Here is a 43,142-nt window from a genome sequence, read left to right on the forward strand (position 1 = left end):
ACCTGCGCCTGCCCGCCGTCGGCGGACACGAGCGTGGAAAGGATCTTGACGACGGTGGTCTTCCCGGCACCGTTCGGCCCCAGGAGCGCGAAGACCGTTCCTTCCGGGACGGCCAGGTCGACGCCGTCGAGAACGGTCTTGCCGCCGTAGGACTTGCGCAGGCCGATGGCGGAGACGGCGGCGGGCGACTGCGGATTGACCACGCGCCTTGGTGTGGGCATGACAGATGAAACCATGGAGCCCTCCCGTTCGGAGGTTGAAGTGACGGGGTGATGGGAAAGTGCCGGGGCCGGCGTTCAGGCCCTGGCGCGACGGATGTCGATGTTGCCCCAGCGGGTCCGGGCGCGGACCTCGACGGCGTCCTCGGTGTTCTCCGGGGGTGCCGAGTCCGCGAGCGTGTTGCGCACCTGTCCGCGCTCGGAGCTGACGTCGAGCCAGGCGGCGGTGCCCTCGCGGATGCCGACCTCGATGGCGCCGTAGGAGGTCTCCAACTGAACGGTGCCACGGGCGACCTCGGCGACCCGGAGGTTGCCGTGGGCGACGGTGGCGGCGACCGAGCTCTCGGCGCGCTCGATGTCGACGTTGCCGTGGGCGCCGCGCACGCGCAGCTCGCCGATCGCCGCGCCGACGGTCGTGGTGCCGTGCGAGTTCTTCAGGACCGCGGGACCGTCGATGGTACCGATGCGCAGACTGCCGGAGCTGGTGGTGATCTCGGCGGCCCCCTCGATCCGGTCGACGATGACCGAGCCGTGGGAAGCCGTCATCTCCAGCGGGCCGGTCGTGTCGAAGCGGACGTCATTGGACGAGGTCTTCACCCGGACCTCGCCGAGCCGGCCCTCGCCCAGCACCTGGGTCCAGGAGCCGGTCACCTCGACGCGCGAACCCGTGGGCAGTTCGACCGTCACATCGACGGCGCCGGTGGGGCCGATGAGATAGCGGTCCTTCGTCCTGACGGTCAGGACGCCGCTCGCGTACGTGACCTCGGTCTGCTCGGCGGCCCGAACGTTCTTGTCCCGCTTCGGGTCGAGGGGCCGCACCTCCACGACGGTGTCGCGGCGGTCGCTCGCGGTGAACCGGACGGAGCCGGCACCCACGTGGGCGGTGACCGAGATCGGTTCGGGGGTGTCGAAAGAAGGCATGGCTGTCCCGTCCTGGTGAGTCTTCGGATCGTCCCCGCTGGTGGGACGTGGTGTGGGTGGGGCGGTGCGGGTCCGGGTGCGGCTAGCGCACCCAGCCCGTGAAGCTCTGTCCGATGGTGCGGGTCTTCTCCGTCGGTCGCTGCTGCGGGCCGCCGTCGACCGCGGCCGACACGGCCCGGACCAGCCATGCGTTGACCGACAGGCCCTCGCGGTTCGCGGCCTCCTCGGCGCGGGTCTTGAGGTGCGCCGGCAGGCGCAGGTTGACGCGGGCGGTGCCGCCCTCGTCGCCCTCGGCCGGGGCCGGGGTCCTGAGCGGTTCGACGGGCGCGACGCCCACATCCGCGGGGCCGCCGCCGGCGGGCGGCAGTGTCACCACGAAGTCGGGGTCCAGTCCGCGCAGCCGTACGTCGACCGAGCCGGGGGCGAGTTCACGGGTGATCTCGTCCATCGCGGCGGAGAGCACGTTGAGCATGGTCAGACGGGTCGCCGACTCCAGGGGAGCGGTGAGCCGCTCGGCCAGCTCGCGGGCTTCCTCCCCGCCGGCTTCGGCGGCCACCGCGAGTTCGCGGCGCAGGGTTTCGACATATGGCGTGAGGTCCATGACGCCATAGTGGCACCACAATGGCGCCACACGCAAGGGCATGGGCCGCCCTGGATCGGCGTGACCCAAAGACCCCCCACTCGACCTGCGAAAACGCCGTCATGGCGGCCTGGGCCACGATGGCATCACGCACGCCCTTGCCGCCGTTGGAGCATCGACTGGCACCGGGTGGCGCCAGATGGCACCAAGTGGCACCACCTCGGCGCCACGGGCAGGGCCGACAGGACCAGCGGGGGCCGGCGGGAAAAATCTCGAACTTCTCCTCCACGCTCCCGGCAGGATGCCGGTGTGCAGCACATCCTGGGCGGACTCGCCGCCAATCCGGCCCTGCCGCCCGAACTGGTCGACCGGCTGATAGCCGTCGCGGACGACGACATCGCCACGGGCCTCGCCGACCGCGCCGACCTCAGCCGGGCACAGGCCGTCGCGCTGGCCGAGCGCGTCGGCGAGAGCGCGGTACAGCTCGCGTACGCGGGCCGGCTGACCGCCGCCGACATCGACGCATCGGTCCGGCCGGATGCCGCCCTCGCGATGCTCGACCAAGGTGCCGGCCGCCCGGAGTGGGCGCGCCTCCTCGCGGCGGACCCGGTCCGTGAGCACCGGGAGAAGCTGGCGGCCTGCCCCGGCCTGCCGTCCGACGTGGTGGACATGCTCTCGACGGATCCGGACGTGGGCGTCGTCGCCGAGCTCGCGTTGTGGACCACCCCCGAGACGGCGGAGAAGCTCGCGGCACACCCCCACGCCGAGGTCCGCCGGGCCGTGGCGTGCAACGAGGCGACGCCGCCCGCCGCACTGGCGGCGCTGGTGACCGGGGAGGGGCTGCCCGCCGCGTCCCGCTGTCGGGTCTGTGACCGCGAGGAAACCCCCTTCGTCCACGATCCGCAGTGCCCACGGCTCGACTGCGACCTACCGCCGGGCGCCTCCTGCGCCGGATTCCACGAGTCCGCCCTCCACGCCATACGGCAGGCGGCACTGTGCAACCCGGCCACCCCCGTCGAAGCGGTCGTCGGCTTCGTGGACCACCCGTCCATGCTGTTGCGATGGGCGCTCGCCGCCCGTCGGGACCTGCCCCGGCGGGCGTACGCACGGCTCGCCTCGGACCCCATTCCCGGTATCCGCGCCGACCTCGCCGAGAATCCCGCGATCGACGAAGTCCTGATCCGCGTGATGGCCGACGACCGTGATCCGCACGTGCTGCGCGGGCTCGCGCAACACCCCCGCGTACCGCTCGACGTGCTCATCCGCCTCGCCCGGACCAGCAAGATCGGTGCCACCCTCCTCCCCCGTGTCGCCGCCTGCTCCCCCGCCGAGGTCGAAGAGCTGGCCACGTCACCCGACCCGGCCGCGCGAATGCTCGTGGCCCAACGACGCGACCTGCCGCCCGGGATACGCGATCGGCTGGCCGGCGACCCCGACGCGAAGGTGGTCAAGGCCCTCGCTCCGCACCCCGGCCTCACGGAAGCGCAGTTGCGCGCCATGGTCGCCCGGCACGGGGTCGGTGTCCTGGCCGGGGTCGCGGCCAACCCGGACGCTGCCCCGGCGCTGTTGGCGGACCTGGTCCGGCACGAACCGACGGCGCGGAAGGTGTTCCGTGAGGTCGTCCGGCATCACGCGGCGCCCGCCTCGGCAGTGCTCGCCTGCCTGGCGGACGGCAAGGCCAGACCCGTCGCCGCCGGGCACCCGGCACTGCCGCCGCAGGTCATCGTGGAACTGCTTTCCGATCCGAATCCGGCGGTGGCGGAAGCGGCGGCGGCCAACCCGTCGCTGCCACCTGCCGTGATGGCGGAACTGCTGTGCGCGCGATGAGCGCAGCCGGGCGCGTCGACCGTTCACGCGTCACGTGAGGCGCCCGGTCGCTCTACCCGGTCGACTGGTGGCACCAGGGATACCGCTTCGAACCTTCGCATCGCACAGTGACCCTGCCTGAGGACCGCGCTCCTGCCCCGGGATCGATCCCCCGGCCCGCGCAGCGCTAGCATCGAGCCACATGATCGTATGGCTCAACGGCACCCACGGCGCCGGCAAGACGACGACCAGCGCACTGGTGCAACCACTGATCCCGGATTCCCGGGTGTTCGACGCCGAGAAGGTCGGCGAGACGCTCATGGACATCACTCCGGGGCTGCCCGGGACGGACAACTTCCAGCACTGGCCGCCGTGGCGGCCGCTCGTCGTCGAGACCGCACGCCGCGTACTCGAGTACACCGGCGGCACCCTCGTGATGCCCATGACCGTCCTGGTCGAGCAGTACTGGCGCGAGATCAGCACGGGCCTCGCCCGGCATGCGATCCCTGTGCGTCACTTCGTCCTGCACGCCGACCAGGACACCCTTCGCGCGCGCATCGCGGGCGACTCTGTTGTCGGCCCCGACTCTCCGTTTCGTCTCAAATACCTCGAGCCCTACGCCGAAGCGGCCCGCACCTGGCTGCACAGCGAGGCCGAGGTCGTCGACACGACGCACCTCACACCGGCCCAGGCCGCTCTGCGGATCGCAGAGGCCGTCAAGAGCTGAGGTCCACCGCCCATCCACGAATACGGACCCTGCCCTTCGCGCCGTGATGCGCCCTGTCGGCCCAGCGGAGAATGCCTGCGTCGGCGGGGAAACCGGCGCGGCCGGTAATTCGACTGCCCCGGTGACGGAGCGGCGGGCGGTGGTCGTGCCGACCCGGAACACGGCCGCGAGCTGGGTAGAGTCGCCCGCGTGGGACTTTGGCTGCTCAACAACCTGAACACGGCCGGCCTTACGATTCTCATCGTCGGAGGCGTTGTTGTTGTTTCGCTTGCCGCCTGTCTGGTCACGCGTCGCCTTTTTCCTGCGTTGATCAATGGCGTGACCAATGATGTGTCCCGAACGGTACTTGAACTGTTCGGAGCCATCTACGGAATCGTCCTTGCTTTCGTCATCGTGACCCTGTGGACCGAACTTGAGCAAGTGCAATCAGTGGTGACTTCGGAGGCCACGGATCTCGCGGTGATTTCCCGCAACGCGCATTCGTTTCCGGACGATGTCCAGGAAAAACTGGACCGAGCGATCGGGGGCTATGTTCACGCTGTCGTGGAGGATGCATGGCCGCTGATGCGCGACGGAAAGAACAGCCTCAGCGCGACATCGGGCAAGCTCGAGGCATTGTATACAGTGCTGCAGGATTACAATCCGAAAACCGCTTCCGAACAGGCCTTCTACAGTGAATCGGTGGAGCGGCTGAACGATGTGACCGCACAGCGCAGAACCCGCATCCTGGCCGCAACGCAGCAATTGCCCGCCCTTCTGGAGGTCCTCACCTACGGGGGAGCGCTGGTCGTGATGCTGGTCACCTTGCTTTACGGGGTGGAGAACCTCAAGGTGCAGCTGCTTTTCGTAGGGTCGATCGCATTGCTGGTGGGCCTGAGCCTCACCCTCGTCCTCGTCCTCGAACACCCCTTCGCCGGCGATGTGAGTGCGAGTCCGCATCCGTTCATGGAAGGCCAGCTGAGGAAATACTGGGGCAAGTGATGTGGTGAGGTCCGTCGAGAGATCCACCGCACCAGGCCGTCGGGTAGCGGGACGCGGTCGACCGCGTCATCGCACGCGATGAACCCGGCGACGTCGGCGATCCTCCCCGGGATACTGGTCGCCCATGGATGAGGTCGAAGTCGTCATCGCCCATTCCGAGCGCGCGACCCTGCGCGTCGGCGACGTGTTCCTGAAGGTGGACGCCGATCAGGCGCGCATCGACGTCGAGGTCGAGGCGATGTCCCTCGCGCCGGTCCCGACCCCGGAGGTCCTGTGGCGCAAGCCGCCCGTGCTCGCGATCGCCGCGCTCCCCGGGACGACGCTGGGGCGCCTCGGCGGGCCGTCGACCGGGTCGCCGGCGGCGTGGGCCGCGGCGGGTGCCGCCATCCGGAGGCTGCACGACGCGCCGTTGCCGGCCCGGCGCGGCCGGGCCGGCCGGAGCAGCGGCGCGCTGGCTGCGGAACTCGCCGACGAGTGCGAGTGGCTCGTGACGAACGGCGTCCTGCCCGCCGACCTGGTCGCCCGCAACCGCCAGGTCGCCGAGGCCGCGCTCCGGCCGTGGACTCCGGCGTTCACACACGGCGACCTGCAGATCGCGCACCTCTTCGTCGACGGCGACGAGGTCACCGGCATCATCGACTGGTCCGAGGCGGGCCGGGGTGATGCCCTGTACGACCTCGCCACCTTCACCCTCGGACACGAGGAGCACCTCAACGACGTCATCGCTGGCTACGGCACCGAGGTCGACCTCGACGTGGTCCACGCGTGGTGGTCGTTGCGAAGCCTGCTGGTGGTTCGCTGGCTGATCGAGCACGGCTTCGACCCCTTCGCCCCGGGCTGTGAGGTCGACGTGCTGAGAGCCCGGATGTGAGGCAGCGTGAACCCGGATGCGGGCGGGTGATCGCCCATCAACTTTCCGGTTGTGGCAGCGCGGAGGGCACCGGAGTGTGCGACCAGCGGACGGGGGTGCCGTCAGGACCGTTGGTGAGCCAGGAGCCGTCGCCCAGAGGCACCAGTTCGTACGGGTTGGTCACTTCGACGGCGATCTCGCCGCTGAGCGTGGCCGTGCGCACGTCGATGAGGTGGTAGCGGAACCACTCCTCCTCGCCCTGGCCCTCACCGCCCAGTGTGACGACGGCCAGGTCTGGGGTCAGGTAGCCGCCGCTCCATTCCACGAAGGTCTCCTCCGGGTCGTATCCGAAGGCTTCGACGGGCAGGGTGAAGAGCACTTGCCCGCTGGGGTGGCGGTGGAAGGCGACATCCCCCTGCCCGTGGTCGACGGTCATGAACTGCTGCCCGTCTGGCGCCAGGTCGATCAGGCAGCGGTCCCACCACGGGTACGTCACGAACTCCGCCTCGCCGCCGGCCCGGGCCGTGCCCCTGAGAATGACTGAGCCGTCCTGGCCCTCACCGATGTCGAGGTAGTTGCTGCCGTCCACGGGGTGCACGTAATGGCCGGCGCCGTGCCCGACTGTCTCCAGTTCCCGGCGGACAAGGACCGCCCCACTATCAGCGTCGTGCACGACCCACTGATCTCCGCCTCCGCGTCCCGCCATCGCGTCCGGCCGGTAGACCCATACGGTCCGGCCGTCCAGGGACAGCGCACAGCCAGGCCGGTGACCATGGCGCCGGTCCGAGTAGGGCTCGAAGTTCGATGTCCACACCAGGCCACCGGCGCGCGTGAGGCAGACGACGCCGTTCGGCGTCGTGTACACGACCCGCTCCAGATCGGGCCAGACCGCCGACTCCACGACCTCGTCGCCGGGCCGCGGCTGGAACACCGCGGCGGGCTCCAGTGCCCCGAACACCCCGGGGTCCACCACGTAGGCATGGATCCGCCGATTGCGGTGGCGTGTGATCACCTTCGGAGGCCGCACGGGAATCATCTGCCGAGGCTAACGTCCCGTTCAGGCCGACCGACAGCCAGGATCCGTGGGCGCACCGTCCTCCAAGGCCACCGCTCCAACGAAGGGGCCGATCCGCCCGGGTTGGATGACCAAGAGCGTTCAGTCACACCAGTTGGTGACAATCAGCCTGCATGTGTGACGACTACCGTGCTTCGGCTCAGCGGCCGGTCCCCGATTCGGGAACCGCGGTGCGGCCTCAGAATTCGAACTCGACGTAGTCGATGTCGGTGAAGTCGACCCGCAGGCCCTGCGCGCGGCGACCGCGGTCCTTGAAGTAGACCTCCTGCAGGCCCTCCGCCGCGATGGCCCGCAGCTGGTCCTCGCCGGCGCCCGCGGACTGGGCGGCGAACAGCCGTGCGGCGTAGTCGGGGGGCAGGGCCTGGGTGACGAGGCGGACGCGGGCGTCGTCGGTGGAGCCCGGGGCGGCCGTGAAGCCGAAACGCGCGCGGGTCTCGATGACGATGCCGCCGCTGGTGGCCGCGCGCTGCCTGGCGCGTTCGCGGACGCGGGGCTGCCACCGTCTGGCCACCTCCGCCGCGAGGCGGCCAGCCAGGTCCTTGCGGGGACGTTTGATCTGGCCGGTCAGATAGCGCTCGACGGTGCGCTGCGACACGCCGAGCAGGGCGGCGACGGCCCTGGTGCCCTTCTCCTGCTTGACGAGGAACCGCATCTGGGCCTGCGCCGACTTGGGGGCGGGGCGTGTGAGGGTCTTCGCCGTGGCCTTGTCGAGGCCGTCGCCGAGCATGCCCACCGGGTTCTCCTACTCTCCGTCGAGGGCGGCGTCGCCGCCCTTGATGTGGCGGGCGGGATTGTGGCCGTCCTCCAGCAACTCCACGGCCCACATGAGGGATTGGGTGCCCTCGTGCTTGACCATCCCCGGTGACACGCCGAGCCGGAAACCACCGGGCAGCGGCTTCCCCTCAGGCGTGCGCGGCAGGAAGTCCAAGGGGCCGGGACCGTCGGAAAGATACACGGCGCAGTCGGACAGGGCGGCGATCGGGAAGAGTCCGGCGGCGGCGAACCTCGTCATCTTGCGGTGCATGTTGACCCGGGCGGTGGCGATGACGGCGGCGCGGATGTCGGGGCGCCACGTGGGGCGGTCGAGGGCGGGCCAGCGTTCCCCGGGACGGTAGCCGGCGCCCTGGGGGCGTTCGCGCAGCTTGCCGATGCCGCCCTTCACCGTGGCCTTGACGGCGGACAGGAGAGCGGCGCGGGCCGGGTCCGTCTGCTTGTGGTGCTCCATCGCGGCGAGGAAGTCGGCTTCCGGCATGCCGGAGACGACGCCGAGTTCGGCCATGGTGGCCATGTACGCGTCGCGCAGTCGGCCGTACCAGGCGTCGAGGTACGCGCCGTGCTCGGGGCGTACGTACGCCTCGGCCGGGCTCACGTCGTGGCCGAGTTCGACGGCGTAGGCGACGGTGGGGGTGGCGTACCAGGCGGGGCCCTCGGGGCGGCGGCCGTCGGGGGTGAACGGATTCGGAAGGCGCGGGTCGAGGGCGATCCGCGAGAGGTCGACGAGCCAGGAGCCGGGCAGTGCCTTGTCGAACCGCGGCCGCCGTACGTGCACGGCGGGACCGAGCCCGACGTTCAGGCGGTTCGCTGCGGCGGCGAACGCCATGTTGACGTCGATCCCGACCGCGAACTTCCGCGCGCACTCGTCGTCGGTGAGCAGTTGCGGGTCCCGGATCCATTCGAAGGCCTCCTCGTCGAGGACCTCGTCCGGGGTGCGCCGGTGCCCGCGCGGGAACCGGGAGGTCACGACGGGGTGCTCGTCGGGGGCCTCGGGTGGCGCCGGGTCCACGGGACCGGTGAGGGCGCCGGGGTTCGCCCCCGACACCCACGCTCCGGTAGCGGGGTCCTTGACGGCCCGGGTCGGCGGGCGCAGGGCCGTCATGAGTTCCAGGCCGCTCACGGCGGTGGAGCCGCGCGGGGTGACGACGCGGTGCGCGTAGTCCGCCAGCAGCTGGGCGAGTTCGGGCGGCGGCAGTTGTTCGGCGTCGCCCCAGGAGCGGCTGTCGAGGGCTCCCCATGACAGGACCGCGAGCTGCACGCAGTGGCGCCGGCCGTCCTGCGCGGGGCGGTAGACGCGGGCCCAGGGGCCGAATCCGCGACGCGTGAGCTGCCATTTGGCGCGGGTGATCTGCCGGACGACCTTGTGGTCCCCGGGCAGCCGCAGGGCCCTGCGGTCCTCCAGCACCGCGGGCAGGCCGAGGCGTTCGGCGGCCTGGGCGGTGAGCACGACCAGGGGGTCGGAGTCCTTGCCGTTGCGGTGCAGGCGCGGGGCGCCGAGCCGCGCTTCGGCGAGCGTCCACTCGACCAGCGACGGCACGTCGGCCGCCGGGCAGCGCAGGAGGAGGCCGTCCGCGCAGTAGGCGGTGCCGTCGCCGTCGAGTACGGCGAGGGGGCCGTTGGCGAACCGCGGATCCGCCTCTGTGGGTGCCGGGGCCGGCGTCCGTGCTGCCGCTGCCGCTGCCGCTGCCGCTGCCGAGGGGACGACCGCCGCTGCGGGAGCGGGCGTTGCGGCGGGCCCGGTCGCGGGTGTCCGCCGCGCCGGAGCGGGCGGCGCCTGGACGGGCCGTGCCATGGGGGCGGCGGCCGAGGACGGCGGCGCCTCGGGGGCCGCGACCGGGGCGGGGCCGGGCCCGGTGACGCGGAGCTGGGCCGCGATGCCGTCCAGCAGCTTGGCGTACGCGGCACGTGCGGCGCCCTGCGGCTCACTGCGGCCGGCCTCCCAGCCGGCCACGGTCGTCCGGGTGACGTCGAGCGCCTCGGCGACCTCGGCCTGCGTCAGGCCGTACTCGGTGCGCAGGCGGGAGCGTTCGGCGGGCTCGGGCAGGCGGATCCGCCGCGGCCCCGACTTCAGCAGGGCGTCGACGGGATCGGACGTGCTGGCCATGCGGCGGTGGGCTCCTTCGCTGCTTCAGTCCTGGCCGGTTCCGGAGGCACGGCGGGGTTCCGCGTCGAGGAACTCGCGCAGGTGCTGTCCCGTGAGGATACGGGCCGGGTTGCGGCCCGGGGGCAGCGGAAGCCTGCGGCCCAGCGCCCAACGGAAACGCCGTGCCGGCGCCAGCTCGAACACATACCTGCCGCCGGTGCGCTCGTCGGCACGGCTCCCGCGGATCTCGAAGGCCCCGACGCAGACCCCGCCGTCGACGAACGCCAGCAGGAAGTCGCCGTGCTGGGCGACGGTCCGCTGCGAGAAGCGCCAGGCCCGGGCCGCGCTCTCCTCCACGGTCCGCCCGTCGCGCAGCGCCTGCCGCACGTCCACCGCCAGCATCCCGGCCCTCCCTCCGCCGCACCATCCGTGACCCGGGACTGTTTGTGCCCCGTATGAACGGACTTTATCGGCCGATAAAGCGGACGGGCGGGCCGACGCGCCCGGGAGGGTCCCGCACCTAGGCTGGGCCTCGTGGATGACCTCTTGGGCTGTCTGATCGTCGCGGCCGCACTGGCGGCGATCATGGGCGTGTTCGCCTGGCTGGCGCGGGTGATCCGGCGCCGCGGTGTCGCGGGGCACGCGGTCGCGGCCGCCCTGGCCTCCTACGAGGAGGCGTTCCGTGTCACGTCCTACGAGGCGCACCAGGAGATCCGCACCCAGGCGGAGCGAAAGGTGCCGTTCGAGTCGCCGGACGGGCCGTGGCGACCGGCCCGGTCCGTCCTCGCGGAACGCCCGGCCGCGGGCCCCTCGCGGGGGCCGCGTACGTGGGTCCGCCGTCTGCGGCGACGGCGTTGACCGATCACCCCGGGGACGGTTCACCGCCGTCGGCGGGGCCCAGGCGCAGGACGGAGACGCCTTCCCCGCGTACGGCCTGACGGGCCGCGCGACGGAGCCGGGCGGGGGTGTCGCCCGCGGCGAGGCGGAAGGCGCGGCCGAAGGCGGACTCGGATCCGTACCCCACGGCGGCCGCGACGGCGGCGACGGGCTGCTCGGTCTCCGTGAGCAGTTCCGCCGCGAGCAGCATGCGCAGCCGGGTCAGGAACTCCCCGGCGTTCATGCCGGTCTCCCGGCCGAAGTGCCGGATGAAGGTCGCCCTCGACATGGAGTTGAGGGCGGCGAACTTCTCGATGCCCCAGTCGTGGGCGGGGTCCCGCACGACCGCGTCGGTGACGGTCCGTACGACGCCACGGGTGGAGGCGAGCCAGGCCGCCCGGCCCACGCCGGACACGCTCCGCAGCGCCATCGTCAGCAGGACGTCGCAGAGCGAGTCGAGGACGGCCTCCGTGCCCGGGCCGACCGTCCTGGCCTCGTCGCGCATGAACGCACCGAGCAGCGGCAGGGGGCCGCCGGCGTCGGTGCCGAGCGGGACGTGCAGCACGTCGGGCAGCATGCCCATCAGCACCTGCCCCGCGCCCGGCCCCCAGGTGTAGTGGCCGCAGAAGAGGTCGACGGCGGCTCCGCGCACCGGGGTGTCTTCCGCGCGGATGCCGCGCAGCAGCGCGTACGGGCCGAGGTCCCGGCGCTCGATCGGCTCGTCCGGGTCGGGACCGCGCGTGTGCACGCGGTGCGCCGTGCCGCGTGGGAGGAGGACGAAGTCCCCCGCGCGCAGGGCGATCCGCCGGTCCGGCAGCTCGAGGGTGCACTCCCCGGCGAGCAGCAGATGGAACGGGGAGCGGCCGTTCCCGCCCTCGGGGTTGTCCAGGGTGTGGCGTCCGGCGACCATGCAGCGGATGTCGACGGTGCCGCGCAACCGGGCCATCTGGACCACACGACTCAGAGTGTCCATGAGACTTTCTCGATAGAAATCGATATTCACCGATCTTGGCATCTCGCCGAGCGGGCGGCAAGGTGACAGCCATGGACACCATGGACGTCGATCTCCTCGTGATCGGATTCGGCAAGGGCGGCAAGACCCTCGCGGCGCGGATGGGCCGTCTGGGCAAGCGCGTGGCGATGGTCGAACAGTCGGACACGATGTACGGCGGCACCTGCATCAACATCGGGTGTGTACCGACCAAGGCGCTGATCCACCGCGCCGGGGAACTCCGCCCGGACGATCCGCCGGAGCCGGCGTTCAAGGACGCCGTCCGCAGCACGACCCGACTGACGGACACGCTCCGCGCGAAGAACTTCGAGATGCTCGACACGGTCGACTCCGTCACGGTCATCACGGGCCGGGCCCGGTTCGTCGATCCCGGGACGGTCGAGGTCAGTGCGGGCGGCGACCGTCTGCTCGTCACGGCGGGCACGGTGGTCGTCAACACCGGCGCGGAGCCGGTCGTGCCCGACATCCCGGGGCTGCGCGCCAGCGCGTACGCCAGGACGAGCACCGACCTGGTGCGGGACCCGGAGCGGCCGGGCCGGCTGGTGATCCTCGGGGCGGGCTATCTCGGGCTGGAATTCGCCGGGTTGTACCGGAAGTTCGGCAGCGAGGTGACCGTCCTGGAGGCCGGTGCGCGGGTGATGCCCCGCGAGGACGAGGATGTCGCGGACGCGGTGGCGGGCATCCTGGCGGACGAGGGCGTGACCCTTGTGACGGGCGCGACGGTCACCGGTGTCACCGACGCGGCGGACCACACCACGGTGCGCTACCGAGTCGGCGGGCAGGACCACGCCGCCGAGGCGGACGCCGTCCTGATCGCGACCGGGCGCAGGCCCGCCACCGATGGGCTCGGCCTCGAGGCCGCCGGGATCCTGACCACGGACTCCGGCGCGATCGCCGTGGACGAGCACCTGCGCACCAGCCGGCCGCATGTCTTCGCCGTCGGGGACGTCAACGGCGGGCCGCAGTTCACCTATATCTCGCTCGACGACAGCCGGATCGTGGCCGACCAGCTCACGGGCCCGGGCACCCGCACGACGGGGGACCGCGTGGCCGTTCCGTACACGGTCTTCACGACGCCGCCGCTCTCGCGCGTCGGGCCGACCGAGGCGCAGGCGCGCGAGCAGGGGTACGAGGTCGGGGTCGCCGCGATGGCGGTCGGCGCGATCGCCGCGATGCCCCGGGCGAAGATCGTCGGGGAGACGCGCGGCATGATGAAGTTCGTCGTCGACACGGCCACGGACCGCGTGCTCGGGGCGGCGCTGCTGAGCGTCGACTCCCAGGAGCTGATCAACACGGTCGCGTTGGCGATACGGCACGGTGTCACGGCGAGCGAACTGCGCGACGCCGTCTACACGCACCCGAGCTCGACCGAGGCCTTCAACGAGGTGCTGGCCGCGCTCCGGTGAGCCCATGGCCCGGCCCCGCCCCGTCGCCCCTTCCGGCATGCCTGGATCGAGGGACCGGGAACGGGCCGGCGGCGTGGCCGGGACTACGCCGGAGTACCGGCCACGCCGGTGGCGGCCCTGGGGCTGCCCTACGCCCCCGCGACCGCCCGGTGCCGGCCGGCGGCGCGGACGGCGTAGCGGAGGGTGGCCGCGTACAGCGCGAGGAACGCCGCGCTGACCAGGGCGATCACCAGCCAGGTCAGACCCTGCCAGCCGGGGACTGCGGCGCCGTGCAGCCAACGGACGAGGAAGTTGCCGGTGGCCGCCGCGGGGAAGGAGAAGACCCAGTAACCGGTGTGGAACGCCTCCTGGCGTACGTGCGGCAGCAGGAACAGGACGATCAGGACGGTGAAGAGGACCAGCCCGGCGAAGCCGTATCCCACGGCGTCGATCCGTCCGCCGTGGGCGGACGTCCACGCGAGGCCGCCGACGGCCGGCGGGATGGTGAGGATGGTCAGCGTGGGGCGGGCGGGACCGGGCAGACCGCTCGCGACGAGGCGGCCGAGGATGACGGTGCCGAAGGCGAGCCAGTACAGGACGCCGATCGCGAACGCGGCCGAGGCCGCGTCCGGAAGCCGGACAGCGGAGGCGGTGGTGCTCGCGATGAACGGCCCGGAGACCACCGGCAGGAGGTAGCCGGGATGGAGGGTGGCCGAACTGAGGCCGCCGGTCACCCAGTGGGCGAGAAGGCGGGCGGCGATGACGGCGGCGGCGAGCGCGAACAGCGCGTAGAACCAGCGCGCGCCGTCGACACCGAAGCGGGCGAAGTGGCCCGTGGCGAGCATGCCGATGATCGGGACGTAGGCGAGGGCGAAGCCCTGGCCGGGGTGGTGGAGGTCGTCCCGCAGGTTGCGCCAGCGGGCCCCGCCGTGGCGGATGTACTGCGCCAGCAGCACCACCCACACCAGGCCGCTGACCACGAAGAGGACGTCGCTCACCCCGACGGGCGCGGACACCGTGGCGGACGCCGACTGCCAGACGCCGCCCAGCCCCGCGGTACCGAGGGACACCGACATCAGCCCGATGCGCGTCGCCCGCCGGGCGCCGTCGCCCTCGCTCCCGGCCGCGGCGCGCGACGGCCGTGGCGGGACGACCACGTCCGGGGGCGTGACGAGCACGTCCGGGGGCGTGTCGAGCACGGATGCGTCCAATCCGACCGACTGCATGCGGGGCTTCTCCTCGGGGTCCGGGCGCCGCGGAGGAGCGGCGGCGAGTCCGTGTGGTTGCAAATTTAAACCACCGGTGGCGGCCAGACCTTCCCGCCCGCCCCGGGGAATCCAACGTGGCCCGATCCGAGGGGAGCATGTCCCGATCCGCCCGGCGACGCCCCGCACCCCGCGCCCGGCCGAGATGCCCACACCTGCCGGCGGGGACTATCGTCCACATATGGGAGCGCCCCGGACCCGCCGAGAAGGCGTTCCCCCGCGGCGACCCGCCCCTTCCGGCACCGCGCGGGGCCGGTGAGTGATGGGCGAGCGCGCAGCGCACGGCGCCGCGCCGCACGAGGAGGCCGCACTCGACCGGGCACTGGCGGATGTGGCGAGAACCACCGGTTCCCACGCGGCCGGCGTGTTCCTGCTCGTCCCGCACTCGCAGGCGCTGCGCCTGGCCGTGGTGACGGGCTTGTCCGCCGGCGTGGTGCGGCCCTGGTCGCGGCTGGCGCTGGCCACACCCGCACCCGTCTCCACGGTGGCACGCGAGGGGCGTCCGGTGTGGGTGCACGGCCACGACGAACTGGCCCGGCGGTTCCCGCGCACGGCCTTCGCCCTCCCCTACCGGCTGGCGATGTACGTCATGCCGCTGAGAACGGGCGGCACCGTGTCCGGCGTACTGCAGCTGCTGTGGCCCGACACCCGTCCCGACCGGCTCACCCCGGACGAACGGGCCGCCGTCACGCGGACCGCCGAGCGGATGAGCGCGCTGCTGACGCAGGCCGCCGCGCGGGGGCGGCCGCTGCGGGCGGGCCCCGTACCCCGCGTGCTCGCTCCGGACCCGCCGCCGCCGAGACCCCCGGCCGAGGCCCAGGCCGCGGCGGAGCTGACGGAACGCCTGCGCGAGGGGATCCTGGCCCTGGACCTGGAGGGCCGCGTCACCTTCCTCAACGCGAGGGCCGCGGAGCTGCTCGGCCGGGACAAGGACGCGCTGATGCACACCCGCCTCTGGGAGTCGCTCCCCTGGCTCATCGACCCCGCCTACGAAGACCCCTACCTGGCCGCGCTGTTCAGCCGCCTCCCCACGGACTTCACCGCGCTGCGGCCCCCCGATGACTGGCTGGCCTTCCGGCTCTACCCCGACACCACCGGGATCAGCATCCGCCTCCGGCCGGCCCCCGCCCCGGCGGGCAACAAGCCCCCGCCCGCCACCCCCTCGGGAACCGCGCCGGTCCGCGCCGGGGCCCTCTATCACCTGCTCTACATCGCCTCGTCCCTCACCGAGGCGGTCGGCGTCGACGACGTGGCGAAGTCCGTCACCGAGCAGATCATGCCCGTCCTCGGGGCCGACGGGCTGACCCTGCTGACCTCGGACGGCGGACGGTTCCACGACGTCGCCTCACGGGGCTTCCTCCCGGAGCACAAGGACTTCTTCCGGGACCTGTCCCTCACGGTCGACACCGCGGGATCGCGGACCGTGGCGACGGGCACCCCCCTCTTCTTCAGCGACGTCGACGCCATACGGCACGCCTTCCCCCGTGTCACGCCGTACACCAAGATGGGCAGTTGGGCGTTCCTCCCGCTCAACGCCTCGGGGCGCACGATCGGCTGCTGCGTACTGGCCTACGCTCTCCCCCGCCCCTTCCCGCCCGACGAGCGCGCCGCGCTCAGCTCGCTGGCGGGCATGATCGCCCAGGCCCTGGAGCGGGCCCGCCTCTACGACACCAAGAACCAGGTCGCCCGCACCCTCCAGACCGCGCTGCTGCCGCACTCCCTGCCGCCCGTGCCCGGACTGCGCGTCGCCGCCCGCTACCTCCCGGCCACCACCGGCATGGACATCGGCGGCGACTTCTACGACCTGATCCGCCTGGACGGCTCGGCGGCCGCCGCGGTCATCGGCGACGTGCAGGGGCACAGCGTCAACGCGGCCGCGCTGATGGGGCAGATACGCACCGCGGTGCACACGCACGCCAGTACCGGCGCTGCGCCGGACGAGGTGCTCACCCGGATCAACCGCCTGTTCAAGGACCTCGACACGGACCTGTTCACCAGCTGCCTCTACGCCCAGCTGGACCTGCCGCGGCAGCGCGCGTTGCTGGCGAGCGCCGGTCACCTGCCCGCGCTGCTGCGCCATCCGTCCGGTCGCACGGAGATCCTGGACGTGCCGCCCGGACTCCTCCTCGGCGTCGACGTCGCCGCGGACTACCGGACCGCGGAGGTGCCCATGCCACCCGGAAGCGTACTCACCCTGTTCACCGACGGCCTCATCGAACGTCCCGGCACGGATCTGGACACCGCCCTCGGGGAACTGGCCGCCCGGCTCGCGGGCACCCCCACCGGGTCGCTGGACGATCTGGCCGACGGGCTCCTCCGGGAGGCCCGGCGGACCGCGGGGGGCCGCGACGACATCGCGCTGCTGCTCGTCAGCCCGCGGCCCGAGACAGGGTGACGGACGGGAGCGGCTCGGTCAGTACCCGTGTCCCACGAGATGGAACCGGCCCAGGGCGTCATGGATCAGTCGGCGTACCTCGGCCCACGTCGCGTCGACGGCCGCGTCGCCGCGCAGCCGGCACTCCGCGGGCCGCATGGCCGACAGGTGTGCGCGGCGCAGAGCCTCGACCGCCGCGACCGTTCCGGCGATCACGTAGTAGTGCCGGACGAACGCCCCCGATCCGGCGCGGTGGCGCAGCCCGATCAACCAGACCGTGCCGTCCCCGTCGCCGTCATGTGCGGGCCCGCTCGCCGGCCCGGTCCGCGCGCCGCCGGCCGGCGCCCGGTCGTCCGGCGGGTCGGCGCCGCGGGGAGGTTGGGCGTCCCTCATGTCTCGCTCCCGCCACGCGGCCACTGCTCCGGGAACCAGGGTGGCGCCGGGCGGGCCGGCGGGGCCACCGCCATCCGGCCGCCTTGCCCTCACCTCCGGTCAGGGCCGATCCTGTCGGCTGCTTCTTCGCGTCGCGGCAAAGGGGGACACCGCGTCTACTTGACGTGTATACCTCATATGTATAGTGGCGCCATGTCCATCGGTCATACCCTTCTGGGCCTCCTCGAGTCCGGGCCGCGCCACGGCTACGACCTCAAGCGCGCCTTCGACGAACGATTCGGCCACGACCGCCCGCTGCACTACGGGCAGGTCTACTCGACGATGTCGCGCCTGCTGAAGAACGGCCTGGTCGAAGTCGAGGCGATCGAGCCCGGCGAGGGCCCGGAACGCAAGCGGTACGCCATCACGGAAGCCGGCGTCACCGACGTCGTGCACTGGCTCGCCACCCCGGAAAAGCCCGAGCCGTATCTGCAGTCGACCCTGTACACCAAGGTCGTCCTCGCCCTGCTCACCGACCGGAACGCCGCCGACATCCTGGACGTGCAGCGCGCGGAGCACCTGAGGCTGATGCGCGACCTGACCGCGCGCAAACGCACCGGCGACCTCGCCGACCAGCTGATCTGCGACCACGCCCTGTTCCATCTGGAAGCGGATCTGCGCTGGCTCGAGGTGACCGCGGCGCGCCTGGACAGGCTCGCCGGGGAGATACGCGCATGACGCCCCCCGAACCGCTGCTCGCCGCCACCGGCCTGCGCAAGAGCTACGGGTCGACACAGGCTCTGGACGGCGCCGACTTCTCCATACGTCCCGGTGAGGTCGTCGCCGTGCTGGGCCCCTCCGGCTCGGGCAAGTCCACGCTGCTGCACTGCCTCGCCGGGATCGTCGTCGCCGACGCCGGAACCATCACCTACCGGGGCCGTGAGCTGTCCGCCATGAACGACGCCCAGCGCAGCGCGCTGCGGCGCGGCGAGTTCGGCTTCGTCTTCCAGTTCGGCCAACTCGTCCCCGAACTCACCTGCGCGGAGAACGTGGCGCTCCCGCTCCGGCTCAACGGCACGTCCCGCAAGGAGGCCACACGCACGGCCGTCGAATGGCTGGGGCGCCTGGAGGTCGAGGACGTCGCGGGCCGGCGGCCGGGCGGGATCTCGGGCGGGCAGGGGCAGCGGGTCGCCGTCGCCCGCGCCCTGGTCACCGGCCCCCGCGTGCTGTTCGCCGACGAGCCCACCGGCGCGCTGGACTCCCTCAACGGCGAACGCGTGATGCGGTTGCTGACCGATGCCGCCCGGGACACCGACGCCGCGGTCGTCCTGGTCACCCACGAGGCACGGGTGGCCGCCTACTCCGACCGCGAGATCGTCGTTCGCGACGGGCGGGTGCGCGACATGGCGCGCGTCGCGTGAGGCCGGACGGCCTCCTCGGCACCACCTGCCGGTCCCGGGCCGCGGACCTGGCCATGGGCATCCGGTTCGCCGTCGTGGGCGGTCGCGAAGCCGCGGCGCGCACGCTCCTGACCGCCGTCGGAGTGGGGCTGGGGGTGGCCCTGCTGCTGCTCACCGCCGCCCTGCCCCACGCGCTCACGCAGCGGCACGACCGCGAACGCGCCCGCAACGACATGACGTACACCTCGGTCGCCGGGCACCGGGCGGACGACACCATGCTGATCGCCGCGGTCGACACCACCTACCGCGGCCAGGACGTCCGGGGCCGATTGCTGCAGCCCGAGGGTCACCGGCCGCCGCTGCCGCCCGGCGTCGGGACACTGCCCGGGCGCGGCACGATGGTGGCCTCCCCCGCCCTGCGCCGGCTGCTGGCCTCCCCGGACGGCGGCCTGCTGCGCGAGCGGCTGCCGTACCGCGTCACGGGCTCCATCGGCCGGGACGGTCTGCTCGGGCCGGACGAACTCGCCTACTACGCGGGCGCGTCCGGGCTCCGCGTCGGCCCCGGCCCGTCCGGGCGGGGCGTGCGGGTCGAACGCGTCCACGCCTTCGGCTCCGTGGACCGCGGAGGGCCGACGGACCCGGTCCTCGTGCTGCTCGTGCTCATCGTCTTCGTGGCGCTGCTCATGCCGGTCGGCGTGTTCATCGCCGCCGCCGTCCGCTTCGGCGGGGACCGGCGGGACCGCAGGCTGGCGGCGCTGCGGCTGGTCGGCGCGGACGCCGCGACGACCCGGCGCATCGCGGCGGGCGAGGCCCTGGCGGGAGCCCTGTGCGGACTCGTCGTCGGCACGGGGTTCTTCGCGGTCGGACGCGCCCTGGCGGACCAGGTCGGCTTCTACCGCGTCAGCGTCTTCCCCGGCGACCTCACCCCCGCGCCCGTGCTCGCCGCGCTGGTCGCGGTGGCCGTTCCGGCGGCCGCGGTCGCCGTGACACTGCTCGCGCTGCGCGGTGTGGTCATCGAGCCGCTCGGCGTCGTCCGTACGGCACGGCCGCCGCGGCGCCGACTGTGGTGGCGGCTGCTGCTGCCACTCGGCGGGCTCGCCCTGCTGTACCCGATGATCGGACAGGGCCGGGACAACGGGAACTTCAACCAGGGGCTGGTCGTCAGCGGCACGATCCTGCTGCTCATGGGCGTCACGGCGCTGCTGCCGTGGGTCGTCGAGGCCGTCGTCGCCCGGCTCGGCGCGAGCGCGCCCTCCTGGCAGCTCGCGGTCCGCAGGCTCCAGCTGAACAGCGGCACCGCGGCCCGCACGGTCAACGGCGTCGCCGTCGCCGTCGCCGGGGCGATCGCGCTCCAGATGCTCTTCGCGGGCGTCGACGACGCCTACACGCGGCAGACGGGGAACGACCTGTCGCGGGCCCAGATGGAGGTCTCCCTCCCGGCCGCCGACTCCCCCGCCGACGCCGCCCGGCGGCTCACCGCCGCCGAAGGCGTACGCCGCGCGGTCCCGCTCTCCGTGGGCGTGCTCGGCGAGCGCGCCAAGCGGCCCGAACGGTACGTCGAGTTGACGGTCGGCACCTGCGGCGCCCTCCGCGAGGTGGCGAAGGTTTCCGCCTGCCGCGACGGCGACGTCTTCGTCGTCCGGAACCGGGCGCACGACCGGGACGCCCGCCGCACCGCGGGGCCCGGGCAGGTCGTGTACGTGGACCCCGGCCGCCCGGACGCACCGGGGCACGAGGTCGCCTGGCGCCTGCCGGCCGACCTGAAGGCGGCCTCCACCCGCGCCGACCCCAGTGGCTATGAGCGTGGCGGTGTGCTGGTCACCCCCGGCGCCCTCCCCGAGGCCGCGGCCCCCGCGGTCACCGGCGTGGTCTACGTCTCCGTCGACCCCGCGGTCCCCGACGCGCGCGAACGCGTCCGCACCACGGTGGCGGGGATCGACCCGCTGGCCGACGCGCGCGACTACGTCACGTCGGCCCGCTCCCAGCGCTTCTCCTCGATCCGCACGGGGTTGTTCGTCGGGGCCTGCTGCGTCCTGGTGCTGATCGGGGCGAGCCTGCTCGTCTCCCAGCTGGAGCAGTTGCGCGAGCGCAGGAAGCTGCTGTCGACCCTGGCGGCCTTCGGCACCCGGCGCAGCACGCTGAGCCTGTCGGTGCTGTGGCAGACCGCCCTGCCCGTCGGCCTGGGCCTCGCGCTCGCCTCCGCGGTGGGCCTGGCCCTGGGCGCGGTGCTGCTGCGCATGGTCGACGCGTCCGTCACCGTCGACTGGCCGGGCGTCGCCGCCGTGAGCGGTGTCAGCGCCGCGGTCGTCCTGCTGGTGACCGCGCTCAGCCTCCCGGCGCTGGTCCGCATGGCGCGGCCGGACGGGCTGCGGACCGAGTAGCCGCTGGGCGCCCGTTCGTGTGCGCCGGCGAGTGCGCCGTCCCGTGAGCCGGCGAGTGCGCCGGACAGTGCGCCCCCCGAGCCCCGGTGTGCTCCGGCTCGGCGGGCGTCCCCGGCGCGGGTACGTGACCCGCCTCGCCCACAGGCTGTTGGGTGTCCCCGACACGACATGATCATCGCGGGGCACCCGCCCGGGAGAACGGCACGATCACATGGGTGAGCACGGCTTTTCCGCGGGGCCAGCGTGGACGACATCACAGGCACCGGCGTCTGTTCGGCGGCGGAGTCTTCGCTTGCCGTACGGTGCGACGGGCGCGACCGGAACGGCCGTCGTCACGCCGGCCGCGCGGGCGGGGGCGCCGGCGGTTCCCGTGGGCACCGAGGACGCCGCGAGCGGCGCGATGCGCGCGGTGGCACGCGTCCCGATCGGCCCCGGGTCACCCGAGCCGGCGAGCGCGCGGCGCCGGACATGACGGGAATTTGGCGGCCGCGGGCGGTCCTCTTCGACTGCGACGGCACCCTCATGGACACCGAGCCCGGACTGCGGCGGGCCAAGGCCGACACCCTCGCGCGCCACGGCCTCGTCGCGACCGAGGCGTTGCACCTCCGCATGACGGGGCGCTCCCTCGCCGACATCGCGGCGGTGATGGCCGAGGCGCTGGGCCGACGGCACCTGGCACCACGGCTCTCCGCCGAACTGCTGACCGCCTGCGTCGCCCGGGCCCATGATGCGCTCCCCCTGCCCGGGGCGCTCCATCTGCTCAAGATCGTCGGCGACCGGGTCCCGACCGCGGTCGTCAGCAACGCCCCGCGCGTCCTCCTCCACGCCACCCTCGCCGCCGGCGGCCTGTCCTCCGCCTTCGGGGCCGTCGTCTCCGAGGACGACGTCGCCGCGCCCAAACCGGCGCCCGACCCCTACCTGCGGGCCTGCGCGCTGTTGCGGGTACGCCCCGACCAGGCCGTCGCGTTCGAGGACTCCCCCGTCGGCTTGGCGGCGGCCGCCGCCGCGGGCGTCACCGCCGTCCATGTCACGCCCGACAACCCCCTCGACGCACCCGCGCTGCTCGCCTGGACCCGTTCATGGGCCGCATGACCCTCACCGGGCGCACCTCACGCGGGGGGCGCCGCCGTGGTCGCGCGGGGCGTCAGGAGCGCCGACAGGACGGTGGTCTCGGGGACGTCGTCGCGGTCGGCGAGCTTCGCCATCAGCAGGCCCACCGCGCGGGTGCCGATCTCGGCGGAGGGGATGGAGACCGAGGTGATCGGCACCGGCGCCTGTTCGGCCGCCTCGTCCGGGCAGATCGCGGTGACGGAGAGGTCCTCCGGCACGCGCAGACCCATGGCGTTGAAGGCGGCGATCAGGGGCTGGGTGATCGGTTCGTTGTGGACGACGATGCCGGTCAGCCCCGGGTGCTCGCGCAGCAGTTGCTCGGCCATGGCCCGCGCTGCGGCCGGGGTCTCCGGGCACGGGTGGACGGACGAGCGCAGACCGAGCCGGTCGGCGGCCGCCGTGAAACCCGCGGCGACCCGCCGGGCGAAGCCGGTGCCGCGGACGTAGACCTCGGGGGGCGAGCCGACGAGGGCCACGGTGCGGTGCCCGAGCGCGGCGAGGTGCTCGACGCACACCTCGCCGGCGCCCGCGAAGTCCAGGTCGACACAGGTCAGTCCGGCCGGGTCGGAGGGGAATCCGATCAGTACGGACGGCCGGTCCAGCGCGCGCAGCAGCGGCAGCCGGCGGTCGTCCATCTCGACGTCCATGATGATGAAGGCATCCGCCATCGAGCTCTCGGCGACCCGGGCGATGCCCTCCTCCCCCTCGCTCTGCGTGAGGAGGAGGACATCGTGGTCGTGCTCCCGGGCCGCGGTCAGCACGGACGTGGCGAACTGCATCACGACCGGCACGTGGATGCCCTTGCGGAGGGGCAGCACGAGACCGATCACCCGCGACCTGCTGCTGGCCAGGGACCGGGCTCCGGCGTGCGGCCGGTACCCCAGTTCGCGGATGCTGTCCTCGATGCGCTGCCGGGTCTCCGGGGAGATCGGCCGTTTGCCGCTGAGGGCGTAACTGACGGTGCTCGGAGACACGTTGGCGTGCCGCGCGACATCAGTGATCTTGACCATGCAACTCCCCTCCGCTGGGTGCGTGCTCTGCCGGACCGCCGTCAGGAACCGGACAGCTCCAGGGTGATGACGGCGGTCCCGGCCGCCGCACGCGCGGAGGGTCCGCCGGCGACCTCGACACCCCAGGGGAGGGACGCGTCGGAGGTCTCGGCCCGCAGCGTGGCGCCCTCGCGCACGACGGTGATCTCGGCCGCGGCCGTACCGTCCTCGCGGGGGATCCGCACGGTGGTGCGGGAGCCGTCGGCGGGCTCGAAGACCCGCACGGTCACATCGTCCGCCCAGGCGTAGTCGGGGCGGCCGTCGACCGAGCCGACCGGGATCGCCGACCCGGGCCGGGCCAGCAGCGGGACGCTGAGGTAGTCGTGGGTCTCGCGCACCCACCGCGGACCGGTGACCTTCTCGCCGGTCGTGAAGTGGGTCCAGGTGCCCTCGGGCACGTAGTACGACACCTCGCCGTCCTCGGAGAACACCGGCGCGACGAGCAGGTCCCCGCCGAGCATGTACTGGCGCTCCAGCGACGCGCAGCCGGGGTCCTCGGGGAACTCCAGCACCATGGCGCGCATCATGGGGACGCCCTCGGTGTGCGCCTGGTGCGCGGCACCGTAGAGGTACGGCATGAGGCTCAGCTTGAGCTTGGTGAAGTGGCGGAGGACGTCCACCGCCTCCTCGTCGAACAGCCACGGCACGCGGTAGGAGGAGGAGCCGTGCAGGCGGCTGTGCGAGGAGAGCATGCCGAACGCGGTCCAGCGCTTGAACAGGCCGGCGTCGGGCAGCCCCTCGAAGCCGCCGATGTCGTGGCTCCAGTAGCCGAAGCCGGACAGACCGAGGGACAGGCCGCCGCGCAGCGACTCGGCCATCGACTCGTACGTGGACTCGCAGTCGCCGCCCCAGTGCACGGGGAACTGCTGGCCGCCGGCCGTGGCCGAGCGGGCGAACAGCACCGCCTCGCCCTCGCCGCGGTGCTTGCGCAGCACGTCGAAGACGGTCTTGTTGTACAGCTGCGTGTAGTAGTTGTGCATGCGCTCCGGGTCGGAGCCGTCGAAGTACGCGACGTCGGTGGGGACGCGCTCGCCGAAGTCGGTCTTGAAGCAGTCGACGCCCATCTCGAGGAGGGCCTCGAGCTTGGACGCGTACCAGGCGCAGGCGTCGGGGTTGGTGAAGTCGACCAGGGCCATGCCGGGCTGCCACAGGTCCCACTGCCACACGCCGCCGTCGGGGCGCTTGAGGAGGTAGCCGGCCGCCTTGCCCTCGGCGAACAGCGGGGAGCGCTGGGCGATGTAGGGGTTGATCCACACACAGATGTGCAGATCACGCTCCTTCAGTCGGCGCAGCATCCCCTCGGGGTCGGGGAAGACGCGCGGGTCCCACTCGAAGTCGCACCAGTTGAACTCGCGCATCCAGAAGCAGTCGAAGTGGAAGGCCGACAGCGGCAGGTCGCGCTCGGCCATGCCCTCGACGAATCCGGTGACGGTCTGCTCGTCGTAGGAGGTGGTGAAGGAGGTGGTCAGCCACAGGCCGAACGACCAGGACGGCGGGAGCGCGGGGCGCCCGGTGAGCGCGGTGTACTTGCGCAGGATGTCCTTCGGCGTGGGGCCGTGGATGACGTAGTACTGCAGCTGCTGGCGCTCGGCGCTGAACTGGACACGCGAGACCTGCTCGGAGGCCACCTCGAAGGAGACCTTGCCGGGGTCGTCGACGAAGACGCCGTAGCCTGCGTCGGTCATGTAGAACGGGATGTTCTTGTAGGACTGTTCGCTGCTGGTGCCGCCGTCGGCGTTCCAGATGTCGACGGTCTGGCCGTTCTTGACCAGCGGGCCGAAGCGCTCGCCGAGCCCGTAGACGGAGGTGCCGACCGCCAGCCGCAGCTGCTCGCGGATGTGGTGCTCGCCCTCCGCGGTCTCCATCAGGGCCATCGCCTTGACGTCGCTGCTGGTGAGGGTGCGGCCGTCGGCCTGGAACTCCATGCGCCAGTCACCGTCGCGGCTGAAGCGCACGCTCAGTTCGCCGGAGGTGAGCACGGCCTGCTTGTCGTCGACCGTGACGACGGGCTCGTGGGGCTCACTGTGCAGCTCGAAGTGGGGTCCGGTCTCGACGTCGCCCTCGAAGTGGGTGATGCGCACGCCGATGACACCGGGCATGGGAGCGGTGCAGTCGACGGTGACGACCGGGCCCTTGAGGAGGTCGCCGCGGTGCCGGATGTGCTGCGTCGGCGCGTAGATCCGGAGCGTTCCGGGGCCCGGGACGGCATCGAGGACCTCTGCCGGGTACGCCGCCGAGACGCCTTCGCGCAGCAGCCAGTACCCGTTGGTGAACTTCATCGTCGAGGCCTTTCCCGGTGGGGCGGCCACCGGCGTTCTCTGTACGTGTGGGAGCAAGTGGGGAGGGGGTGGCTCTGCCTCCGGCCCTGTGCGGGCGGAGGCAGAGCCACCGGGCGGGGTGCGGGGAGTCACCCGCCCAGGAGAAGGACCTCGGACACGGCGGTCCGGGCGCGGATCAGATCACTTCACCGCGCCGGCGGCGATGCCGCGGGTCAGGGTCCGCTGGAAGAGCAGGAAGAACACGATGGCGGGCAGCGCGCCGAGCAGGCCGGCCGCGTTGGTCATCGTCGCGTCCATCAGACGCTGGCCCTGGAGGACGCCGAGCGCGACCGAGACGGTCTGGTTGTCGTTCGACGGCAGCATGACCAGGGGCAGCAGGAACTCGTTCCAGGTCCAGATGAAGAAGAACACGAGCAGGACGCCGATGGTGGGCCGGCTGACCGGGACCACCATCCGCCACAGGACCTGCCAGCTGTTGGCACCGTCGATCTTGGCCGCCTCGATGACCTCCTTCGGGAAGGCCCCGAGGACGGAGGACAGGAGGTAGGTGCCGAACGCCGCCTGCACGACGCTGAAGACGATGATCAGGCTCAGCCTGGTGTCGTACAGGCCCACCTGCTTGGACAGGTAGTACAGCGGGTAGACCAGGGCCTCCTGCGGCAGCACGTTGGCCAGCACGAAGAAGGCGAGGAACCACGCCTTGCCCTTGACCTTCCCGATGCCGATCGCGTACGCGTTGAGCACCGAGAGGACCACGCCGCCCACGGCCACCGAACCGGAGATCACGATCGAGTTCAGCAGTGTGCGGCCGAAGTTGACCCGGTTCCAGAAGTCCGTCAGGCCGTCCAGGTGGATGCCGTGGGGCAGGGACAGCGGGCCGTGCGCGGAGTAGTCGGCCGGCGACTTCAGCGCGTTGATGAGCACGATCAGGAGCGGCAGCACCATGAAGATCGCGCCGAGGATCATCGCCACCAGCACCGGGTAGCGCTTGAGCGCCTTCACTGTGCGTCCTCCGATCGGGTCTGGAATCGCAGGCCGACCGCGGTCAGCGCCAGGATGATCAGGGTGAGGACCGTCGCGATCGCCGAGCCGTAGCCGACATCGGTCTTCTCGAAGAACGTCGAGAAGGAGAAGTAGGACGGGACGATGGTCGAGTCGGCGGGTCCACCCTTGGTGAGGACATAGACCGCACCGAAGACCTTGAGTGCCGCGATGGTGCACCACAGCATCACCACGTAGATCTCGGGGCGGATCTGGGGCAGCGTCACGTGCCAGAAACGCTGCCACCAGTTCGTCCCGTCCAGCTCGGCCGCCTCGTAGAGCGAGGGATCGACCCGCTGGAGTCCCGCCATGAAGATCACGACGGGAAAGCCCAGCTGCACCCAGACCATGACGGCCATCACGCTGTAGAGCGCGAACTTCGGGTCACCCAGCCAGTCCTGCTGGAGCGAACCCAGGCCCACCGCCTTGAGCAGCTCGTTGAGCGAGCCGTTCTCGGGGGCCAGGATCCAGCTCCAGACGATGCCCGCCACGGTGATGGGCAGAACCTGGGGGAGGTAGAAGCAGGCACGCAGCACGCTGGCCAGCTTCGAACCGAAGTGCTTGCCGATGAAGTCGAACAGCGCCGCGGCCACCACCAGGCCGAGGGCGGTGGGGATCACCGCCATCGCCAGGACCATGGCGACGCTGTGCCGGAAGGACTCCCAGAACCGCGAGTCCTTCATCAGCTCCCGGTAGTTGTCCAGCCCCGCCCAGTCAGGCGAGCCGACGCCCTGCCAGTGCGTGAAGCTGAAGTAGATGTTCATCGCGAACGGCACGATCACGACGGCCAGGAAGGCGATGACACCCGGGATCAAGTACAGCGCGTAGGGATTGCGCAGCCGGAGGGGTCGGGCACTCATGACGTGGGCGCACCCGCGTCATAGGCCTTCTGCAGCTCGTCGAGGACCGCGTCGGGGCTCGCGCTGCCGGTGATCAGCTTCTGCGTGGCGGAGACCAGTACGTCGTAGAAGCCGGCGACCGGCCAGTCCGGGTAGAAGGCGAGGCCGTCCTGGGACGAGACCTTGTTGAAGTTCTCGATCAGCTCCTTGGAGCTGGGGTCGGTGATCGCCGAGGGCTCGGCCGCGACGGGGACACCGCCGTTGTTGCCGAGGGTGTTCTGGATCCCCTTCTTCATCGTGATGTTGATGAAGTCGTAGGCCAGCTGCTTGTTCTTGGCGTTCTTCGGGACGACCCAGAGGTTGCCGCCGGAGCCGAGGGTCATCTTGGACTCCGGGAAGAGGAACGAGCCCCACTGGAACTTGTTCTCGTCACGGAACCGGCCGTACCACCAGCTGCCCGAGAAGAAGATCGGGGACTTGCCGCTGATGAAGGAGACGCCGGCGTCCTCGGCCTTGGCGCCGCTGGTCGTCTTGGCGATGTAGCCCTTCTTCACCCAGTCCGACAGGGTGTTGGCGGCGTACGTCCAGGCGGCGTCGTGGAAGTCGGTCTTGCCCTTGTAGAGCTCGAACGAGTCGACCCAGCTGCGGTCGGCCTTGGTCAGCGCCAGCTGGTACAGGTACTGGTGGGCCGGGTACTCGGCGCCGCCGTTGGCCAGCGGGGTGATCCCCTTGGACTTGAAGGTCGCCAGCGCGTCCTCGAACTCCTGGAACGTGGTGGGGACCTTCACACCGTTCTTCTTGAACAGGTCCTTGTTGTAGTACACCATCGTGTACTCACCGAAGTTCGGTATGCCGTACCAGTTGCCCGAGCCCATGACGCCCTTGGCGTCGTAGCGGCTGGTGGTCGTGACGCTGGGGCTGAGCAGCTTGTCCCAGCCGTACTTGGTGACCTGCGGGGTGAGGTCCGTGAGCAGGCCCTGCTTAGCCAGGAGGCCGGCGGTGGCGTTGCCCTTGTTGTACTCCATGACGTCAGGGGCGTTGCTGGAGTTGAGCACCATCGAGGCGGTCTTCTGGATCTGCTCGAAGCCCTTCGCCTCGAACTCCACCTTGACGCCGGGGTGCGTCTTCTTGAACTCCTCCACCGCCTCGTTCCAGGCGATACCCATCGCGCTGTTCGGGGCTTCGTAGTGCCAGAGCTTCAGCGTCTTGCCGTCGCCCTCCGCACCGCTGTCCGAGCTTCCACACGACGTGATGAGCATGGCGCCCGCAAGGGCAGCTGCTGCGAGAGCCAGCGGTCTGCGCACCTTCAACATTGAAGTGACCTCCACCTGGGCCGAACGAGTGAGGCGTCCATCGAATGGTTTCGATGCGACGCGTCGAAGCGCTTCGACGCAGGACCGTATGCATCGATCGCCGATATGTCAATGGTGTTAACAAATCGCCGACCAGGGACTTTGAGAGCGTTACGGAGACAGGATGGGGGCGCAATCTGTGACAACTGCTCGGAGTGACGAGGTGGGGACGGAGCGCTGCGGGCGGCGGAGCGCAAGCGCTTGACAGCGAAGCGGATTTCACCGTTCCGAATTGCGGCCGGAATTCCGCCATGCACCCACTCACGCTTTTTGCCCCATATGTAACATTCGCCACTCGAGTCTCTCAAGACTCGGATGTCACGCCGGTCCGCAATCCCGCTGCGCGTCCAATACCCCGCTGCTTGACCGGTGTTGACGGTTCACTGACGCAGCGGAACCCCCGCGGCACGGAACGTTGAGGGGCCGTCACAATAGAGCAAAAAATACCAATATGCACTTTCTGTCGGACCACTTTGACTGGAGCCTCAAAACGGGCCTACGGTTCATATGGGGACGTCTTCAACTACAGACACCCGTTCCGGCGTTCCACGTCTCCGACGGTGCGCTCGCGCCGATTCGCCCGCGCACCCCCACCGCGCCGGGATCATGCGCACGATCCGGTGCCACAGCGGTCGGCTCGCGCGGACCGCGACCAGAACGTCCACATCCCCGAAGGGGGAGACATGCGCACGCTCACCATCCGCAGGATCATCGCCGCCGCTCTCGCGGCGCCCCTGCTCGCACTCGCCGGAGCCACCGCGGCCAGCGCGGCGACGCCGGAGACAGCGCCCACCACTGCGCAGTCCGTCGTCGACCACGGAGGCGGCTGGGGCGGCGGACACGGCGGCGGCTGGGGCGGCGGCTACGGCGGCTGGGGCTGGGGAAACGGCTACGGCGGCTGGGGCTGGGGGAACGGCTACGGCGGCTACGGCGGCTGGGGCGGCTACTACTACCCCGGCTTCTACGGCTACGGCAACGGCTTCTACGGAGGCTACTTCCGCTGAGGTCGTACCCGCGGACGTCCGCCGGCCCGGGGCATGACCGACCGGCCATCGCGTCGGCCGGCGTCCGTCACCGTCCGGCTCCGCTCAGCCTCGGACCGCGGCGGCCGCCGGGTGAGGACCGGCAGGCTCCGTGGGAAACCTCACAGATGGCCCTACGGCCCCCGCGATGCGGGGGCCGTAGGTGTGTCCGGCGGCGAGCGGATCGGCCGTGGGCCGCGGCCACGACGCCCTGGTGCGGCGAGGTCACGGGTGGGCGGCGCATGACGGGCGGGCTGAACCTGACGGGGCGGGCGGAGCGTCGGGGGTGGCCGGAGCGTCAGGGGCGGGCGGAACCCGCGCACCGCCTCGCGGAGGCCTGCGGGAGGGGCGCCGCATTGCGCGGCCCGGCTGCCGCTCAGTCCCACAGCTCCCGGACCAAATCGTGCGGCCATGACGGTTCGGTGTCCGGATAGGTGATCGTCAGCTTGGTGAAGTGCCGCAGGTGCGGATCACCTGGCCAGGGCCTGCTGTCCGAGAGCTTGATCTTGACCGGGAAGGTGTGGAAGTGGCCCGCCGCGCAGTACGGGTCGCAGTCGTTGGCCTCCTCGTAGCCCGTGCCGACGGCCGAGTCGCTTCCCCAGTGCGACCAGTAGAGGCCGCCCAGCCGGTCGTTCCCGTCGCCGCAGGCGAGCAGGAAGTCGGGGGGCATGACCAGCGGCCGGCTGAAGCAGCTGACGATGACCGTGGCGTAGTTCGGGGCGGCGCCCCGAGGGGCGGCCGAGGCCGCCGACACGCCCGCGGAAGCCGATGCGGGTGCGGCCGCCACCGCGGTCGCCAGGGCGGCGGAGGCGGCGGTCACGGCGAGGGTACGGAGGAGTGGCATGTCGGCCTGCCTTCCTGGCCGCTGCCGGGGGCGGTGGCGGTCCTGAGCGAAGGTGCTGTCCGGAGTGCCGGTACGGCGGCTGCGCCGTGCGATGGGGCGGTGCGGAGGACGGCGCAAGGGCCCTCGAGCGTGCGGCCGTACTGCCTCGAGCTCACGTTCCTCCAGGAGGGTGAGGCGCGCAACCGGGCCGGATGCCACCCGCACGCCCACCCACTACGGGTAATTGACCCGGCACTGTCGGCACACAGGGGCAGCCTGGAACAAATCAGACACTTGCCTCGGTTGAACCCTGTCGATGAGATCGCCGTCCCCGGAGGAGACGCAGCAGTGGGAACCGAGATCAGCAGTCCGACCACGGAGACGTTCAAGCGCGCCGTACTCTTCTTCAACCGGCAGCGCTACGCCGCCGCGGCCCGCACGCTCGCGCCGATCACGGACGTGGCGCCGCGCAACATGGCCGTGCGGATGCTCCTGGCCCGGTCCTACTACTTCTCCGCGCAGTTGTCGCGGGCCGAGGGCGAACTGCGCGAGATCCTGAGCGCCGAGCCCCAGGACGCACACGCGCACCTGCTCCTCGGCCGTACGCTCGAGCGCCAGGGCAGGCTCGCGGAAGCGGCGCCCCACCTGCGGCTCGCCGACGCGATGACGGCCTGGGACCTCGTCGTCGTCTGACGCCCGGGACCGAGCGGGCCGCGGCGCCGAACGCCCGAAGGCCACTCCGCCGGCCCATCCCCGGTTGTCCGGACCGTACCGCCTCCGCAGGCTGCTCACGTGGGGGTGAACGACCGACCACGGTTCGGAGACCGCAATGACCTGTCCGCACGTCCCGTCCATAACGCGACGCAAGGCGCGCTACGCCATCGCCGTCCTCCTCGCGGCAGCCGCGAGCCTCACCGCCTGCGGTGAACGGACGACCAACGCCAACCGCGTCGATCAGGCCGTGCCGGCCGACACGTCCGCGCCGAAGGTGCCCTGCGGCAATCCGCCGGTGCGGCTCGACCCCCAGGACCAGACCTTCCTGGACCAGCTCGCGGCAGCCGACGGCCCCCCGCTCTACACGCTCTCCTACTCCGCCGCCCGGGACGTGCTGAACAAGCTGCAGGCGGGGCCGGTGGACATGCTCCCGGCGCAGATCAGCGAGCGGACCGTGCCCGGCGGACCGACCGGACCGGTGTCCGTGCACGTCGTACGCCCCGAGGGCGCCAAGGGCGACCTGCCCGGCATCGTATACATCCACGGCGGCGGCTGGGTGCTCGGCAACTTCAAGACCCATGAGCGCCTGGTGCGGGAGCTCGCCGACGGTGCGAAGGCGACGGTGGTCTTCGTCGACTACACCCCCTCCCCCGAGGCCCAGTTCCCCGTGCCGATCGAGCAGGCGTACGCCGTGGCGAAGTGGGTGGCCGCCAACGGCCGGGAGATCGGCGTCGATCCCTCGCGCCTGGCCGTCGCCGGCGACTCCGTGGGCGGCGACATGACCGCCGCCGTCACGATGATGGCCAAGGAGCGCGGCGGACCGGACTTCCGCAAGCAGGTCATGCTGTACCCGGTGACCGACGCGAACTTCGACACCGCGTCGTACAACCGCTTCGCGGAGAACTGCTGGCTGACCAAGCCGGCGATGAAGTGGTTCTGGGACGCCTACGCCCCCCACCTCAAGGACCGGCAGAACCTGCTGGCCGCACCGCTGCGCGCGACCGTCGACCAGCTGCGCGGCCTGCCGCCCGCACTGATGATCACGGACTCGGACGTGCTCTACGACGAGGGCACCGCCTACGCGCAGAAACTGAAGGAGGCGGGCGTTCCCCTCCAGCTCTCGCACTACCCGGAGATCACGCACGACTTCATGATGCTCAACGCGCTCCGCGACACCGAGTCGAACAAGAGGGCGGTGGCCGAGGCCACCGCGGCGCTCCACGAGGCCCTGCACGGGGAATCCGGCCCCGGCAAGTGAACCGTGCCGCACGCGGGAGGGGCGGCCGGTGATCCGGTTGCCCCTTCGGCGCGTTTCGACGGCAAAAGTTTTCTTTGGTAACAAAATTCTGTTATCGTTGATTCATGGATGAGAAGGCGACAACCCGAGAGCGGATCATGTCCGCCGCCGCTGTCCTGCTCGCCGAGGGCGGCCGCGAAGCGGTCTCCACCCGGTCGGTCAGCAAGGCGGCGGCCGTTCAGCCGCCGACCATCTACCGGCAGTTCGGCGACATGCAGGGGCTGCTCGACGCCGTCGCGGCCGAGGGTTTCGCGGAGTATCTGCACCGGAAGACCGACCGGGTGCGGGCCGCCGACCCGGTCGAGGACCTGCGCTGGGGCTGGGATCTCCACATCGAGTTCGGCGTGGCCAACCCCGAGATCTACCAGCTGATGTTCGGCCAGCCCCGGCCCGGCGTCGAGTCGGCGGCCGTGACGGAGTCCTTCAACGTCCTGCGCGGCCTGGTCACGAGGGTCGCGGAGGCGGGCCGGCTGAGCGTCGACGTGGACGGCGCCATGCTGATGATCCACGCGGCCGGCTGCGGGGTCGTCCTGACGCTGATCGCCACGCTGCCGGAGAAGCGCGACCCCGAGCTCGCACGGCGGACGCGCGAGGCGATCCTCGCCGCCATCACCACCACGGGTTCCGACGAAGCCCCCGAGGGGTCACGGCGGGCCGTCACGCGCACCGTCGCCTTCAAGGCCGTGCTCCCCGACATCGAGGACATCCTGTCGCCCGGTGAACGCGTCCTGCTGATCGAGCTGCTGGATCGCATCACGCACTCCGCCTGAGCCGCAGCGGCCGGCCTTTCCCTCGACCGGTCCGCGCGCGGAAGCGCCCGGTGGGAAACCGTCCCAATGCCGGTTCCCCACCGGGCGCTTCCCGCGTCCCGGTCGTCCGTTCGTCAGCCCGTGATCCGCATCAGGGCGACCTTGTCGCCCTCCACGGTGAAGGCGAAGTCCGACGGACCGTTGAAGCCGTTGCCGCCCACCTGCGCGGCGACGGTCACCTCGTCCCCGTGCCGGGTCACCCCGGTCACCTTCAGGGAGACCTGGACACCGATGAACTCGCGGTCGCTCCATCCCTCGATGGCCGCGCGGCCTTCGAAACGGCGGCCCCAGTCGTCCACGATCCCCTGTTCGGTGAACTGGTCGAGGAAGGCCTCGGTGTCGTGGGAGTTGGCCGCGACCACGGCACGGCGCACGGGCTCGGGAAGTTCGGGAGTGGTCATGACGGTCTCCTTCGGTCGTTGTCGGGCGGTGCGACGGGTGGCGGGGCGGGGTGGGGGCGGGGTGGGGTGGGGGCGGGGGCCGTCAGACCTCGGCGCGGGGGCTGAGGAGGTCGTCGAGGCCGATCCGCCGGTAGAAGTCCACGCGGATGCTGTCCGCGACCGCGGAGACGGCCTCGGAACCGTCGTCGGCGGGGTCGATGTGGGTGCGGAAGGGCCGCTTGCCGGTGGGGAGGCCCACGACGCGGACGATCTCGCGTGCCACGTCGGCCACGTCGGCGTCGGCGGGGGTGATCGCGGCCAGGGCGCGGCCGACCTGGTCGGTCAGACCCGCGTACCGGGTCTCGTAGGCCGCGACGACGTCCGTGTCGGCGGGGTGGCCGGCGTTGGCGAAGTGGTTGGTGCCCGAGGTGAAGGCGCCGGGGACGACGATGGAGGTGTCGACGCCGAAGCGGGCGAGCTCGGCGGCGTAGCTGACGGCCAGGGCGTCCATGGCGGCCTTCGCCGCGAAGTACGGGGCCAGGTAGGGCGGGGTGCCGCCACGGGTGCTGCTGGACCCGACCCAGAGCAGCAGCCCGTGTCCCTGCGCTCGCAGATGCGGCAGGGCGGCCCGGTTCACCCGTTGGGTGCCCAGCACGTTGGTGTCGTAGACGGCGGCCATCTCCTCGGGGGTGAAGGCCTCGGTGGGACCCAGCACCATGTGGCCCGCGTTGTGGACCAGGACGTCGAGTCGGCCGGCCTCGCGCAGGACGGTGGCGATGGCACGGTCGGCGCTGTCCTGGGAGAGCACGTCGAGTTCGACGACCCGCAGGTCGATGCCCTCACGGGCGGCCTGCTCGCGTACCGCCGCCGCCCGTTCGGCGTTGCGACCGGATATGTCGCGCATGCTCGCGTAGACGGTGTGCCCCGCGGAGGCGAGGGCGTGGGCGGTCAGCGCGCCGAATCCGGAGCTCGCACCGGTGACCAGAACGACGAAGGACATGACGGATCTCCTAGCGGGGGTTGGGGGCCGGGCCCGACGGCTGCGGCGTCGGGCCCGGTGGGGTGGACATCACGAAGGTGCCGGACATACCGGATGTGGCGGACGTGGCGGTTGCGCCGCATGTGCCGAACACGGCACGGGCCTAGCTGACGAATCAGGGGCGGCGGACTCGGCGTCCGACCCCCGGGGCGTCCGGTCCCTCGGGGCGGCCGCGCGCCGGGGCGCCACGAATATCGTCTGGCCGTTGATCCAGCGGCCCGGGCCGGCCAGGAAGGAGATCGCCTCGGCGACGTCCTGGGGGGCGCCGAGGCGCTCGAGCGGGGTCATCTTCGTGAACCGCTCGATGGTCGCCTCGTCCTTGCCCTTCAGGAACAGCTCGGAGGCGATCGGGCCGGGCGCGACGGCGTTGACCGTGATGTCGCGACCCCTCAACTCCCGGGCCAGCACCAGGCTGATCGCCTCGACCGCACCCTTCGAGGCGGCGTACGCGGCGTAGGTCGGTGTGGCGATCCGGGTCTGGGACGAGGACACGTTGATCACGGCACCGCCTGCGCGGAGCCGGCGGGCGGCCTGCTGGTTGACCACGAAGGTGCCGCGGATGTTGGTCCGGTGCATGCGGTCGAGGGCACCGAGGTCGAAGTCCGCGACAGTGTTCAGGATCATGACGCCCGCCGAGTTGACGACCACGTCCACACCGCCGAACTCCCGCTCCGCCGCGTCGAACAGCGCCTCGACGGCCTTCTCGTCGGCGACGTCGGCCCTGACCGCGAGGGCGGAGCCCCCGTCGGCGGTGATCTGCGCCACGGTCGCGTCGGCGTCGGTCTGGTTGCCCGCGTAGGCGATGACGACCGCCTGTCCGTCGGAGGCCAGGCGCAGTGCGACCTCGCGGCCGATTCCGCGGGAGCCGCCGGTGACGACTGCGACGCGGCGGGGGGTGGTGGTGTCACTCATGGCGGTCTCCTGATCACGCGAGGGGGCGATTCCTTCCATCACCCGCTTACGTCGATAACAGTGCCACGTTATCGCTGGAAACGCAAGCATCGATAACGTCCTCGCGTTATCGCCGATACGCCCCGTCCTCCACGGCGTTCCGCCCGCACATGACGGGGCCGCCGCCCCTCTGCGGGGGCGGCGGCCCGGGGAACCGACGGCCGTCACGCGTTCGCGCTCAGGCCGACCGGAGGTCAGCGGAAGCGACCACCGAAGAAGAAGGGGTCGAAGAGGTAGGGCCCGAAGAGGTACGAGCCGAAGAAGCCGCGGTCGAAGCGGTAGTAGTCACGGTGGTGGCCGCGGCCGCCGTGACCACGGTCGTAGCCGCGACCGTGGTCGCCCGTGACGTGGGTTCCGTGGCCGCGAACGAGGTCCGGGGTGGCGGCGCCGGCAGCAGTGGCACCACCCAGCAGAACGACAGAGGCCACGCCAAGAGCGGCCACACAACGGGAAACACGCATGCTGACTCTCCTGTACTCGGCGGGCATCGTGGCGATGCCCGCAGGGTTCCGACATGGAGAGCCTGCGTCGAGGACATCCGCGCCGCACGACGGGGGCCCATCACGCTCCGTCACACAATGGGTCGTCAGGCGAGGCGAACGGTTGACTCCGGGGCGAGCGTATGGAGGCGAAGACCCGATGATCACGGGCCCGACGAGGTCTCAGCCGATCGACCACGGACGGTAATCAGGAACCGTCACGTCAAGACCTCCCGATGGGTGAATCCTCGTCACCGACCGCACCGGGCACCCGGGTACTCAAAGCCCCGCGGCACCTCGCCGTGGACGGTTCCACACCGGTACGACACGGCCGCACTCCCGGTCATGGCCCCGCGCACGGCCGAGGGCCGGGCATTGCACGAAGTCGCGCCACCGCGCAAGCCCGGCCCCCCGAGCGAAGACGAGGGCCCCGGCCCGCCCAAGCGGCGGGCACGGGGCCCCGACGGAGCGTCAGCGGGACGTCCGTGGACGGCGGCAGGACGTGTCAGCAGTCCTTCTCGCGGAGCGAGTGCAGGTACGCGCTCGACCGGCGGGCGAAGCTGAACGAGTCGGCCGGCACGTCGTGCTCCGTCTGCCAGTGGTGGTCGAGGCGGCCACCGCGGGTACGGGTCACGGCCGAGATGAACCGCTGGTAGTCGATGTCGCCGTCGCCGACGTCGACCATGCGGTAGCCGTCCCGGACGGTCTCGTCGCGTTCCCCGTCCTTGACGTGGAAGAGCGGGTAGCGGTCGGGCTGCTTGAGGACGTACCGCAGCGGGTCGAAGGGCGCGGGGGTGCCGTCCGCCCGCTTGGAGAAGCGGAACTGGCCCGCGTAGGCCCAGTAGATGTCCATCTCCAGGTAGACGAGGTCGGGGTCGGTCTCGGCGAGGAGCACGTCGTACAACCGCACGTTCGGACGGTCGGTCGCGAAGGAGAACTCCTCCGCGTGGTTGTGCTGGTAGAACTTCATGCCGCGGGCCCTGGCGGCGGCGCCGAACTCGTTGAACTCCTCGGCGCAGCGCTTCCAGCCGTCGACCGTGCTGCCGTAGCGCCAGGGGCCGGAGGCGGTGCCGATGTGCTTCAGCCCGAGGGCCTCGGCGTCGTCGAGGACCTTCGTCAGGTTCTGGGCGAAGGTGTAGGCACCCGGGTCGCCGTCGTTGTAGTAGCCGACGTGGCTGCCGATGGCGCGCAGTCCGTGGTCGCGGGCGAGCCGGCGCAGCTGCGCGAGGGTGATGGCGCCCGCGGAGCCCTGGGTGTATCCGGCGTACTCGATCTCGTCGTAGCCGTACCTCTCGAGTTCGGCGAACACGGGGGCGAAGCCGAGGGTGGAGACCTTGTCGCGCAGCGAGTACAGCTGGATGCCGAGGCGGCCCGGAGGCAGGACCGGGCGGCCATGGCCCTTGCCGTGGCCCTTGCTCTGGGCGGCGGCGGTGGGGGCTGCCAGGCCGAGGAGCGCGGCGGCGCCGGCCCCGGCGGCGACGCCCAGCATGCCGCGTCTGCTGAGCTTGCGGCCGAGCTCCGGGTCGGGGGTGCTGCTGGTACGACGCGTGCTGGTCATTGTGGATAACTCCTTGGCGTCGGTGACGTGTGGTTCAGTGGAGTCCTGCCAGTCGCAGGAGCAGGGACTTCACATCGGTGGCCGCGACGCGGCCGCTGAGCGCACGGGGGGTGGAGCAGAGAATGAGCGGACCTTCGTCGTCGCTCGTCGGGAGGCGGCCGTGGCTGCCGCGAATAGGTGAGGGGTCCAGCGGTACGACCGCCATGCGGTAGCGCATGCCGAGCTTCTTCCGGGCCAGGGCCGTGGCGGCCTTGACGCGGACATAGGGGTCCGCCGGGTCCATGAACAGCTCGACGGGGTCGTAGCCGGGTTTGCGGTGGATCTCGACGAGCCGGGCGAAGTCCGGCGCCCTGTCGTCGTCGAGCCAGTAGTAGTACGTGAACCAGGCGTCCGGGTCGGCCACGGCGACGAGCTCGCCGGAGCGCGGATGGTCCAGGCCGTGGCGCTTCTTGCCCTCGTCGTCGAGGAGTTCGGCGATACCGGGCAGGTTGCCGAGGGCCTTGCGGGTGGCGTCGAGATCCTCGGGGCGGCGGACGTAGACATGGGCGATCTGGTGGTCGGCGACGGCGAAAGCGCGGGAGGCCATCGGGTCGAGGTACTCCATGCCGTCCTGGGTGTGCACCTCCAGGAGTCCGGCGCGCCTCAGCTCGCGGTTGATGTCGACGGGCCGGCTGACCGGGGTGATGGCGTACTCGGAGAGCGCGACCACCGTGCGGCCCGTGCGTCGTGCGTCGTCGAGGAGCGGGGCCAGGGCCTCGTCCAGGTCCGTGGCCGCCTGGTGGGAGCGGGGGTCGTCAGGGCCGAAGCGCTGCAGGTCGTAGTCGAGGTGAGGGAGGTAGCAGAGCGCGAGGTCGGGAGTGCGGGTGCGCAGGATGTGCCGGGTGGCGTCGATGATCCAGCGGCTGGAGACGATGTCGGCGCCCGGGCCCCAGAAGTGGAAGAGGGGGAAGGTGCCGAATTCCCGGGTGAGCTCGTCGTGGAGCTCCGGGGGGCGGGTATAGCAGTCGGGCTCTTTCCGGCCGTCCGCGTAGTAGATCGGGCGCGGGGTGACCGTGACATCGGTGTCGGCGCCCATGGCGTACCACCAGCAGATGTTGGCCACGGTGTAGCCCGGGTGGACACGGCGGGCGGCTTCCCACAGCTTGTCGCCGGCGACGAGACCGTTGTGCTGGCGCCAGAGCAGGACGTCGCCGAGCTCGCGGAAGTACCAGCCGTTGCCGACGATGCCGTGCCCCGCGGGTGGCGTACCGGTGAGGAAGGTGGACTGGGCGGCGCAGGTCACGGCGGGCAGGACGGTGCCGAGCGGGGCCCGGCTGCCGGTGGTGGCCAGGCGCTTCAGGTTCGGCATGTGGTCCAGGAGCCGGGGTGTGAGACCGACGACGTCCAGGACGAGGAGGGGGGTCGGCCCGGCGGTGTCGTTCATGGGAGTTCCTTCAGGCCGAGGTCGTGGAGGAGATCGCGGGCGAGGCCCAGTTCGGCCGCGATCCCGTCGGCGAGCTGTGCGCGGGTCCGCGGGCGCAGCTCGGCGGGGAGGGCCTGCCAGGTGTAGGTCTCGACCTCGAGATGGTGCGTCAGCGGCGCCGGGCCGCCGACGAGGCGGGCGAGGGCGGCCTTCAGGACGGGGACGGTGGAGGTGAGAGGCGGTGCGGGCGGGGCGTGCAGCGGCACGTGGAAGTGGGCGCGCCAGGGGGCGCCGGTCGGCAGGGCCCCTTCGGTGAGCGCCTGGTGGAGGTCGTCGGTGCCGTGCAGGCCGCCGGCGGTGCGGGTGCGCGTCTGGTGGAGGAAGCGGGGTTCGGAGAAGGCGGCGAGCGCGTCGCGTACGCCCGGGAGGTGCGGCTGCTCCGCGTGCAGGGCTGCGGAGAGCTGGACCTTGGGGATGGTGATGCCGGCCGCGGTCAGCGCGTCGAGCGCCGCGGCGGGTTCTTCGAAGGAGGTGGCGAGATGGCAGGTGTCGACGCACAGGCCGATGCGAGGGTGGGCGATCGCCGTGAGGGGCTCGATCGCGTCGGCGGTGGTCTCGACGGTGCAGCCGGGTTCGGGCTCCAGGGCGATGCGGATGGATTTGCCGGTGAGCTCGGCGAGGGCGTCGAGTCGCCCGGCGAGGGTGGTGAGGGCGGTCCGGGCGACCGCGGCGGCGTGGTCGTCGAAGAGGGTGCGCCAGGCGAGCGGGAGGGTGGAGATCGATCCTTCGGTGACGTCGGCGGGCAGCAGTGCGGCGAGGAGGTCGGCCAGGCCGCTGGTGTACGCGAGCCGTTCCGGCTCGGTCCAGTCGGGCCGGTAGACGCGGTACTTGACCTCCACGGCGCCGAAGCCCTGGTAGGGGAATCCGTTGAGGGTGACGACCTCCAGTCCGCGCCGGTCGAGCGCGGCGCGCAGCCCTCGCAGGGCGGCCGGATCGGTGGTGAGGGCGCGCGCGGCGTCCTTGGCGAGCCAGAGGCCGATGCCGAGGCGGTCCCGGCCGAGCCGTTTGCGGACCGGTTCGCAGTGGTCGCGGAGCTGGGCCAGGACTCCGTCGAGGGTTTCCGCGGGATGCACGTTGGTGCAGTAGGACAGGTGGACGGTGGAACCGTCGGGGTGCCGGAAGCGCATGGGTACCGCCTCCTCATTCCCCGCCGCGGAGGATGGAGTTGCCCTCGTGCAGGTCCCCCGGCGCGGGGACGTCGAGGTGCAGCCTGCCGCTCTGGCCGTAGAAGGCGGCCGGGTTGCGCCACAGGACCTGGTCGACGTCGTCCTCGGTGAAGCCGGCGGCGAGCATGGCGTCGGCTGTCCTGCGGGTCTTGAGGGGGTCGCTCCTGCCCCAGTCCGCCGCGGAGTTGACGAGCGTCTTCTCCGTGCCGTGGGCCTTCAGCACGGCGACCATGCGGTCCTCGTCCATCTTGGTGTCGGGGTAGATGGAGAAGCCGAGCCAGCAGCCGCTGTCGGCGGCCTCCTTCACCGTGGTCTCGTTCAGGTGGTCCAGGAGGACGTGCTCGGGGTCGAGGGCCGATTCGCGGACGACGTCGATGGTGCGGCGCATCCCCGCGAGCTTGTCGCGATGCGGGGTGTGGACGAGGGCGGGCAGTCCGTGGTCGGCGGCGAGCTGGAGCTGGGCGGCGAGGGCGGCGTCCTCGGCCGGGGTCATGGAGTCGTAGCCGATCTCGCCGACGGCGACGACGTTGTCCTTGACGAGGTAGCGGGGCAGCGCGTCGAGGACGGGGGTGCAGCGCGGGTCGTTGGCCTCCTTGGGGTTCAGGGCGACGGTGCAGTGGTGGGCGATGCCGTACTGCGCGGCGCGGAAGGGTTCCCAGCCGAGGAGGGAGTCGAAGTAGTCGAAGAAGGAGTCAGGGGAGGTGCGGGGCTGACCGAGCCAGAAGGAGGGTTCGACCAGGGCGCGGACTCCGGCGGCGAACATGGCCTCGTAGTCGTCCGTGGTGCGGGAGGTCATGTGGATGTGGGGGTCGAAGATGCGCATCAGGACTCCTCCGTCCGGGACGTCAGGGCGAGAACGCGGTGGAGGTCGGCGGGGACGGCACGGCCCGCGGCGGTGCGTTCGGCCGCGTAGTCGCCGAGCATCCGGGCCAGTTCCGCGTCGCCTCGGGCTCGGTGCTCAAGCCGGGCGGCCGCGTCCACGGGTACGCCCGTGAACAGGCACTTGAGGAGGGCATGGCGCCAGCTGTGGGGGTCGAGGTGCTCGGCCGCGTAGGGGCCGACGGCGGCGGCGACGAGCCGGGTGTCGTTGGTGCGCAGGGCGTCCTCGACGAGGGGCAGGCCGTCGGCGGGGCCGGGCGCGAGGTACGGCAGCGCGAGGAGTACGGCGCGGCGCTCGGCGGCGGTGCCCTGCCGGTAGAGGCGGGTCAGGGTGCCGGCGTCGGCGCGGGCCTCCCGCAGGAGCAGGACGCGGGCGGCGTCTGCGTGGTCCTGGCCGCAGTGGCGGCCCGCCGCGGCGAAGCGCAGTTCCCAGGGAGGTGGGGAGGCGGTCGTGGTGGGGGTGGCGTTGTCCATGGCGCCGCTGCGGGCGGCATCGGCTTGGGCTTCGGCTTGGGCTTCGGCGAGGGCTGTGTCGAGCCAGGCGCGGGCGGCGGCGTCGCCGAGCCTGTCGTGGAGATCCTCGCGGGTGGGTGTCGTCATGCCGTGGCTCCGTTCGTGGGGGCGTGGGAGCGCAGGAAGTCGAGGGAGGTGCGGGCGAGTTCGGGACCGGCGTGGGAGTGGCGGGGCAGCTCGACGACGGTCAGGCCCTGGTAACCGGTATCGGAGAGGGCCTGGAGGACGGGCGGGAAGTCGATCTCGCCGTCGCCGAAGGGAAGGTGTTCGTGGACGTCGCGGCGCATGTCCTCGATCTGGACGTGCCGGAGCCAGGGAGCGGCCTGCTTGACGCAGTCGGCGGGGGGCGCCGGTTCCAGACACTGGCAGTGACCGATGTCAAGGGTGAGGCCGAGGGGTTCGGGGTCGCCGAGCATCCCGCGCAAGTGGTGGAAGTCGTCGAGGCGGGCGAGGAGGTGGCCGGGTTCGGGCTCGACGGCGAGCGGGATCCCGGCGCTGGAAGCCGCGTCCAGGACGGGTGCGAGGGCGCCTTCGAGCCGCTGCCAGGCGGTGGCGGCGGGCGTGCCGGCGGGGGTGACGCCGCTGAAGCAGTGCACGGCGTGGGCGCCGAGGTCCGCGGCGACCTCGACGGCCCGCACGAGCAGCCGGGTGCGTGCGGCGCGTGCCTCGGGGTCCGGATCGAGGAGGGTGGGTCCGTGCTTGCGGCGCGGGTCGAGGACGTAGCGGGCTCCGGTCTCGATGGTGACCTCGAGGCCGAGTTCGTCCAGACGTCCCGCGAGGCGGCGGGTACGGCCGGCGAGATCGGGTGCGAGGGGGTCCAGGTGCATGTGGTCAAGGGTGAGTCCGACGCCGTCGTAGCCGAGGTCGGCGAGGAGGGCGAGGGCGTCGTCGAGGCGGAGGTCGGTGAGTCCGTTGGTTCCGTAACCGAGACGCAGGCTCATGTGGGGCTCACCTTCCTGGCGACCCGGCGGGCGACGGGTCCGAGGGCGAGGACGGCCACCGCGGAGGCTCCCGATCCGGAGCGGGCCGCCAGTGCGGCCTGCAGCGGGATCATGGCGCGGATCCCGCCGCCGACCGCGCGCTGGGTGAGCTGGGGTGACGGGTTGAGAGCCGCGTGCAGGAAGGGGGTGAGCGCGGTGCCGGCGTAGGCGGCGGAGGCCAGTGCCGTCAGGGCGTCGGGCAGGGCCGGTGGTCGCTCCGTTCCCGGGGCCGGCCGCCCCCGCCGGTCACCGCCCGCCCCCGGGCCGGGGGGGGCCGGCCGCGGGGCGCGGGGGGGGGCGCGCGGGGGGCGCCGCCCCGC

At 71.8% G+C, this 43,142-nt stretch carries 40 protein-coding genes and 2 pseudogenes; 15 read left to right on the forward strand and 27 right to left on the reverse strand.

Translation table 11 applies throughout. The features are described 5' to 3' along the window. From AB0F62_RS33915 to AB0F62_RS33925, 3 genes are all read right to left on the reverse strand, one after another. Nucleotides 1–221: ATP-binding cassette domain-containing protein (locus AB0F62_RS33915; RefSeq protein ID WP_361808368.1), on the reverse strand; the 221-nt coding region annotated here is incomplete at its 3' end. Between the two features lie 75 nt (nt 222–296). Then, nucleotides 297–1,139, reverse strand: a complete 843-nt coding sequence (locus AB0F62_RS33920) for a DUF4097 family beta strand repeat-containing protein (protein WP_361808371.1) — start codon at nt 1,137–1,139, stop codon at nt 297–299. Between the two features lie 82 nt (nt 1,140–1,221). Then, the gene (locus tag AB0F62_RS33925) at nt 1,222–1,740 is read right to left on the reverse strand and encodes a hypothetical protein (protein ID WP_361808374.1); all 519 of its coding nucleotides are present in this window, start codon (nt 1,738–1,740) and stop codon (nt 1,222–1,224) included. Between the two features lie 288 nt (nt 1,741–2,028). On the opposite strand from AB0F62_RS33925, the gene AB0F62_RS33930 reads away from it, so the two are divergent. The 4 genes from AB0F62_RS33930 to AB0F62_RS33945 all read left to right on the forward strand — a co-directional run bounded on the left by AB0F62_RS33930 (nt 2,029) and on the right by AB0F62_RS33945 (nt 6,104). Next, a complete protein-coding gene (locus AB0F62_RS33930; RefSeq protein WP_361808377.1) occupies nt 2,029–3,546 on the forward strand; it encodes a hypothetical protein in 1,518 nt (505 codons plus the stop codon). Nucleotides 3,547–3,727: 181 nt separating this feature from the next. Beyond that, the gene (locus tag AB0F62_RS33935; protein WP_361808380.1) at nt 3,728–4,252 is read left to right on the forward strand and encodes an ATP-binding protein; all 525 of its coding nucleotides are present in this window, start codon (nt 3,728–3,730) and stop codon (nt 4,250–4,252) included. A gap of 189 nt (nt 4,253–4,441) precedes the next feature. Beyond that, the gene (locus tag AB0F62_RS33940; RefSeq protein WP_361808383.1) at nt 4,442–5,233 is read left to right on the forward strand and encodes a DUF4239 domain-containing protein; all 792 of its coding nucleotides are present in this window, start codon (nt 4,442–4,444) and stop codon (nt 5,231–5,233) included. 124 nt (nt 5,234–5,357) lie between these two features. Next, on the forward strand, nt 5,358–6,104 hold the full coding sequence (locus AB0F62_RS33945) for an aminoglycoside phosphotransferase family protein (protein WP_361808386.1): 747 nt from the start codon (nt 5,358–5,360) through the stop codon (nt 6,102–6,104). Nucleotides 6,105–6,141: 37 nt separating this feature from the next. Here AB0F62_RS33945 and AB0F62_RS33950 read toward each other — a convergent pair whose 3' ends face one another. The 4 genes from AB0F62_RS33950 to AB0F62_RS33965 form a co-directional block, all read right to left on the reverse strand. Beyond that, on the reverse strand, nt 6,142–7,119 hold the full coding sequence (locus AB0F62_RS33950) for a hypothetical protein (protein ID WP_361808389.1): 978 nt from the start codon (nt 7,117–7,119) through the stop codon (nt 6,142–6,144). A gap of 217 nt (nt 7,120–7,336) precedes the next feature. After that, nucleotides 7,337–7,891: an XRE family transcriptional regulator gene (locus AB0F62_RS33955; protein ID WP_361808391.1), complete on the reverse strand. Its 555-nt coding sequence runs from the start codon at nt 7,889–7,891 to the stop codon at nt 7,337–7,339. A 9-nt stretch (nt 7,892–7,900) separates the two neighbouring features. Then, entirely contained in the window at nt 7,901–10,036 is a 2,136-nt protein-coding gene (locus tag AB0F62_RS33960; RefSeq protein ID WP_361808394.1) for a helix-turn-helix transcriptional regulator, read from the reverse strand. A 24-nt stretch (nt 10,037–10,060) separates the two neighbouring features. Next, entirely contained in the window at nt 10,061–10,417 is a 357-nt protein-coding gene (locus tag AB0F62_RS33965) for a hypothetical protein (protein ID WP_361808397.1), read from the reverse strand. 132 nt (nt 10,418–10,549) lie between these two features. On the opposite strand from AB0F62_RS33965, the gene AB0F62_RS33970 reads away from it, so the two are divergent. Then, nucleotides 10,550–10,873 carry a hypothetical protein gene (locus AB0F62_RS33970; protein ID WP_361808400.1) on the forward strand — a complete coding sequence of 108 codons (324 nt, stop codon included), beginning with the start codon at nt 10,550–10,552 and terminating at the stop codon, nt 10,871–10,873. A 4-nt stretch (nt 10,874–10,877) separates the two neighbouring features. Here the strand turns inward: AB0F62_RS33970 and AB0F62_RS33975 are convergent, their stop codons facing one another. Further along, entirely contained in the window at nt 10,878–11,864 is a 987-nt protein-coding gene (locus AB0F62_RS33975; protein WP_361808403.1) for an AraC family transcriptional regulator, read from the reverse strand. Nucleotides 11,865–11,935: 71 nt separating this feature from the next. Between AB0F62_RS33975 and AB0F62_RS33980 the strand changes: the two genes are divergently transcribed. Beyond that, the gene (locus AB0F62_RS33980) at nt 11,936–13,309 is read left to right on the forward strand and encodes an FAD-dependent oxidoreductase (protein ID WP_361808406.1); all 1,374 of its coding nucleotides are present in this window, start codon (nt 11,936–11,938) and stop codon (nt 13,307–13,309) included. A 128-nt stretch (nt 13,310–13,437) separates the two neighbouring features. On the opposite strand, the gene AB0F62_RS33985 is transcribed toward AB0F62_RS33980, so the two are convergent. Next, a complete protein-coding gene (locus tag AB0F62_RS33985; protein WP_361808409.1) occupies nt 13,438–14,514 on the reverse strand; it encodes a hypothetical protein in 1,077 nt (358 codons plus the stop codon). Nucleotides 14,515–14,815: 301 nt separating this feature from the next. Between AB0F62_RS33985 and AB0F62_RS33990 the strand changes: the two genes are divergently transcribed. Then, nucleotides 14,816–16,948, forward strand: a complete 2,133-nt coding sequence (locus tag AB0F62_RS33990; RefSeq protein ID WP_361808411.1) for a SpoIIE family protein phosphatase — start codon at nt 14,816–14,818, stop codon at nt 16,946–16,948. A gap of 18 nt (nt 16,949–16,966) precedes the next feature. Here the strand turns inward: AB0F62_RS33990 and AB0F62_RS33995 are convergent, their stop codons facing one another. Continuing rightward, nucleotides 16,967–17,320, reverse strand: a complete 354-nt coding sequence (locus AB0F62_RS33995) for a hypothetical protein (protein ID WP_361808414.1) — start codon at nt 17,318–17,320, stop codon at nt 16,967–16,969. Between the two features lie 192 nt (nt 17,321–17,512). Between AB0F62_RS33995 and AB0F62_RS34000 the strand changes: the two genes are divergently transcribed. The 4 genes from AB0F62_RS34000 (at nt 17,513) to AB0F62_RS34015 (ending at nt 22,172) form a co-directional block, all read left to right on the forward strand. Next, nucleotides 17,513–18,037, forward strand: coding sequence for a PadR family transcriptional regulator (locus tag AB0F62_RS34000; protein WP_361808417.1), 525 nt, complete (start codon nt 17,513–17,515; stop codon nt 18,035–18,037). Beyond that, on the forward strand, nt 18,034–18,720 hold the full coding sequence (locus AB0F62_RS34005; RefSeq protein WP_361808420.1) for an ABC transporter ATP-binding protein: 687 nt from the start codon (nt 18,034–18,036) through the stop codon (nt 18,718–18,720). Before AB0F62_RS34000 ends, AB0F62_RS34005 begins: the two co-directional genes overlap by 4 nt. Before the next feature lie 53 nt (nt 18,721–18,773). After that, a complete protein-coding gene (locus AB0F62_RS34010; RefSeq protein WP_361808480.1) occupies nt 18,774–21,080 on the forward strand; it encodes an FtsX-like permease family protein in 2,307 nt (768 codons plus the stop codon). A 468-nt stretch (nt 21,081–21,548) separates the two neighbouring features. Beyond that, the gene (locus AB0F62_RS34015; protein ID WP_361808423.1) at nt 21,549–22,172 is read left to right on the forward strand and encodes an HAD family phosphatase; all 624 of its coding nucleotides are present in this window, start codon (nt 21,549–21,551) and stop codon (nt 22,170–22,172) included. Nucleotides 22,173–22,189: 17 nt separating this feature from the next. Here the strand turns inward: AB0F62_RS34015 and AB0F62_RS34020 are convergent, their stop codons facing one another. The 5 genes from AB0F62_RS34020 to AB0F62_RS34040 form a co-directional block, all read right to left on the reverse strand. Next, nucleotides 22,190–23,200 carry a LacI family DNA-binding transcriptional regulator gene (locus AB0F62_RS34020; RefSeq protein WP_361808426.1) on the reverse strand — a complete coding sequence of 337 codons (1,011 nt, stop codon included), beginning with the start codon at nt 23,198–23,200 and terminating at the stop codon, nt 22,190–22,192. Between the two features lie 41 nt (nt 23,201–23,241). Further along, entirely contained in the window at nt 23,242–25,518 is a 2,277-nt protein-coding gene (gene yicI / locus AB0F62_RS34025) for an alpha-xylosidase (protein ID WP_361808429.1), read from the reverse strand. Between the two features lie 180 nt (nt 25,519–25,698). Next, complete coding sequence (locus AB0F62_RS34030) at nt 25,699–26,484, reverse strand: carbohydrate ABC transporter permease (protein WP_361808484.1); 786 nt, start codon at nt 26,482–26,484, stop codon at nt 25,699–25,701. A 32-nt stretch (nt 26,485–26,516) separates the two neighbouring features. Continuing rightward, complete coding sequence (locus AB0F62_RS34035; RefSeq protein WP_361808432.1) at nt 26,517–27,419, reverse strand: sugar ABC transporter permease; 903 nt, start codon at nt 27,417–27,419, stop codon at nt 26,517–26,519. Continuing rightward, entirely contained in the window at nt 27,416–28,711 is a 1,296-nt protein-coding gene (locus AB0F62_RS34040) for an extracellular solute-binding protein (protein ID WP_361808435.1), read from the reverse strand. Before AB0F62_RS34040 ends, AB0F62_RS34035 begins: the two co-directional genes overlap by 4 nt. Before the next feature lie 722 nt (nt 28,712–29,433). Here AB0F62_RS34040 and AB0F62_RS34045 point away from each other — a divergent pair. Next, nucleotides 29,434–29,754, forward strand: a complete 321-nt coding sequence (locus AB0F62_RS34045; protein ID WP_361808438.1) for a hypothetical protein — start codon at nt 29,434–29,436, stop codon at nt 29,752–29,754. A gap of 394 nt (nt 29,755–30,148) precedes the next feature. Here AB0F62_RS34045 and AB0F62_RS34050 read toward each other — a convergent pair whose 3' ends face one another. Continuing rightward, nucleotides 30,149–30,616 carry a hypothetical protein gene (locus AB0F62_RS34050; protein ID WP_361808441.1) on the reverse strand — a complete coding sequence of 156 codons (468 nt, stop codon included), beginning with the start codon at nt 30,614–30,616 and terminating at the stop codon, nt 30,149–30,151. 327 nt (nt 30,617–30,943) lie between these two features. Between AB0F62_RS34050 and AB0F62_RS34055 the strand changes: the two genes are divergently transcribed. The 3 genes from AB0F62_RS34055 (at nt 30,944) to AB0F62_RS34065 (ending at nt 33,376) form a co-directional block, all read left to right on the forward strand. Continuing rightward, nucleotides 30,944–31,288 carry a tetratricopeptide repeat protein gene (locus AB0F62_RS34055; protein ID WP_361808444.1) on the forward strand — a complete coding sequence of 115 codons (345 nt, stop codon included), beginning with the start codon at nt 30,944–30,946 and terminating at the stop codon, nt 31,286–31,288. Nucleotides 31,289–31,424: 136 nt separating this feature from the next. Then, complete coding sequence (locus AB0F62_RS34060; protein WP_361808447.1) at nt 31,425–32,567, forward strand: alpha/beta hydrolase; 1,143 nt, start codon at nt 31,425–31,427, stop codon at nt 32,565–32,567. 104 nt (nt 32,568–32,671) lie between these two features. Then, nucleotides 32,672–33,376: a TetR/AcrR family transcriptional regulator gene (locus AB0F62_RS34065; RefSeq protein WP_361808450.1), complete on the forward strand. Its 705-nt coding sequence runs from the start codon at nt 32,672–32,674 to the stop codon at nt 33,374–33,376. A gap of 113 nt (nt 33,377–33,489) precedes the next feature. Here the strand turns inward: AB0F62_RS34065 and AB0F62_RS34070 are convergent, their stop codons facing one another. The 11 genes and pseudogenes from AB0F62_RS34070 to AB0F62_RS34120 form a co-directional block, all read right to left on the reverse strand. Further along, nucleotides 33,490–33,816, reverse strand: coding sequence for a nuclear transport factor 2 family protein (locus AB0F62_RS34070; protein WP_361808453.1), 327 nt, complete (start codon nt 33,814–33,816; stop codon nt 33,490–33,492). Nucleotides 33,817–33,898: 82 nt separating this feature from the next. Next, nucleotides 33,899–34,795 (reverse strand): SDR family oxidoreductase, encoded by an 897-nt coding sequence (locus tag AB0F62_RS34075; RefSeq protein ID WP_361808456.1) that lies wholly within the window; start codon nt 34,793–34,795, stop codon nt 33,899–33,901. Between the two features lie 231 nt (nt 34,796–35,026). After that, nucleotides 35,027–35,746, reverse strand: a pseudogene (locus tag AB0F62_RS34080) (SDR family oxidoreductase); the annotation flags it as partial. A 233-nt stretch (nt 35,747–35,979) separates the two neighbouring features. Beyond that, nucleotides 35,980–36,213, reverse strand: coding sequence for a hypothetical protein (locus AB0F62_RS34085; protein WP_361808459.1), 234 nt, complete (start codon nt 36,211–36,213; stop codon nt 35,980–35,982). A 556-nt stretch (nt 36,214–36,769) separates the two neighbouring features. Next, nucleotides 36,770–37,822, reverse strand: a complete 1,053-nt coding sequence (locus tag AB0F62_RS34090) for a sugar phosphate isomerase/epimerase (protein WP_361808462.1) — start codon at nt 37,820–37,822, stop codon at nt 36,770–36,772. Between the two features lie 34 nt (nt 37,823–37,856). Continuing rightward, nucleotides 37,857–39,245, reverse strand: coding sequence for a nucleotide pyrophosphatase/phosphodiesterase family protein (locus AB0F62_RS34095; RefSeq protein ID WP_361808465.1), 1,389 nt, complete (start codon nt 39,243–39,245; stop codon nt 37,857–37,859). Further along, the gene (gene eboE, locus AB0F62_RS34100; protein ID WP_361808468.1) at nt 39,242–40,411 is read right to left on the reverse strand and encodes a metabolite traffic protein EboE; all 1,170 of its coding nucleotides are present in this window, start codon (nt 40,409–40,411) and stop codon (nt 39,242–39,244) included. Before eboE ends, AB0F62_RS34095 begins: the two co-directional genes overlap by 4 nt. Nucleotides 40,412–40,424: 13 nt before the next feature. Beyond that, on the reverse strand, nt 40,425–41,273 hold the full coding sequence (locus AB0F62_RS34105) for a TatD family hydrolase (RefSeq protein ID WP_361808471.1): 849 nt from the start codon (nt 41,271–41,273) through the stop codon (nt 40,425–40,427). Next, nucleotides 41,273–41,929, reverse strand: coding sequence for an EboA domain-containing protein (locus AB0F62_RS34110; RefSeq protein WP_361808474.1), 657 nt, complete (start codon nt 41,927–41,929; stop codon nt 41,273–41,275). Before AB0F62_RS34110 ends, AB0F62_RS34105 begins: the two co-directional genes overlap by 1 nt. Continuing rightward, nucleotides 41,926–42,783, reverse strand: coding sequence for a sugar phosphate isomerase/epimerase family protein (locus AB0F62_RS34115; RefSeq protein ID WP_361808477.1), 858 nt, complete (start codon nt 42,781–42,783; stop codon nt 41,926–41,928). Before AB0F62_RS34115 ends, AB0F62_RS34110 begins: the two co-directional genes overlap by 4 nt. Next, nucleotides 42,780–43,142 (reverse strand): annotated as a pseudogene (locus tag AB0F62_RS34120) (prenyltransferase); the annotation flags it as partial. The pseudogene AB0F62_RS34120 and the gene AB0F62_RS34115, both read right to left, overlap by 4 nt.

The organism is Streptomyces sp. NPDC026673 (assembly GCF_040638135.1).
Taxonomy (GTDB): domain Bacteria; phylum Actinomycetota; class Actinomycetes; order Streptomycetales; family Streptomycetaceae; genus Actinacidiphila.

Bases quoted from the DNA above. Each gene is read 5' to 3' on its own strand.
- AB0F62_RS34090 (WP_361808462.1), bottom strand. From the start codon at position 37,822: ATGACCAGCACGCGTCGTACCAGCAGCACCCCCGACCCGGAGCTCGGC.
- AB0F62_RS34040 (WP_361808435.1), bottom strand. From the start codon at position 28,711: ATGTTGAAGGTGCGCAGACCGCTGGCTCTCGCAGCAGCTGCCCTTGCG.
- AB0F62_RS34020 (WP_361808426.1), bottom strand. From the start codon at position 23,200: ATGGTCAAGATCACTGATGTCGCGCGGCACGCCAACGTGTCTCCGAGC.
- AB0F62_RS34030 (WP_361808484.1), bottom strand. From the start codon at position 26,484: ATGATCCTCGGCGCGATCTTCATGGTGCTGCCGCTCCTGATCGTGCTC.
- AB0F62_RS34105 (WP_361808471.1), bottom strand. From the start codon at position 41,273: ATGCGCATCTTCGACCCCCACATCCACATGACCTCCCGCACCACGGAC.
- AB0F62_RS34110 (WP_361808474.1), bottom strand. From the start codon at position 41,929: ATGACGACACCCACCCGCGAGGATCTCCACGACAGGCTCGGCGACGCC.
- AB0F62_RS33960 (WP_361808394.1), bottom strand. From the start codon at position 10,036: ATGGCCAGCACGTCCGATCCCGTCGACGCCCTGCTGAAGTCGGGGCCG.
- AB0F62_RS33935 (WP_361808380.1), top strand. From the start codon at position 3,728: ATGATCGTATGGCTCAACGGCACCCACGGCGCCGGCAAGACGACGACC.
- AB0F62_RS33925 (WP_361808374.1), bottom strand. From the start codon at position 1,740: ATGGACCTCACGCCATATGTCGAAACCCTGCGCCGCGAACTCGCGGTG.
- AB0F62_RS34010 (WP_361808480.1), top strand. From the start codon at position 18,774: ATGGGCATCCGGTTCGCCGTCGTGGGCGGTCGCGAAGCCGCGGCGCGC.
- AB0F62_RS33950 (WP_361808389.1), bottom strand. From the start codon at position 7,119: ATGATTCCCGTGCGGCCTCCGAAGGTGATCACACGCCACCGCAATCGG.
- AB0F62_RS33920 (WP_361808371.1), bottom strand. From the start codon at position 1,139: ATGCCTTCTTTCGACACCCCCGAACCGATCTCGGTCACCGCCCACGTG.
- AB0F62_RS34060 (WP_361808447.1), top strand. From the start codon at position 31,425: ATGACCTGTCCGCACGTCCCGTCCATAACGCGACGCAAGGCGCGCTAC.
- AB0F62_RS34115 (WP_361808477.1), bottom strand. From the start codon at position 42,783: ATGAGCCTGCGTCTCGGTTACGGAACCAACGGACTCACCGACCTCCGC.
- AB0F62_RS34035 (WP_361808432.1), bottom strand. From the start codon at position 27,419: ATGAGTGCCCGACCCCTCCGGCTGCGCAATCCCTACGCGCTGTACTTG.
- eboE (WP_361808468.1), bottom strand. From the start codon at position 40,411: ATGCGCTTCCGGCACCCCGACGGTTCCACCGTCCACCTGTCCTACTGC.
- AB0F62_RS34065 (WP_361808450.1), top strand. From the start codon at position 32,672: ATGGATGAGAAGGCGACAACCCGAGAGCGGATCATGTCCGCCGCCGCT.
- AB0F62_RS33975 (WP_361808403.1), bottom strand. From the start codon at position 11,864: ATGGACACTCTGAGTCGTGTGGTCCAGATGGCCCGGTTGCGCGGCACC.
- AB0F62_RS34050 (WP_361808441.1), bottom strand. From the start codon at position 30,616: ATGCCACTCCTCCGTACCCTCGCCGTGACCGCCGCCTCCGCCGCCCTG.
- AB0F62_RS34015 (WP_361808423.1), top strand. From the start codon at position 21,549: ATGACGGGAATTTGGCGGCCGCGGGCGGTCCTCTTCGACTGCGACGGC.
- yicI (WP_361808429.1), bottom strand. From the start codon at position 25,518: ATGAAGTTCACCAACGGGTACTGGCTGCTGCGCGAAGGCGTCTCGGCG.
- AB0F62_RS34000 (WP_361808417.1), top strand. From the start codon at position 17,513: ATGTCCATCGGTCATACCCTTCTGGGCCTCCTCGAGTCCGGGCCGCGC.
- AB0F62_RS33945 (WP_361808386.1), top strand. From the start codon at position 5,358: ATGGATGAGGTCGAAGTCGTCATCGCCCATTCCGAGCGCGCGACCCTG.
- AB0F62_RS33995 (WP_361808414.1), bottom strand. From the start codon at position 17,320: ATGAGGGACGCCCAACCTCCCCGCGGCGCCGACCCGCCGGACGACCGG.
- AB0F62_RS33980 (WP_361808406.1), top strand. From the start codon at position 11,936: ATGGACACCATGGACGTCGATCTCCTCGTGATCGGATTCGGCAAGGGC.
- AB0F62_RS34045 (WP_361808438.1), top strand. From the start codon at position 29,434: ATGCGCACGCTCACCATCCGCAGGATCATCGCCGCCGCTCTCGCGGCG.
- AB0F62_RS34005 (WP_361808420.1), top strand. From the start codon at position 18,034: ATGACGCCCCCCGAACCGCTGCTCGCCGCCACCGGCCTGCGCAAGAGC.
- AB0F62_RS33985 (WP_361808409.1), bottom strand. From the start codon at position 14,514: ATGCAGTCGGTCGGATTGGACGCATCCGTGCTCGACACGCCCCCGGAC.
- AB0F62_RS34075 (WP_361808456.1), bottom strand. From the start codon at position 34,795: ATGTCCTTCGTCGTTCTGGTCACCGGTGCGAGCTCCGGATTCGGCGCG.
- AB0F62_RS33965 (WP_361808397.1), bottom strand. From the start codon at position 10,417: ATGCTGGCGGTGGACGTGCGGCAGGCGCTGCGCGACGGGCGGACCGTG.
- AB0F62_RS33990 (WP_361808411.1), top strand. From the start codon at position 14,816: ATGGGCGAGCGCGCAGCGCACGGCGCCGCGCCGCACGAGGAGGCCGCA.
- AB0F62_RS34070 (WP_361808453.1), bottom strand. From the start codon at position 33,816: ATGACCACTCCCGAACTTCCCGAGCCCGTGCGCCGTGCCGTGGTCGCG.
- AB0F62_RS34095 (WP_361808465.1), bottom strand. From the start codon at position 39,245: ATGAACGACACCGCCGGGCCGACCCCCCTCCTCGTCCTGGACGTCGTC.